Source organism: Pseudoduganella sp. RAF19 (assembly GCF_052114165.1).
Lineage (GTDB): Bacteria > Pseudomonadota > Gammaproteobacteria > Burkholderiales > Burkholderiaceae_D > Rugamonas.
This window is the reverse complement of record NZ_JBFREF010000001.1, coordinates 391,966-447,902: the sequence shown is the minus strand read 5'-3', so window position 1 is coordinate 447,902 and position 55,937 is coordinate 391,966. Positions and strand designations below refer to the sequence as shown.

At 60.4% G+C, this 55,937-nt stretch carries 53 protein-coding genes and 2 pseudogenes (2 of these 55 only partly in view); 22 read left to right on the top strand and 33 right to left on the bottom strand.

Going from position 1 to position 55,937, the window contains the following annotated elements; translation table 11 throughout:
- On the top strand, positions 1-853 hold the 3' portion of the coding sequence (locus AB4Z19_RS02230; protein ID WP_442028147.1) for an MFS transporter. Its footprint begins 452 nt before the window's first position; 853 of the gene's 1,305 nt are visible here — the last part of the coding sequence; its start codon lies beyond the left edge, outside the window; the stop codon is at positions 851-853.
- A 31-nt stretch (positions 854-884) separates the two neighbouring features.
- On the top strand, positions 885-1,604 hold the full coding sequence (locus AB4Z19_RS02225; protein WP_442028148.1) for a FadR/GntR family transcriptional regulator: 720 nt from the start codon (positions 885-887) through the stop codon (positions 1,602-1,604).
- A gap of 7 nt (positions 1,605-1,611) precedes the next feature.
- Here AB4Z19_RS02225 and AB4Z19_RS02220 read toward each other — a convergent pair whose 3' ends face one another.
- A complete protein-coding gene (locus AB4Z19_RS02220) occupies positions 1,612-2,388 on the bottom strand; it encodes a hypothetical protein (protein WP_442034097.1) in 777 nt (258 codons plus the stop codon).
- A 346-nt stretch (positions 2,389-2,734) separates the two neighbouring features.
- On the opposite strand from AB4Z19_RS02220, the pseudogene AB4Z19_RS02215 reads away from it, so the two are divergent.
- The 3 genes and pseudogenes from AB4Z19_RS02215 to AB4Z19_RS02205 all read left to right on the top strand — a co-directional run bounded on the left by AB4Z19_RS02215 (position 2,735) and on the right by AB4Z19_RS02205 (position 8,271).
- Positions 2,735-4,276 (top strand): annotated as a pseudogene (locus tag AB4Z19_RS02215) (DUF1800 domain-containing protein).
- A gap of 9 nt (positions 4,277-4,285) precedes the next feature.
- A complete protein-coding gene (locus AB4Z19_RS02210; RefSeq protein ID WP_442024250.1) occupies positions 4,286-5,680 on the top strand; it encodes a DUF1501 domain-containing protein in 1,395 nt (464 codons plus the stop codon).
- Positions 5,681-6,039: 359 nt separating this feature from the next.
- A complete protein-coding gene (locus tag AB4Z19_RS02205; protein WP_442034095.1) occupies positions 6,040-8,271 on the top strand; it encodes an NADP-dependent isocitrate dehydrogenase in 2,232 nt (743 codons plus the stop codon).
- Between the two features lie 74 nt (positions 8,272-8,345).
- On the opposite strand, the gene AB4Z19_RS02200 is transcribed toward AB4Z19_RS02205, so the two are convergent.
- The 3 genes from AB4Z19_RS02200 to AB4Z19_RS02190 form a co-directional block, all read right to left on the bottom strand.
- Positions 8,346-9,296 carry an alpha/beta fold hydrolase gene (locus AB4Z19_RS02200; protein WP_442024254.1) on the bottom strand — a complete coding sequence of 317 codons (951 nt, stop codon included), beginning with the start codon at positions 9,294-9,296 and terminating at the stop codon, positions 8,346-8,348.
- Between the two features lie 22 nt (positions 9,297-9,318).
- The gene (locus AB4Z19_RS02195) at positions 9,319-9,690 is read right to left on the bottom strand and encodes a DsrE family protein (RefSeq protein WP_442024256.1); all 372 of its coding nucleotides are present in this window, start codon (positions 9,688-9,690) and stop codon (positions 9,319-9,321) included.
- Positions 9,691-9,833: 143 nt separating this feature from the next.
- Positions 9,834-10,733, bottom strand: coding sequence for a LysR family transcriptional regulator (locus AB4Z19_RS02190; RefSeq protein WP_442024258.1), 900 nt, complete (start codon positions 10,731-10,733; stop codon positions 9,834-9,836).
- Positions 10,734-10,836: 103 nt separating this feature from the next.
- On the opposite strand from AB4Z19_RS02190, the gene AB4Z19_RS02185 reads away from it, so the two are divergent.
- Together AB4Z19_RS02185 and AB4Z19_RS02180 are read left to right on the top strand one after the other, a co-directional pair.
- Positions 10,837-11,766 carry a pyridoxamine 5'-phosphate oxidase family protein gene (locus AB4Z19_RS02185; protein WP_442024260.1) on the top strand — a complete coding sequence of 310 codons (930 nt, stop codon included), beginning with the start codon at positions 10,837-10,839 and terminating at the stop codon, positions 11,764-11,766.
- A gap of 2 nt (positions 11,767-11,768) precedes the next feature.
- Positions 11,769-12,710 (top strand): PDR/VanB family oxidoreductase, encoded by a 942-nt coding sequence (locus AB4Z19_RS02180; RefSeq protein ID WP_442024262.1) that lies wholly within the window; start codon positions 11,769-11,771, stop codon positions 12,708-12,710.
- A 4-nt stretch (positions 12,711-12,714) separates the two neighbouring features.
- Here the strand turns inward: AB4Z19_RS02180 and AB4Z19_RS02175 are convergent, their stop codons facing one another.
- Genes AB4Z19_RS02175 through AB4Z19_RS02165 form a run of 3 tightly spaced genes read right to left on the bottom strand, consistent with a single transcriptional unit; the run spans position 12,715 to position 15,628 of the window.
- A complete protein-coding gene (locus tag AB4Z19_RS02175) occupies positions 12,715-14,007 on the bottom strand; it encodes an amidohydrolase family protein (protein WP_442024264.1) in 1,293 nt (430 codons plus the stop codon).
- Entirely contained in the window at positions 14,004-15,167 is a 1,164-nt protein-coding gene (locus tag AB4Z19_RS02170; RefSeq protein WP_442024266.1) for a dipeptidase, read from the bottom strand. The genes AB4Z19_RS02175 and AB4Z19_RS02170 overlap by 4 nt, the downstream gene beginning before the upstream one ends.
- Complete coding sequence (locus AB4Z19_RS02165; protein WP_442034093.1) at positions 15,164-15,628, bottom strand: RidA family protein; 465 nt, start codon at positions 15,626-15,628, stop codon at positions 15,164-15,166. The genes AB4Z19_RS02170 and AB4Z19_RS02165 overlap by 4 nt, the downstream gene beginning before the upstream one ends.
- A gap of 109 nt (positions 15,629-15,737) precedes the next feature.
- On the opposite strand from AB4Z19_RS02165, the gene AB4Z19_RS02160 reads away from it, so the two are divergent.
- Positions 15,738-16,433 carry a helix-turn-helix transcriptional regulator gene (locus tag AB4Z19_RS02160; protein ID WP_442028347.1) on the top strand — a complete coding sequence of 232 codons (696 nt, stop codon included), beginning with the start codon at positions 15,738-15,740 and terminating at the stop codon, positions 16,431-16,433.
- 7 nt (positions 16,434-16,440) lie between these two features.
- Here AB4Z19_RS02160 and AB4Z19_RS02155 read toward each other — a convergent pair whose 3' ends face one another.
- The 9 genes from AB4Z19_RS02155 to cyoA are packed head-to-tail and all read right to left on the bottom strand — an operon-like array spanning position 16,441 to position 26,694.
- Positions 16,441-19,791, bottom strand: coding sequence for an NACHT domain-containing protein (locus tag AB4Z19_RS02155; RefSeq protein WP_442034091.1), 3,351 nt, complete (start codon positions 19,789-19,791; stop codon positions 16,441-16,443).
- Positions 19,792-19,830: 39 nt separating this feature from the next.
- Complete coding sequence (locus tag AB4Z19_RS02150) at positions 19,831-20,019, bottom strand: DUF1653 domain-containing protein (protein ID WP_442029217.1); 189 nt, start codon at positions 20,017-20,019, stop codon at positions 19,831-19,833.
- Positions 20,020-20,030: 11 nt separating this feature from the next.
- Positions 20,031-20,567, bottom strand: coding sequence for a response regulator transcription factor (locus AB4Z19_RS02145; RefSeq protein WP_442029219.1), 537 nt, complete (start codon positions 20,565-20,567; stop codon positions 20,031-20,033).
- 2 nt (positions 20,568-20,569) lie between these two features.
- A complete protein-coding gene (locus AB4Z19_RS02140) occupies positions 20,570-21,868 on the bottom strand; it encodes an ATP-binding protein (RefSeq protein ID WP_442029216.1) in 1,299 nt (432 codons plus the stop codon).
- A 19-nt stretch (positions 21,869-21,887) separates the two neighbouring features.
- Positions 21,888-22,658 carry an SURF1 family protein gene (locus tag AB4Z19_RS02135; RefSeq protein ID WP_442034443.1) on the bottom strand — a complete coding sequence of 257 codons (771 nt, stop codon included), beginning with the start codon at positions 22,656-22,658 and terminating at the stop codon, positions 21,888-21,890.
- Between the two features lie 2 nt (positions 22,659-22,660).
- A complete protein-coding gene (cyoD, locus tag AB4Z19_RS02130) occupies positions 22,661-23,059 on the bottom strand; it encodes a cytochrome o ubiquinol oxidase subunit IV (protein ID WP_442030204.1) in 399 nt (132 codons plus the stop codon).
- Positions 23,056-23,670, bottom strand: a complete 615-nt coding sequence (gene cyoC / locus AB4Z19_RS02125) for a cytochrome o ubiquinol oxidase subunit III (RefSeq protein ID WP_442030206.1) — start codon at positions 23,668-23,670, stop codon at positions 23,056-23,058. Before cyoC ends, cyoD begins: the two co-directional genes overlap by 4 nt.
- 4 nt (positions 23,671-23,674) lie before the next feature.
- Positions 23,675-25,678 carry a cytochrome o ubiquinol oxidase subunit I gene (gene cyoB / locus AB4Z19_RS02120; protein ID WP_442034089.1) on the bottom strand — a complete coding sequence of 668 codons (2,004 nt, stop codon included), beginning with the start codon at positions 25,676-25,678 and terminating at the stop codon, positions 23,675-23,677.
- A gap of 2 nt (positions 25,679-25,680) precedes the next feature.
- Complete coding sequence (gene cyoA, locus AB4Z19_RS02115) at positions 25,681-26,694, bottom strand: ubiquinol oxidase subunit II (protein ID WP_442029747.1); 1,014 nt, start codon at positions 26,692-26,694, stop codon at positions 25,681-25,683.
- Positions 26,695-26,970: 276 nt separating this feature from the next.
- On the opposite strand from cyoA, the gene AB4Z19_RS02110 reads away from it, so the two are divergent.
- The 4 genes from AB4Z19_RS02110 (at position 26,971) to AB4Z19_RS02095 (ending at position 29,638) form a co-directional block, all read left to right on the top strand.
- Positions 26,971-28,323 carry an MFS transporter gene (locus AB4Z19_RS02110; RefSeq protein ID WP_442034087.1) on the top strand — a complete coding sequence of 451 codons (1,353 nt, stop codon included), beginning with the start codon at positions 26,971-26,973 and terminating at the stop codon, positions 28,321-28,323.
- Positions 28,324-28,490: 167 nt separating this feature from the next.
- On the top strand, positions 28,491-28,811 hold the full coding sequence (locus AB4Z19_RS02105; protein ID WP_442023259.1) for a DUF4148 domain-containing protein: 321 nt from the start codon (positions 28,491-28,493) through the stop codon (positions 28,809-28,811).
- A gap of 38 nt (positions 28,812-28,849) precedes the next feature.
- A complete protein-coding gene (locus AB4Z19_RS02100; RefSeq protein WP_442023258.1) occupies positions 28,850-29,383 on the top strand; it encodes a hypothetical protein in 534 nt (177 codons plus the stop codon).
- A gap of 39 nt (positions 29,384-29,422) precedes the next feature.
- Positions 29,423-29,638, top strand: coding sequence for a hypothetical protein (locus AB4Z19_RS02095; RefSeq protein WP_442023256.1), 216 nt, complete (start codon positions 29,423-29,425; stop codon positions 29,636-29,638).
- 3 nt (positions 29,639-29,641) lie between these two features.
- Here AB4Z19_RS02095 and AB4Z19_RS02090 read toward each other — a convergent pair whose 3' ends face one another.
- The 4 genes from AB4Z19_RS02090 to AB4Z19_RS02075 all read right to left on the bottom strand — a co-directional run bounded on the left by AB4Z19_RS02090 (position 29,642) and on the right by AB4Z19_RS02075 (position 32,981).
- Positions 29,642-31,021, bottom strand: coding sequence for a hybrid sensor histidine kinase/response regulator (locus tag AB4Z19_RS02090; RefSeq protein WP_442023254.1), 1,380 nt, complete (start codon positions 31,019-31,021; stop codon positions 29,642-29,644).
- Positions 31,008-31,175 (bottom strand): hypothetical protein, encoded by a 168-nt coding sequence (locus tag AB4Z19_RS02085; RefSeq protein ID WP_442023252.1) that lies wholly within the window; start codon positions 31,173-31,175, stop codon positions 31,008-31,010. Before AB4Z19_RS02085 ends, AB4Z19_RS02090 begins: the two co-directional genes overlap by 14 nt.
- On the bottom strand, positions 31,168-32,661 hold the full coding sequence (locus tag AB4Z19_RS02080; protein WP_442023250.1) for an ATPase domain-containing protein: 1,494 nt from the start codon (positions 32,659-32,661) through the stop codon (positions 31,168-31,170). The genes AB4Z19_RS02085 and AB4Z19_RS02080 overlap by 8 nt, the downstream gene beginning before the upstream one ends.
- Before the next feature lie 80 nt (positions 32,662-32,741).
- Complete coding sequence (locus tag AB4Z19_RS02075) at positions 32,742-32,981, bottom strand: hypothetical protein (protein ID WP_442034085.1); 240 nt, start codon at positions 32,979-32,981, stop codon at positions 32,742-32,744.
- A 307-nt stretch (positions 32,982-33,288) separates the two neighbouring features.
- On the opposite strand from AB4Z19_RS02075, the gene AB4Z19_RS02070 reads away from it, so the two are divergent.
- Positions 33,289-34,107, top strand: coding sequence for an alpha/beta fold hydrolase (locus AB4Z19_RS02070; protein WP_442023246.1), 819 nt, complete (start codon positions 33,289-33,291; stop codon positions 34,105-34,107).
- Positions 34,108-34,225: 118 nt separating this feature from the next.
- On the opposite strand, the gene AB4Z19_RS02065 is transcribed toward AB4Z19_RS02070, so the two are convergent.
- Together AB4Z19_RS02065 and AB4Z19_RS02060 are read right to left on the bottom strand one after the other, a co-directional pair.
- Positions 34,226-34,810: an AraC family transcriptional regulator gene (locus AB4Z19_RS02065; protein WP_442023244.1), complete on the bottom strand. Its 585-nt coding sequence runs from the start codon at positions 34,808-34,810 to the stop codon at positions 34,226-34,228.
- A 154-nt stretch (positions 34,811-34,964) separates the two neighbouring features.
- Entirely contained in the window at positions 34,965-35,627 is a 663-nt protein-coding gene (locus AB4Z19_RS02060) for a Type 1 glutamine amidotransferase-like domain-containing protein (protein WP_442034441.1), read from the bottom strand.
- A 427-nt stretch (positions 35,628-36,054) separates the two neighbouring features.
- Here AB4Z19_RS02060 and AB4Z19_RS02055 point away from each other — a divergent pair, with 427 nt between their 5' ends.
- Positions 36,055-37,755: a methyl-accepting chemotaxis protein gene (locus AB4Z19_RS02055; protein WP_442023240.1), complete on the top strand. Its 1,701-nt coding sequence runs from the start codon at positions 36,055-36,057 to the stop codon at positions 37,753-37,755.
- On the opposite strand, the gene AB4Z19_RS02050 is transcribed toward AB4Z19_RS02055, so the two are convergent.
- Both AB4Z19_RS02050 and AB4Z19_RS02045 read right to left on the bottom strand, forming a co-directional pair.
- The gene (locus AB4Z19_RS02050) at positions 37,742-38,056 is read right to left on the bottom strand and encodes a DUF4337 family protein (RefSeq protein ID WP_442023238.1); all 315 of its coding nucleotides are present in this window, start codon (positions 38,054-38,056) and stop codon (positions 37,742-37,744) included. The genes AB4Z19_RS02055 and AB4Z19_RS02050 overlap by 14 nt on opposite strands.
- The gene (locus AB4Z19_RS02045) at positions 38,029-38,331 is read right to left on the bottom strand and encodes a hypothetical protein (RefSeq protein ID WP_442023236.1); all 303 of its coding nucleotides are present in this window, start codon (positions 38,329-38,331) and stop codon (positions 38,029-38,031) included. The genes AB4Z19_RS02050 and AB4Z19_RS02045 overlap by 28 nt, the downstream gene beginning before the upstream one ends.
- 90 nt (positions 38,332-38,421) lie before the next feature.
- Here AB4Z19_RS02045 and AB4Z19_RS02040 point away from each other — a divergent pair, with 90 nt between their 5' ends.
- On the top strand, positions 38,422-40,149 hold the full coding sequence (locus AB4Z19_RS02040) for an ABC transporter permease (RefSeq protein WP_442034083.1): 1,728 nt from the start codon (positions 38,422-38,424) through the stop codon (positions 40,147-40,149).
- 33 nt (positions 40,150-40,182) lie between these two features.
- Positions 40,183-41,490 (top strand): ABC transporter ATP-binding protein, encoded by a 1,308-nt coding sequence (locus tag AB4Z19_RS02035; protein WP_442034082.1) that lies wholly within the window; start codon positions 40,183-40,185, stop codon positions 41,488-41,490.
- A 105-nt stretch (positions 41,491-41,595) separates the two neighbouring features.
- Here AB4Z19_RS02035 and AB4Z19_RS02030 read toward each other — a convergent pair whose 3' ends face one another.
- Positions 41,596-42,063: an Lrp/AsnC family transcriptional regulator gene (locus AB4Z19_RS02030; RefSeq protein WP_442023231.1), complete on the bottom strand. Its 468-nt coding sequence runs from the start codon at positions 42,061-42,063 to the stop codon at positions 41,596-41,598.
- A gap of 181 nt (positions 42,064-42,244) precedes the next feature.
- On the opposite strand from AB4Z19_RS02030, the gene AB4Z19_RS02025 reads away from it, so the two are divergent.
- The 3 genes from AB4Z19_RS02025 to AB4Z19_RS02015 are packed head-to-tail and all read left to right on the top strand — an operon-like array spanning position 42,245 to position 44,238.
- The gene (locus tag AB4Z19_RS02025) at positions 42,245-43,222 is read left to right on the top strand and encodes an aldo/keto reductase (RefSeq protein ID WP_442034080.1); all 978 of its coding nucleotides are present in this window, start codon (positions 42,245-42,247) and stop codon (positions 43,220-43,222) included.
- Positions 43,223-43,265: 43 nt separating this feature from the next.
- Positions 43,266-43,649 carry a hypothetical protein gene (locus AB4Z19_RS02020; RefSeq protein ID WP_442028967.1) on the top strand — a complete coding sequence of 128 codons (384 nt, stop codon included), beginning with the start codon at positions 43,266-43,268 and terminating at the stop codon, positions 43,647-43,649.
- Between the two features lie 13 nt (positions 43,650-43,662).
- Positions 43,663-44,238: an HD domain-containing protein gene (locus tag AB4Z19_RS02015; protein ID WP_442028966.1), complete on the top strand. Its 576-nt coding sequence runs from the start codon at positions 43,663-43,665 to the stop codon at positions 44,236-44,238.
- Between the two features lie 164 nt (positions 44,239-44,402).
- Here the strand turns inward: AB4Z19_RS02015 and AB4Z19_RS02010 are convergent, their stop codons facing one another.
- Together AB4Z19_RS02010 and AB4Z19_RS02005 are read right to left on the bottom strand one after the other, a co-directional pair.
- Entirely contained in the window at positions 44,403-45,698 is a 1,296-nt protein-coding gene (locus tag AB4Z19_RS02010; protein WP_442034078.1) for an epoxide hydrolase family protein, read from the bottom strand.
- Positions 45,699-46,557: 859 nt separating this feature from the next.
- Entirely contained in the window at positions 46,558-47,325 is a 768-nt protein-coding gene (locus AB4Z19_RS02005; protein ID WP_442034077.1) for an SDR family oxidoreductase, read from the bottom strand.
- A 393-nt stretch (positions 47,326-47,718) separates the two neighbouring features.
- Between AB4Z19_RS02005 and AB4Z19_RS02000 the strand changes: the two genes are divergently transcribed.
- Together AB4Z19_RS02000 and AB4Z19_RS01995 are read left to right on the top strand one after the other, a co-directional pair.
- Positions 47,719-47,934: a hypothetical protein gene (locus AB4Z19_RS02000; protein WP_442029549.1), complete on the top strand. Its 216-nt coding sequence runs from the start codon at positions 47,719-47,721 to the stop codon at positions 47,932-47,934.
- On the top strand, positions 47,931-48,653 hold the full coding sequence (locus AB4Z19_RS01995; RefSeq protein WP_442029553.1) for an alpha/beta hydrolase: 723 nt from the start codon (positions 47,931-47,933) through the stop codon (positions 48,651-48,653). Before AB4Z19_RS02000 ends, AB4Z19_RS01995 begins: the two co-directional genes overlap by 4 nt.
- Positions 48,654-48,659: 6 nt before the next feature.
- Here AB4Z19_RS01995 and AB4Z19_RS01990 read toward each other — a convergent pair.
- The 5 genes and pseudogenes from AB4Z19_RS01990 to AB4Z19_RS01970 all read right to left on the bottom strand — a co-directional run.
- A pseudogene (locus AB4Z19_RS01990) lies at positions 48,660-48,791 on the bottom strand (AraC family transcriptional regulator N-terminal domain-containing protein); the annotation flags it as partial.
- A gap of 377 nt (positions 48,792-49,168) precedes the next feature.
- Positions 49,169-50,257 carry an alpha/beta hydrolase gene (locus AB4Z19_RS01985; protein WP_442026197.1) on the bottom strand — a complete coding sequence of 363 codons (1,089 nt, stop codon included), beginning with the start codon at positions 50,255-50,257 and terminating at the stop codon, positions 49,169-49,171.
- 2 nt (positions 50,258-50,259) lie between these two features.
- Positions 50,260-51,444 (bottom strand): (R)-mandelonitrile lyase, encoded by a 1,185-nt coding sequence (locus AB4Z19_RS01980; protein ID WP_442026196.1) that lies wholly within the window; start codon positions 51,442-51,444, stop codon positions 50,260-50,262.
- A complete protein-coding gene (locus tag AB4Z19_RS01975; protein ID WP_442026195.1) occupies positions 51,441-52,871 on the bottom strand; it encodes an MFS transporter in 1,431 nt (476 codons plus the stop codon). The genes AB4Z19_RS01980 and AB4Z19_RS01975 overlap by 4 nt, the downstream gene beginning before the upstream one ends.
- 8 nt (positions 52,872-52,879) lie before the next feature.
- Entirely contained in the window at positions 52,880-53,731 is an 852-nt protein-coding gene (locus tag AB4Z19_RS01970; protein WP_442034075.1) for an aldo/keto reductase, read from the bottom strand.
- A 124-nt stretch (positions 53,732-53,855) separates the two neighbouring features.
- Between AB4Z19_RS01970 and AB4Z19_RS01965 the strand changes: the two genes are divergently transcribed.
- The gene (locus tag AB4Z19_RS01965; protein WP_442026193.1) at positions 53,856-54,800 is read left to right on the top strand and encodes a LysR family transcriptional regulator; all 945 of its coding nucleotides are present in this window, start codon (positions 53,856-53,858) and stop codon (positions 54,798-54,800) included.
- A gap of 352 nt (positions 54,801-55,152) precedes the next feature.
- On the opposite strand, the gene AB4Z19_RS01960 is transcribed toward AB4Z19_RS01965, so the two are convergent.
- Positions 55,153-55,937, bottom strand: the end of a protein-coding gene (locus AB4Z19_RS01960) for an alpha-L-rhamnosidase-related protein (protein WP_442034073.1). The gene runs 1,375 nt beyond the window's last position; the window shows 785 of its 2,160 coding nt (coding positions 1,376-2,160); its start codon lies beyond the right edge, outside the window; the stop codon is at positions 55,153-55,155.

The following is a 55,937-nucleotide window of genomic DNA, read 5'->3' as shown; positions in this document are numbered from 1 at the left end:
GCGAGGCCGCGCCTATGCCGCGCACTTCAGCGGCGTCTATCTCGGCATGCTGGGCGGGATGCTGGGCGGCGGACTGCTAGTGAATTCAGTCGGCTGGCGCATGGCCTTCGTGTGGCTTGGCATTGCCGGCATGGTGATGGCGCTGATCTTCCAGCTGACCGTGCGCGAGCCGCTGCGAGTGGACCAGCCGCCAGCCGGCACGCTGGGCAAAAACATCTGGTCCCAGCTGGGCGACCTGCAGTGCTTCTTCATGCTGGTGCTGGCCTTTGCCTTCGTTGGCGTGGCGGGTGCGGTCGGCGCATGGCTGCCAAGTTATTTTGAACGGTCCTTCGCCTTGTCGCCACCGGTGGTTGGATTGGGGCTGGGCTTGTGCATTGGCCTTGCGAGCGGCATTGGCGCGCTGGCGGGAGGACAGATCAGCGTGCGGCTGGCGAAGAAGTCCCGCGCGCATGGCGCCAACTATTCGGCCTGGGTCAGCTGGGGTGTGCTGGTGCCGCTGATCGCCAGCTTCCATGTGCCTGACCCATGGGTAGCAATGGCGCTGCTCTTCATCACCTTCCTGGTGGCGGGCACGCTGGCGGGACCGGTCTTCGGCACCGTGCAGGACCTGGTTGCGCCGCAAGCCCGCGCTACCGCAGTCGCCATCATCGGCGTGGCGGGCGTGATCATCGGACAAGGCATGGGGCCAATGCTGGTGGGCGCGCTGAGCGACCTACTGGGCACAGCGGACGGCGGTGTCGGCGGCTTGCGCACAGCCATGACCGCCATCGCGATGATTAATATGCTGACGGGTTTCTTCTTCTGGACACTGTCGCGCCGCATCAAGCGCGTCTATGGCAGCAAGCCTGTTTGACAGGTCTCAATCGAGCGGTTAGGCTTCAAGCATGGATACCACTGCCACCATCTCTCCGCTCGAACGCCCCACACTGTCGGCGCAGGTAGCGCGCCACCTGCTCGCGCTGGTGCAAAGCGAACATCTGCGTCCGGGCGACACGGTGCCCAGCGAAGTCAAGATCGGCCTGGATCTGAAGGTCAGCCGCGGCAGCGTACGCGAAGCCTATCGCAGCCTGGCGGCACTGGGCATCCTTGAAATTGAAGGCGGACGCCGTCCGCGTCTGCGCGCCATCGATCCTTTCGTGCTGGCGCAGGTGTTCGATTACGCGCTCAACACGGCGCAAGTCAGCATCGCCCACGTCATTGAAACGCGCCGCGCCATCGAGCTGCAAACTGCGCAACTGGCGGCGCGCTATGCGACGCCGGAACAGCGCCAGACCTTGCGCGAGCTGGTCGCGCAGATGCGCGCGGCCGGCTCCGACCACGCCCGCCGCGTGGCCTGCGACACCGCCATCCATAGCGTCATTGCAGAAGCCAGCGGCAACCCGCTGAACAGCATCCTGCTGGCGGCCTTGCGCACGCCAGTGGAAGCCTCTTCCCGCATCCACTTCGACGACCGCCGCAGCGAAGCCGATCTGACCCGCGTGATCGATGCCCACCAGGCCGTGGTGGATCGCATTTGCGAAGGGGATGCGATGGGCGCGGTCTCGGCGATGTCCTATCACTTCGACATCTCCATCGTCCACGTCCCCCGCCAGGATGCCGCCTGACCGGTCTTCAGCCGAATTTGTCCACGTAAAGGGCGAACAGCTCTTCCACCAGCGCTTCGTATTTCGCCAATTCCGCCGGGCCATCCGGTGTCTGCCAGTCGTTCATCCAGGTGACCGTTTCACCTTGCGGCAACTGCATCTCCGCCATCACGGTGTCGTGCGGTTCATAAGAACAAGCCAAGGCCCAATAAAAATCGCGCCGGAAGCCGCGCCGCACATTGCCCAGGCCGAAATCGATCAGCACGGAATCGTCAACTACGCAGACCGCATGGCCTTCGATCTGGCCCGGCGCCGCATAGCCCGGGCTGCCCAGATTGAAACTGTGCTCGCCACGGATTATCTCCACATGGCAGGATTCGATGCGCGCATTGAAACCGTAAGCCGTCGTCACGCGTTTCACCAGCGACGACATCAGGAAGCAGATCCCGCCAAAATTGTGCAGATACAGCCAGCCGATATCGTAGAAATGGTCGTACAAGGTTTCGACCAGGTGCTGCAGGCGCGCATCCGGCGCCATGGCCAACAGCTGTTGCGACCGCAGATCCTTGCGCAGGATGAAGTGGCTTTCGAATTTGGACTGGTACTGCTTCAGTAATTCGACAAAGCGCTGCGTGGGCATGAGCCGCACCGAGCCCCCGTCCGCGCCAGTCTGCGCAACCAGCAGGCCCGAATCCACCATCGCCGCAATATGCGAGCGCAGCTCCGCTTCCGAATGTGGCATTTCCTGGAACACCACCTCCAGTTCCAGTGGCTTGCCGGAAACAAAATCATTACCGATTTTCAAAAATAAATCATAACCAACCATCGACGACGACAGCGGGATGTGCTCTACAATCCAATTGCGGACATCAGCGACGCCCTGCAATAAGGACGGTACGCGCTGGATTTGCATCTCTACTCCTTCCCAATGTGAAACACGTAAGAGTTTCCCTCATTCAACAGGTAAAACTCAAGCGTGCGCGCCATTTCAATTGTTGGAAGATGCAACAAATTGTAACGCCGCAGACGTCCTTGTCCGCTCAGCAGCACTGCAGGAACGCAACAGAATTACAGTCTCTTACAAATCCCGCTGCTGAGCCCACACGGTTGGATTACTCTTTCCTAATAGCAAGGACAGACAGGACCCCGCCATGACTTCTTCTGCCGCGATTTCCGATAACGATGCCGCCCGCTTCCTTGCGCAGGCGTCGATGGGCGCCAGCCGGGCGCTGATTGCCGAGGTCAAGTCCCTCGGCTACGGCGGCTGGCTCGATGCCCAGTTCGCCATGCCGTCCAGCGGAACGCGCTGGGACTGGCTGGTGGCCAAAGGCTTCAATGCCCTCACCTACAAAAATTCCGAGCAAGGCTTCGACGCGGCCGTCTGGCGCAAGTTGATTGCCGCGCCGGATACCTTGCGCCAGCGCGTTACGCTGGCACTGTCGGAAATCCTGGTCGTGTCGATCGACAGCCTGACGGGCTCCGGCTGGAAAGCCTTCTCGGCGGCGGCCTATCTCGATCTGCTGGAAGCGAGCGCTTTCGGCAACTACCGCACTTTGCTGGGCCAGGTATCGACCAGCGTCGCCATGGGCCAGTACCTGACCTTCCGCGGCAACCAGAAAGCGAATGCCGTCACCGGCTCGCATCCCGACGAGAACTACGCCCGCGAACTGATGCAGCTCTTCACCATCGGCCTGGTGCAGCTCAATCAGGACGGCACGCCCAAGCTGGTCAACGGCAAGCAGGTCTACACCTATACGCAGGACGACGTCAGCGGTCTGGCGCGCGTGATGACAGGCTGGGACTTCGACCTCGCCGGCGGCGACAAGAACACACCGGACTTCGTGCGCCGGCCGATGACCCAATACCCATCCCGTCACGAAACGGGCACCGCATCCCTGCTTGGCCGTACCCTGTCCGCCGGCATGAGCGGCGCGGACTAACTCTCCGCAGCGCTGGACGTGATCTTCGCCCAGCCCAACGTCGCCCCCTTCATCAGCCGCCAGTTGATACAGCATCTGGTGACGAGCAATCCGAGCCCGGACTTCGTCTCGCGCATCGCCGCCGTGTTCAACAACGACGGCAACAACGTGAAAGGCAATCTGCGCGCCGTGATCCGCGCCCTGTTGCTGGACCCCGAAGCGCGCCAGTCCAGCGCTGCCTCCGCCAGTTTCGGCAAACTGCGCGAACCCATGCTGCGCTTCCTGGCTTGGGCGCGGGCTTACAACGCCACGTCGGCCTCCGATGCCTGGGCGATCGGCAATACCTCGGATCCCGCGACCAGGCTGGGACAAAGTCCGCTGCGTTCACCGTCCGTGTTCAACTTCTTCCGCCCCGGTTATGTGCCGCCCAACAGCGCGCTGGCCACGGCAGGATTAGTGGCGCCGGAATTCCAGCTGTCGAACGAATCCTCGACTGTCGGCTATGTGAACTATATGCAGCGCGCCGTCTACTCCGGCATCGGCGACGTGAAGGCCGATTACAGCACGCTGGCGCCGCTGGCCGACAATGGCGCCGCTCTGCTGGCCGAAATCAACACGGTGCTAGCCGCCGGCCAGCTGGACGCGGAAACGCAAGCCCTGGTCGCCGGCGCCCTGAACGCCATGCCCAAAGGGACGGACAACGCCCGCCGCAACCGCATCGCTGCCGCCCTGACCCTGGTCATGGCCGCACCGAACTTTGTCGTTCTCAAGTAAGGAGCCGCCATGAACCGCAGCATGAACGCATCACGCCGCGCCTTCCTGAAGCGCGCTTCTGCACTCTCCGTCGCCGGCGTGGCAACGCCGTGGGCGCTGAACCTGGCCGCCATGGCCGAAGCCTCGGCCGCAACGGCCACCGATTACAAGGCCATCGTCTGCGTCTTCCTTTACGGCGGCAACGACTACGCCAACACGCTGGTGCCCTACGACGCGGCCAACTACAACGCCTACTTCAATCTGCGTCCCAAGCTGGCGTATGGCCGCGACGCGCTGGCGCCCACCGCGCTGCTGCCCGTCACTGCGCCGGTGGACTCCAGCGGTATCGCCCGGCAATACGCGCTGGCGCCTGAACTGGCCCCTCTGCTGCCGCTCTTCAACGCGGGCAAGATGGGCGTGCTGCTGAATGTGGGTACGCTGATCCAGCCAACCACCAAACAGCAATATCTGAGCAACGCCGTGCCGCTGCCGCCCAAACTGTTCTCGCACAACGACCAGCAATCCGTATGGCAGTCCTCCGCACCGGAAGGCGCCACGTCCGGCTGGGGCGGACGCATGGGCGATTTGTTCGAGTCCGGCAATGGCAACGCCACCTTTACTTGCGTGAACGTGTCCGGCAATGCGGTGTATTTGTCGGGACGTTCGGCGGTGCAGTACCAGGTCACGCCCAACGGTTCGGTCGCCTTTGCGGGCTTGCAAAAGCCGCTGTTCGGATCGACCGCCGCCAGCGCCGCCTTGCAAGCCCTGGTCACCCAGCAGCGCACGCACTTGATGGAGCAGGAATACACGCGCGTCGCCAAGCGCGCCATCGACGCCAACACGGTGCTCAGCGGCGCTCTGGCCGGTGGTCCTGCGATCAACACGCCTTTCCCGGCTGGGAACAGCCTGGCGGACCAGCTGAAAATGGTGGCGCGCATGATCTCCGTCGGCAGTTCGCTGGGCGCCAGGCGGCAGGTCTTCTTCGTCTCGCTGGGCGGCTTCGACAACCACGATGGCCTGAGCACCGTGCATCCGGGCTTGCTGGCGACAGTGGCGAATGCCATGTCTTCGTTCTACGCGGCGACGCAGGAACTGGGCGTGGCGGACAAAGTCACAGCCTTCACTGCCTCCGACTTCGGCCGTACGCTGACCGTGAACACCGACGGCTCCGACCATGGCTGGGGCAGCATGCACTTCGTGCTGGGCGGCGCCGTCCAGGGCCAGCGCTTCTACGGCACGGCGCCCATTGTCGCCAACAACGGCCCCGACGACGTCGGCCAGGGCCGCCTGCTGCCGACGACATCGGTCGACCAATACGCCGCCACGCTCGGCCGCTGGCTCGGCATCAGCGACAGCAACCTGCTCACCCTGCTGCCTAACCTGGCCAACTACAACGCCTCCGCCCGCACCCTCGGCTTCCTTTAATTCGGGGGCGTAATTCGGGGCAGGTCTGTCATTCGGACGCCCAAGCAGATTCTTTGCACCCGATCAAGGCGCTTCGGCAAATACCGAAGCGCCTGCAATTTGCGGTACGTCCTGACAGGAATCAACGCGCCGAGCCAGCGCCGCGCAACCGAGTCTCCAAATGACGGATCCGACCCAGAATTGTGAAAATAATCACATTTTTGCGGCTTCCTCGCGGCTTTCAAGTCTATTGCATGACGCGGAAAAAGATTTCGTCATGCGAAAGATTCCAGATTGAGTAAAATATAGGCCTTGTACGAGGAAGGCGGCCCACGCCTCACTCGCGGAACTCACATCTGATCGCATACGAGGGAATCAACATGGCAGCAGAAAATCCAAAAATCATCTATACCCTGACTGACGAGGCGCCGCTGCTGGCAACCTATTCCCTGCTCCCCATCATCAAGAAGTTCACGGCGCCGGCTGGCGTTGATGTCGTTTCCAGCGATATCTCGGTCGCAGCGCGTGTTCTGGGCGAGTTCTCGGAATACCTGACCGACGAACAAAAAGTACCGAACAATCTGGCCGCACTGGGCGCTCTGACCCTGCGTCCGGAAGCCAACATCATCAAGCTGCCGAACATCAGCGCCTCCGTGGCCCAGCTGAAGGCGGCCGTGCTCGAACTGCAAGGCCGCGGCTACAAGCTGCCGGACTATCCTGAGAATCCGAAGACCGACGAAGAAAAGGCCCTGAAGGCACGCTACGGCAAGTGCATCGGCTCCGCCGTGAATCCGGTCCTGCGCGAAGGTAACTCCGACCGCCGCGCGCCAAAGGCGGTGAAGGAATACGCACGCAAGCACCCGCACTCGATGGGCGAATGGAGCCAGGCTTCGCGCACCCACGTTTCGCACATGCACCACGGCGACTTCTACCACGGCGAAAAGTCCATGACCCTGGACAAAGCCCGTGAAGTGAAGATGGAACTGCTGACCGCTTCCGGCAAGACCATCGTGCTGAAGCCGAAGGTCGCGCTGCAGGCCGGCGAAATCATCGACTCCATGTTCATGTCCAAGAAGGCCCTGCTGGAGTTCTACGAAAAGCAGATCGACGACGCCTACAAGACCGGCGTGATGTTCTCGCTGCACGTGAAGGCGACCATGATGAAGGTGTCGCACCCGATCGTGTTCGGCCACTGCGTGCGCATCTTCTACAAGGAGGCATTCGCCAAGCACGCCAAGACCTTCGAGGAACTGGGCGTGAACGTGAACAACGGTATGGTCAATCTGTACGAAAAGATCGAGACCCTGCCAGCGTCGCAGAAGGAAGAGATCCTGAAGGACCTGCACGCATGCCACGCCAACCGTCCGGAACTGGCCATGGTCGATTCGGCCAAAGGCATCACCAACTTCCATTCGCCTAACGACATCATCGTTGACGCTTCCATGCCTGCCATGATCCGTATCGGCGGCAAGATGTGGGGCGCCGATGGCCGTCCGAAGGATGTCAAGGCCGTCATGCCTGAATCGACCTTCGCCCGTATCTACCAGGAGATGATCAACTTCTGCAAATGGCACGGCAACTTCGACCCGACCACTATGGGCACCGTGCCTAACGTGGGCCTGATGGCGCAGCAAGCCGAGGAATACGGTTCGCACGACAAGACTTTCGAAGTACCGGAAGCCGGCGTTGCCAACATCACCGACCTGGCCACCGGCGAAGTGCTGCTGACCCAGAACGTGGAAGAAGGCGATATCTGGCGTATGTGCCAGGTCAAGGACGCGCCGATCCGTGACTGGGTGAAGCTGGCCGTGACCCGCGCCCGCAATTCCGGCATGCCTGCCGTGTTCTGGCTGGACCCATACCGTCCACACGAAAACGAAGTGATCAAGAAGGTGCAGGTGTACCTGAAGGATCACGACACCAGCGGCCTGGATATCCAGATCATGTCGCAGGTGCGTGCAATGCGCTACACCCTGGAGCGCGTATCGCGCGGCCTGGACACCATCTCGGTGACCGGCAACATCCTGCGCGACTACCTGACCGACCTGTTCCCGATTCTGGAACTGGGCACCTCGGCCAAGATGCTGTCCATCGTTCCACTGATGGCCGGCGGCGGCATGTACGAAACCGGCGCCGGCGGTTCGGCTCCTAAGCACGTAAAGCAGCTGGTCGAAGAAAACCACCTGCGCTGGGATTCGCTGGGCGAGTTCCTGGCGATGGCGGTGTCGCTGGAAGACCTGGGCCTGAAGTTCGGCAACGAGAAAGCCAAAGTGCTGGCCAAGACCCTGGACGAAGCGACCGGCAAGCTGCTGGACAATAACAAGTCCCCATCGACCCGCACCGGTGAACTGGATAACCGCGGTTCCCACTTCTACCTGGCGCTGTACTGGGCACAAGCCCTGGCAGCTCAGAACGAAGATGCTGAACTGAAGGCGAAGTTCACGCCACTGGCGAAGACGCTGTCCGAAAACGAGACCAAGATCGTCGACGAACTGAACTCGGTACAGGGCAAGGAAATGGACATCGGCGGTTACTACTACCCTGATCCAGCCAAGACCGAAGCCGTGATGCGTCCAAGCGCAACCCTGAACGCAGCGCTGAATTCGATCTAAATTCATTCGCTGAAACGGCGGTGCACAGCAAATGTGCACCGCCGTTTTCTTTTTTCAAATCAAAGGCTTGGATCTCAGTGGCCGGCCTTGTTAACAGACTTGTCCACAAAACCTGTTAACAATTGCTTGCGCAGAAATGCGCGCGTGATGCCGCTGGTCTCGTCCAGTTTCGTATCCATGACAAAGTGCCCGCCATCGAGTATGTGCACTTCCGCGTTCGGGTTATCGCGGCGGAAGGCGTGGGCACCGGGCTCGATGAACGCAGGATCGTACTTGCCCCACACCACCAGCGTCGGCAGCTGCCGCTGACGCAGCCAGGCTTGCCACTGCGGATACGCCGCCAGATTATGCTGGTAGTCGTAAATCAGGTCGGCCTGAATGCGCACCTGGCCGGGGCGATTCAGATACGCCCATTCGTCCATCCACAAATCGGGGTTGTAGGCTTCCACGTCGGGATCGGTGCCGATGTGGCGTCCGCGTGTGACGGCGACCGATTGGTGCGCAGCGATCACTTCCTTCTCATGGGCCGCGCGGTCCGCCCAGAACGGCTTGCGCTTGGCCCACATGGTACCGAGACCTTCTTCATAGACGTTCCCGTTCTGGAAAACCAGCGCCTGCACAGCGTCAGGGCGCGCCATCGCCATGCGCATGCCAACCGGTGCGCCGTAATCCTGCATGAGCAGCACATAGCGGCGCGCACCCACTGCGTCGGTGAATTTCTGCATGAGCTTTGCCAGGTTATCGAAGGTATAGGCGAAAGTGTCCGGGTCCGGCGCATCGCTGTTGCCGAAGCCGGGATAGTCGGGGGCGACGAGGTGGTACTCGTCGCCCAGCTTGCGCAACAGGCCCTCGTACATGCGTGAGGAACTTGGTACGCCGTGGAGCAGGAGAACCGTGGGCTTGCTGGCATCACCGGCTTCGCGGTAAGCGATGGTGACGTCGTCTACCTTGACCGTACGATAGGCTACGGGGGCTGCGTGCGCGGCGCCGGCCAGCGCGAGAGCTGCTGCTGCAAGGGCTTTCATCAGGTTCTCCTGGTCAGGGGTATCAGAACGAAAATACGGTGTAGCCGTCCGCCGAGATCTGCGCGATGCTTGGCAGGCCGGAGGTACCGGGTACGCTGTTGTCGGTGATCAGATCGAAGCCCGCCTGCTCCACTTCTTCACGGGCGCCAAACACGTCGGCGCAGCCGCAGGAAACGCCAACCACTTTGTCTTCGACGGCTTTGTAAAGCGCGTGGATTGGGTGGGCGGAATTGGCCAGCACACCTGGCCAGCGCGTGCCGGTGCCCTGGAAGTAGATACCGACTTCGGTGCCTTTCTGCTTGAAGTCATAGGCGGCTGCCAGGCCGTTGAACATACGGCCCAGTGCTTCTTCGCCGGCTTTGGGATCGGACAGGATGATGATGGCTGCTTTCATGGTTTTCTCCAATTGGTTGCTGGTCAGGGTTGGTCAGGTCTTTCACCGCAAGCTGCAGCGGATGGAAGCCATTCTATTTATTGACCAGCCGGAGAAAAACTATGCAAAACTCAATTCATTATTTCGCTCAGCGAAATCAGCGCCTAATTCAGATGGGCATGCGCGCGCAGGTCAGCCACCAGCCGGTCGATAAAATTGCGCACTTTCGACGAACCATATTTGCTTTCGCGATGCAAAACGTGGACGGGCCACACCGCCTCCTCGTAATCGGCCAGCACAATTTGAAGGCGCCCGGCGGCCACGTCATCCGCAATCTGGTAGGACAGCAATCGGCAGATACCCAGGCCAGCCAGTACCGCATCGATCGCCGCATCATTGCTGGTCACCGTCAGACGCGGCTTCATGCGCACCATGGTCGGATCGTCCACCGCGCCGAATTTCCATTCCACCCGCGGCGATATGCCACTGGCGGCGATGATGGTATGGCGCAGCAGATCCGCCGGATGCTGCGGTACGCCGTTCTTCGCCAGGTACTCGGGCGAAGCGCACAGCACGCGCCGCACCTGCCCTACTTTCAACGCCTTCAGACTGGAATCCGGCAGATGGCCAATGCGCACGGCAACATCGATTCCCTCATCGACCAGGTTCACAATTCGGTCGAGAAAGTAGGCCGATACTTCCACCTCAGGGTAGTCCTTCAGAAAACCCAGAATGCAAGGCATGATGAATGACTTCCCGAACAGCACTGAGGAAGTGACGGACAGATTGCCCTTGGGCGCCGAATTCACGCCCGCCGCCGCCTCATTCGCTTCCGCGATACTGGCCAGGATGTTGCGCGTGTCATCCAGGTAGCGGCGGCCTGCTTCGGTCAGCCGCACATTGCGCGTGGTCCGCAGTAGCAGCTTCACGCCCAGTTGTTCTTCCAGGCTCGAAATGGCGCGCGTGACAGCGGCAGGGGATAAATCCAGCCGGCGCGCGGCAGCCGCGAAGCTCTCCTCGTCGCCGACGGCGGCAAATACGTTCATCAGGTGGATCTGATCCATTTATTTCTCCGTGCGAAATGCTGATTTGCGTTGAGCGCGTATTCTTGTTCGCCGCATTATTTCGCAAAATGCAGACTACAGCAATCATCACCAGGAGAATGCAATGTCTGACAATAGCAATTTCCACGCGGGCGAACGTGCAGTGCAGGAAAGCGCGGGCGAAGCGGCGATCGCGGACCGTAACATCGCCGTGCTGACAAATACCGTGATCGCCGGAGCCCGGCCGTTTATCGCCAAGCAGTTCATGGCCGTTTTCAGTAGCGTCGACCCAGCCGGCGCCGTATGGGCGTCCCTGGTGTTTGGAAAGCCCGGCTTCCTGCATACCGATACCGGCAGCACCATCGCGATCGACGTGCCGGAAAGAGAGCGTGACCTCGCCGATCCGCTGTGGGACAACATCGCAAAGCACAGCGATGTAGGCATGCTGTTCATCGAACTCGGTTCACGCCGCCGCTACCGCGTCAACGGCCGCGTACAGCGGCTCGATGCGCACGGCGCGGAAGTCGTGATCGCGGAAGCCTATCCGAACTGCCCGAAATACATCCAGCGCCGCCAGCTGCGCCAAATGGGCGATCCTCGCTTGCCGGTGCCTTCGGCGCATGGCAATGTCCTGCGCGGCACTGTGGAAAGCATCATTCGCAATGCCGACACCATCTTTGTCGCCAGCCGGCACGCCGAAGCCGGGGCGGATGCATCGCATCGCGGTGGCGCACCGGGCTTCATCAGGCAATTGAACGAAACCACGCTGCGCATTCCCGATTACGCCGGCAACAGCCTTTTCAACACCTTCGGCAACTTCAAAATCGATCCGCGTGCGGGACTGTGCATTCCCGATTTCGAACACGGCCAGCTGCTGCAGCTTACCGGCACGGTTTCCGTGCAGTGGGATCAGAACGATCCGGCCAACGAAACCGGCGGCACGGGGCGGTTCTGGGAATTCAAGGTGGAGCAATGGATTCTTCGCGACACGCCGCAGCAGCTGGCGTGGGAGTACCTGGACGCGTCCCCTTTCAATCCACCCGTACAGGCCTGACCATGAAATATCTCGTCACCGATATCGTCCGCCACGGTGCGGCCATCAAGGAATTTCAGCTGCGCCGCGCTGATGGCGAAGCACTCCAGCACTGGGACGCCGGAGCGCACATTGTCCTGCAATTCTCCAGTGCCGACGGCAGCGCTTTCGAACGGCACTATTCATTGATTGGCCAGCCGGGCCAATCCGATGCCTATCGCATCGCTGTACAGCGCGAGGAAAACGGCAAGGGTGGCTCAGTTTATCTGCATGAAGAAATTGCTCAGGGCAGCGAAATGGAAGTAAGCGGACCTTTCAACAGCTTCCCATTAGCTGCGCCCCGCGGACGGGTCTTGCTGATTGCGGGCGGTATCGGCATTACGCCAATGATCTCCATGGCCCACGCGCTGAGCCAACTCGGGAAGCCGTTCGAGTTGCATTATCTGGCGAAGAGCGAGGAGCGGCTGGTGCTGCTGCATGAACTGCGCGCCATCCGGCACGCTACGGTCGTCCCTCACTTGTCCCGAACCTCAGGACGACTCGACCTGGCCCAACTGATTGGCGCCTACAACACTGGGGACAGCTTCTATGCTTGCGGCCCAGCGGCAGTGCTGCAAGGCTTGGGCGAAGCGGCTGAACGCCAGGGCTGGCCGGGCGATGCACGGCACTTCGAAAGCTTCGGCGCGCGCACCCAACCAGACGATGAACCACTGACGGTCGAACTATCCCTGTCACAGATGACGGTGCAAGTTGCGCCGGGAACTTCCATTCTCGATGCACTTATCGCGGCTGACGTCTTCGTTTCCTATGACTGCAAGCGCGGCGAATGCGGCAACTGCTACGCACAGGTGCAGGAAGGGCAACCTCTTCACCGCGATGTTTGCCTGACACCGCAGATGCGCACCACCGGCATGTGCACATGCGTTTCCTGGGCACAGCCGGGGCGCGTCGTGCTGGAGCTCTGACGCCCTACTCTTTCTGCGGCGGCAGCGGTGCGAATTGATAGTCTTCACGCGCGTAGGGCTTGCCGCGCTTGACGGTCAGCGCCACGCTGCGCACATTGGCGATGTTCTGCAGTGGGTCCTGCTTCAGGAACACCATGTTCGCCAACTTGCCCGCTTCCAGCGTGCCGAATTCGGCTTGCTTGCCTAGGGCTTGCGCCGCATTGGCGGTGGCCGCGATGATGGCTTCGTTCGGCGTCAGGCCGCCATACTGCACCAGTCTTTCCAGCTCGCGGTCGATCACCGGATAGGGATCGTCGCGCTCGCCGTCGGTGTCCGTTCCTGCAATGATTTTCACGCCAGCCCGATGCGCGGCGCGCGTGATGTCGCCCGCCAGTTCGATTTGACAGTGCGGCCCCTTGCGCGTGTAGACGCTGAGCGTCGCATCGAGCAGCGAGCCTGATTTTGCAAGCGCCGTGATGTATTTGCTGATGCCGGGATCGGCCGCAGTCAGGCCTTCGTAGGACGGCTCGCCATCGTGGCCGTATTGCGCCTTGTCCGACTGGCGCACATAACGCGCGATCATGCATACGTGGGACACCGCGGTCGCGCCCAGCGAATCGTATGGCGATGCGGGATAGACCTGCTGGTGCGTCCACACAGGGAAGTGCTGGCGTCTGGCTTCTGCGATCAGCTTCCTCACCAGTGGTCCCGGCAGATTGGCGTAGATTTTCAGGCCTGTAGCGCCGGTGCCGCGCGCTTGCGCCACCGCCAGCGGAATGTCGGTGTGCTCGTCCACCGAGTATAGCCAGGGCACCTGGCCCGGCACCATGCCACGTGCCGCAGCCACCGTACGCGGGTCCTTGAAGAAGCTGGGGCCTGCGACCAGCGAGGCGTAAAAGATGTCCGGCGATGAAATGTCGTTCAGCAGCGCGGCACGCGACAGCGACGCCAGCTCGCGCGCATCGCCCGCCATATCGCGTACGCCGGTCACGCCGCCATAGATATCGCGCTTCAGCTCCGCCTCGGCATACGGCCGGTCCGGATCGGTGGCGTAGTGCACATGCGAATCGATCAGGCCCGGCATGGCGTACATGCCCTGCATATCGTGGACTTGTGCATCGCCCGCTGGCTTGACTTCAGCCACAGGCATAATGGACTTGATGCGCTCCCCTTCAACCACGATCGCCATATTTGCGCGTGGCGCGGCGGTGGTACCGTCGATCAGCGTGACGCCGCGGTAAATCACTTGCTTGTCTGCCGCGTGCGCGGCCGTTGCGGCACACAGCATTGCTGCTGCCGCCCAAATTGTTCTTCTCATCCCCAGACCTCGTTGGCAACACGCAGGAAATTCAGACCCAGTATCTTGTCAATGCGGCTTGCGCTGTGACCGCGCTGCGCGAGCAGGTCGGCCAGCTTGTGGAATTTGTCCGGCCCTTGCAGATCCGGCAGGAAGGGCACGATATCACCTCGTTCGCCCGGTGCGGAAATCCCCGCGGCGCGGCGCTGCTGCACCTCCTGTTCCAGCGCCTGCATATAGGCCGGCATATCGTCGATCGCACACACGCTGCCGTCCGTGCCGATGCCGACATGGTCCTCGCCGCAGACTTTGATCGCATGCTCGATATGCGCCACCAGATCCGCAGCCATCGGCTGGCGGCCAATGGCCAGGAAAGGCATGAAGTAAATGCCGACAAAGCCGCCCTTCTCCGCCACCAGCCGCAGTTCGCGATCACTCTTATTGCGCGGCAGATCGGCCAGCGCGCGGCAGCCGGTATGCGTGATGGCGATCGGCTGGCTGGACGCAGCCGCCGCGTCGAGGCAGATGCGTTCACCGCTGTGGCTCAGATCCACCAGCACACGGTTACGGTTCAGCGCCTGCACGAGATCTCGTCCAAGCGGTGTCAGGCCGCGATTGTCCGGCACCATGGAGCCGTCACCGAATTGATTGGGGCCGTTGTAGGTCAGCTGGATCACGCGCACGCCCGATTTGGCGAACGTGTCCACGCGGCCCATATCGCTGCCCATCATGGCCGCATTCTGGAAGCCAAGGATTACGCCGGCGCGGCCTTGCTCGTGCGCCCGGCGGATGTCGGCCGCGCGCAGCACAGGCAGCAGCGCTTCCGCGTGCTGGTTCACAAAGGCGTTCCAGGCCGCGACTTCACGCACGCTTTGCGCGTACGGATCATCCTTACCGAACACGAAGCCAATGGTCATGTTGAAGGCGCTCAGCCCCGAAGCACGCGCATCAGCCAGCGAGCGCGCATCGATGCCGATCACGTTCGGGTCATCGCGCTCCGCCTGCGGACGGTTGGGATTCTCGATGCCGCCCAGCGCATCGATGATGAGCGGACGGCGTGCCCGTGAATCGCGTGCGTCCGCAGGCTGTGCCAGTGCAGGTGCGAGCCCGCCAAGCGTCGCGGCCGATGCACCGAGTCCCAGCATGCCCGCCTGCTGCAGGAATTGACGGCGGCTACTCAACGCTTGCCCTTCTCTGCTGCCGGTGCGTAAGCCAGGCATTCAATTTCCAGTTCACCGCCCAGGGCCAGCGCGTTCACGCCAAACGCGCTGCGCGCCGGCAGGCGTCCCGGCTTGAAGTAGCCCACATAGATCTTATTGAAATCGCCCCACTTGCTCATATCCGCCATCATGACCGTGCACTTGACGACATCGTCCATGGAGAGATTCATGCCCTTCAACACGGCGGCGATATTGTCCATCGCCTTGCGCGACTGGGCTTCGAAGCCGCCGGGCACAAGTCCCTTGTCGTCCGTGCCCATCTGGCCGGACAAATGGATGTAATCGCCGGCCCGCACCGCCAGCGTGAACGGGCGCGTTGGCGGATTGCCCTCGTTGTAATACTCCAGCGGCGCCGCGCCCGCGACGCCTGGCAGTGCGAGCGCCATGGCGCCGAGCATCTTCTTGTAGTGCCTGCGTTTCATATTGTCTCCTCCAGTCGCGGTCGATTATAGGCAAGCTTGCATCGAATGAGTAAACAATTTGTTGAAGCAAGCCTTCCTGTTAGAATTCTTAAACATTTTGTTGAATCCAATGAAAACAAAAATCCAGATCGAACGCGAAGCCGTCATTAGTGCCCTGCACCAGGTTGTGCCCATGCTGGCCGCGATGGCCGGGCCGCATCTTGAGGTGGTGCTGCATGACGTCAGCCGCCCTGCCAACTCGGTGATCGCCATCGCCAACGGCCACATCTCGGGCCGCGGAATCGGCAGCTCTGTGCTGGAAGGTCCGCGCGAAGACCGCGGCTTTGCAGCAGCCACGCGCGTGGTGTCGTCCGAGGGGGCGGTACACAGCATTGTGGACGACTACGAGACCGTGACGGCATCGGGGCGCAAACTGAAATCGGCTTCCGCGATCTTCCGCGACGCCGACGGCATGCCCTTCGCTACGTTATGCCTGAACGCGGACATGTCAGCGTTTCAGGCCACCCACGCCTGGCTGACACAAATGCTGGCGCCATTGCAGCAAGCCGTCGCGGTGCCCTCGGCACCAGCTACGCCGCCAGGCGCGCAGCAACTGGATACGCTGATGCATGAAATTATCGGCAACGCCGTGCCGCCGGGAGAAATGAAGCGCGAGCAGAAGATCCAGGCCGTGCGCGAAATGCAGCGGCGCGGCCTGTTCATCGTCAAAGGCGGCGTGCAGCGCGCAGCAGTTGCGCTTCAAGTTTCGCGCTTCACGATCTACAACTACATGGAAGAACTTCGCCAGCGCGAGGAACGGCGTTAACTGCCGTTCAGACGCGCACCCTCTCTCTGGCCTCAAGGACACTGCGGAACGCTTCGGTGCTCTTCAAGACATCTTCCGTCCCCAGCTCATAACGCATTCCGTATTGCCGTTCCAGCCTGGCCAGCTTCTCTTTTACCAGGCCTCGCACTTCGGCCGCCGAACGCACCGCACGATGGCGCGCTTCGAGTATCAACTCCAGACGCTGCTCGACACCCGCGCCGAGGATGAAGTAGCGCAACAGACCCTCGCCAAGCAGGCCTCTGAACTTTTCGCTTTTGGCCAAATCCCACAGCCGGTCCGCAACTTCCTTGTCGGCATTGGCGCCGTTCATGGCGGCCAACAGGGCCTCGCGGTGGGATGCATGCAGCGCCTCCCAAAGCCTGATGTCCGCGCGGCAAAGATACTGATGCGCTGTATCGCCAAGCGCCTGCACGGGACCTACGAAGCGCTCAAAGGTCAACAAGCTGGCGTGGTCGGCGACAAGCCAGTGCCTGAACCAGTCCGGAAAACGCTGTTCGACATCGAGCGCTTGAAGGATCTCGACGCCGAGGTTCTCGCGCAAACCCAGTGCAATCGAAACTGCCCGATACACAATCGCCCGGTCGTAAGCATCCAGCGCTGCCCTGCGGCTCTGTTTCATATCATCGGCAGCAGAGAGGACTTGTTCACTTAACTTCCGGTTACCGACATGCCCCCAGTAATGTGCGCAGCGCAGAATGAACATGCTTTCACTCGCCCATACCGGTTCTCGCACAGTGCCGTCCATGCCTGCGCCGGCTGCATAAATGCTGAGGCCTGACGTCAGGCGAAGCTGGTTTTCCTCTACCCATGCGACCAAGTCCTGCCGGTTCACCCGCAAAACGCGGTTCTCGATGTGATCGACGCAAAACAATTTATACCAATGACTGAGCGGGTCGCTGTCTTTACCAAGCCGTTCATACAATTCAATCAGGCAGTTAATGCCCAGTTCAAGATCATCGCGCGAGCCATAGTATTTGTGCGCTACCAGCTTGCTGACGCAACGATGCGCCCGTGCACTGTCACGCACAAGTAAATCGACAAGGCGCAGCTCGTCTAAACAGATATCGACATACCCTGCGTCGTAGAGATATTGCTGAATGCTGACGTCCCGATCTAGCAGCTCGAAGAAAGGCTTAAGGCTAGCCGGGCGGGAAATGAGACAGCCCAACAGCAGCTTGAATGCATCACGGCCGAAGCTGATCACCAATTCGCCGAGCCTTGCGCCAAACGGCGTCAGATCACACTGTGCCAGATAATGCGCAGCAAAGTATTCATGGAAGGTCGGATGCGCAAACTCGATTCCCTGCTCGGCATTCAGAGGATCAGTGCTCGCCCTCACGAAAGGGAGCTCTTTAAGCTGATCGACAAAGTTTTCCTCCTCCAGCAACTCCTGGTCGATGCGTCCAATCGTTTTTCCAGCGCGCGTCAGGCTCTCAAAGCACAGGCGCTCAAATCGTTCGCGCCATGCGAGATCCTGCAATACAGCGCTGCCACCATGATCATCGCCGAAGCGGCTGTCGTACTTTGCCTGCGCCACGTCCGAGATGAGCGCCTCGAACAAGTCTGCCCTGGTGCGAATGATGGGCGAGTAACCGGTGCGCTCATCCGACAGCCTGCGGATATAAATGGACAATGCCATCGCCAGCAGCAGCGGGTTGGATTGTATGGCTTCCACGCTGACGTCCTGCGAGGCACCCTGGCCGCCGGTCCTGTTCAACCAGTCGAAGAAACTGGACGCCTTCAACGCTTCCGAATCCTTGTACTTCTTCAGCTGCTTCAGTATGTCCAGCCAGCTCTGGCAATAATCCCGAACATCCTGCAGATCGGGTGGCGCAAGCGACAGGACGGACGCGGGATCGGGTACGCAGCCCCTTCCAAATGTCTCTTCCCAATCGAAGGCCATCAGTTCATTATGGCCCGGTCTCGACGACAGTAACAGGTAGGTGAATTCGCTACCCATCTTCTTCAGCCAGCGGCCCAGCAAAGTCAGGTTCACCGCCTCGGAAGGCGCCAGCTGATCGTATCCGTCGACGTACAGGGAAATGCGAAAACGCGTGAACAGCGCCGCCAAACGGGATGTAGATAAGGAGGGCTCGTTGGCGCCTGTGCCAATCAGTTCCTCAATCACAGCGATATAGGCGCCATCATGCTCATCGTCTATGCTATCGGGCAGCGTACGCAGCTTGGCCGCGTCGCGCTGGAGATCGATGAATACCGGGAACCCCAGCCGATGCCCGGCGCCGCCGGCGCGCCACAATTGCTCGACATGCGAGTTGTACAGATACTCAATCAGCGTCGATTTTCCTGCGCCTGCTGGGCCGCGCATGATCCTGATGGTCGGCAGCTGCTCGCCCTCGCCCGGCCTGGCCCATGGCACGACAATCGACAGCTCGCGTACCACTTGCACATTGCGATAGGTGCCGCAGCGTAGCGGAATTGGCGAGATCAGGCTCGCCATTTTGCTGTCGCTAGATGGCGTAAGCTGAAACACGCCACACTGCCGCCCTTTGGCATTGACCGCCTCTCGCAGCAAACTTACCCAGCGATTTTGCGAAACCGGCCGATCGCGCCGGACTGCCGCAACATACTCCTGCAACACATAAGACCAGGGGTCCAGCACGAAACCGGGCTCCCATAGCTCCGATACGGTCTGCGTGTGTTCGAGCGAGCGTTTCCCCAGATCAGGCAGGTGAAGGTGCTTCAGCAGGCGGGGCACCAAGCAAGACGAGGCCAGTCGTTGCAGGGCCAGTTCATTTGGCGGCGCTGCAAGTTCGTTGGGGGCGGCGATAGTCAGCAGAATCGCTGCGGCGACACCACACTCCTGTACTGCCGTCTTGCCATCAGTGCCGGCGATGACATTGACGATTGTCAGGTCGCCGTGAACGAGCGAGTGATATCGCATCACGGACGTCCCGCTTGTTAAAGGCTGATATGGCCACTCGCGTTGGTAGCCATACTCCGGCGCTGCCAGATATTCGGCGACGGCCTGCTCATCCAGCCTCGCCGATTTCGAACCGACGATGATGACCTTGTCCGGTGGATGCGCCGCGCCTTTCGTAATGTTATCGAGCGATTTGAATGCGAGGACAAATTTGTCGAACGGCGATGCGCTGGTCCATTTACATTCGGCGATGAGATGGGTTCTTGTGGAACGGGCTGTGAAGACGAAATCGGGCCGCTGTCTGTCAATCTGAACCTCGGACCGCAGCTCGCAGTCGCCATCCTTCAGCGGTGCGCCGTGGCTGCGCTCAAAGTGCGCGCGGTAACCAATACAGGCGACCAGCCCCAGCGCCCACTGTTGAAACGCCAACCCCATCGAAGCGTGTACCGATGCCATAACAGCTCCTCCAAAGAGTAAGCAACTGTCTGGTTTCCATTACTCGATCGGCGTGAAGCGCTGGACAATCACTCCGTCTACTTCAATCTTCTCGAAAAATACATCACGAGGGCGGCACCAGATCGAGCCGTTGGCCGCGCGGTACACGATCAGCGGCGTATGGTCGGCCTCCATCGTGGCCTCGCATACCAGTTCGTATATGCCGCCTTTGTAGTGTCGATATTTCATGGGTGCTTTCTCTATTTGATCCGCTGCTTTTCCAGCTTGCGCGCCAGCGTGCGGCGGTGCATGCCGAGGCGGCGGGCGGCTTCGGAGATGTTGAAGTCTGTCTCGGCCAGCACGGCATGGATGTGCTCCCACTCCAGCGTCTTGACGGACGTGGTGCGGTTGGTGACTTCGACGTCGGTGGCGCCGGCCACGTGGTTGAAGGCCGCTTCGATATCGTCGGTGTTGGACGGTTTGGCGAGGTACTGGCGGGCGCCCAGCTTGATCGCTTCCACCGCCGTGTTAATGCTGGCGAAGCCGGTTAGCACCACGATCTGCATCTCCGGATCGTGCGCGTGCAGCACCTGCACGCAAGCCAGGCCCGAAGAATTGCCCTTCAGTTTCAGGTCCACCACGGCATAGCCCGGATCGTGGTCGGCCAGCACGGCGCTCGCTTCGTCCACATTTTCAGCCAGCAGCACTTTGTAGCCGCGGCGCTCGAACGAACGGCCCAGCGTGCGGGCAAATGCCGCGTCGTCTTCCACAATCAGCAGGACGCGTTCTTCTTCCATCGTCATTCGTATTCCTCAGGTAAAGCAATGGCGGACATCGGCAGCGTCAGGCGCACACTCGCGCCGCCTTCGGCACGATTGCTGGCCGTGACCGCGCCACCCAGCATGCGCGCCACATTCACGACCAGGAACAGGCCCAGTCCCCTGCCCGGCTGTCCTTTGCTGGACTGGTAAGGCTTGCCGAACTGCGCCAGCATCTCGGACGAGAAACCGGGTCCGGCGTCCGTCACCAAAAGCTCCAGCATATCGCCATTAATGCCGGCTTGCATGCGCAGCCACTCCGGCGAGGCTTCCAGGGCGTTGTCGAGCACATTGCAGATCATCTGCTGCAAGGTCGAGTCGGACACCACACCCACGTCGCGCGAAATATGGTTCACGAATTCGAAGGACGCCACGGGCCGGCTGCCGCGCCACTCTTCCACCAGTTCGGACAGGAAAGTATTGATGGTGGTCGGTTCCGACGATTCGCCGCGCGCCTCGCCCGCCGACAGCAGAATGCCGCTGACAATGGATTTGCAGCGCTGGAGCTGGGTCTGCATTTCCGCGATTTCTTCCAGAAGTTCGGGATTGCCTTTGAATTCGGGCATGCGCCGCCAGTCGCCCAGAATCACGGCCAGCGTCGCCAGCGGCGTCCCCAGTTCGTGCGCTGCGCCGGACGCCAGCAGGCCCATACGGACAATGTGCTCTTCCTCAGCCGCGCGCTGGCGCAAGTCGGCCAGCTTGGCGGCGCCGGCGCGCGAGTTCTCCATGATGCGGCTGGTGAAGAACACCAGCAGCGCCGCGTCCAGCACGAAGCACAGCAGCATGCCCTGCACGTACAGGCTGAAAATGCCGCGTCCATGATCGAGCGGCAGCGCCAGAGGTTTGGAGAACACTGCCAGACCAGCCAGGCAGGCCGCAGTGACACCGACGACCAGCCAGGTCGATCCTTTATCCAGCAGCACAACACCCAGGATCACCTGCAGCAGATAAAGGAAAACAAAGGGATTGGTGGTGCCGCCGCTTTGATACAGCTGCAAGGTGAGACTGGCCACATCGACCAGCAGCGCCAGCAGCAACTCGCGGTTGGACACCGCCATCTGTTCCTGCCAGCGCAGGGTACTCGCGATATTGAAGGCGGCCAGGCAAACCAGCACGCTAAGCATGGCGGGCAGCGGCAGTTGGATGCCGAAGCCCAGGGTGGCGACGGCGATGGTGATCACCTGCCCGAAAACGGCGAGCCAGCGCAGCTGGATCAGCTGCTGCATATTCTTGTGGCCCGCCGCGTGCGTGACAGCCTGGCTGTCATTGGCACTTACCATGTGCACCTTTCAGTTTGTCTCAACGTTCTCGCCGAACGATCCAGTAACAAGCCCAGGCCACCATCAGCGCCAGGACATACCAGGTGAGAGCATAAACCAAATGGTTGTTGTGGAAGGAAACCACGGTCAAGCCACCGATTGGCGCGTCGGCCGCCGCACCCGGTGTGGCGTCGGCGTCGACAAAGTACGGCGCCACATTCGACAACTGGCGCGACGCCGCGATCGCCTTCACGTCGCGCGAATACCAGCGGTCGGCCGCCGGGTCGTTATCGCGCAGCACGCCGCCATTCGGTTCGCTGATGCGCAACAGGCCAGTCACGCTGGCCGCCGCGCCTTGCGCGCGGGCTTGCGCACAATCGGCGGGTGCAGCGTGCGCCGCGGCGCCCGGCGCACCGCCGGCCACGAAGCCACGGTTGACCAGCACCACGCTGCCATCTTCGCGGCACATCGGCGTCAGCAGCCAGAAGCCGCTGCCCAGTTCCGTCGATGCCTGCACACGGGCCGTCGCGTCCAGAGCATAAACGCCGCTGAGGCGCACGTGACGGTATTCGTCCCGCTCGGCGCTGACCTGCGGCCAGTCCGCCACGGCGGGCGCATCGACAGGTGCTGCATGCACGCGCTCATTCACGCGTTCGATAAGAGCCAATTTCCACTGCAGGCGCTGCACTTGCCACGTTCCTAAAGCGAAAAAGCCTGCAAAAAGCAGGCTTCCAATCACCAGGAGGACTAAGCGCAGGCCAGCAGAACGGCGCCTTGGCGCCGCCAGATCTGCTGAACCTTGCTGTCTCATCGTCATGGCATGTCGTGAGCCATACCGGACGTCATGCCCGGCATCATATTGTGGTTCATATGATACATGACCCAGATCGAGCCACTCAGCATGATCACCACGATCATGACCGTGAAGATCGTCGCCAGCATATTCCAGCCGCCTTCCGACTTGGTGTTCATGTGCAGGAAGTAAACCATATGCACCACGATCTGCACTGCGGCCAGACCGAGCAGCACGAAGCCGGTGGTGCTGGACTTGTCGAACACCTTGCCCATCACCAGCCAGAACGGAATGGCGGTCAGGATAACGGCCAGGATAAAGCCGGTGACATAGCTCTTGACGCTGCCGTGATCGTGATCATCGTGACCGTGATGGCCGTGGCCATGGTCGTCGTCGTGGTCGTGATTGTGGTCGCTCATGGCAGGACTCCCATCAGGTAGACAAAGGTGAAGACGCCGATCCAGACCACGTCCAGGAAGTGCCAGAACATCGACAGGCACATCAGGCGGCGGCCGTTTTCAGGGGTCAGGCCATGTTTCTTCAGCTGGAACAGCAGCGTGATCAGCCACACGATACCGAAGGTCACGTGCAGGCCGTGGGTGCCGACCAGGGCGAAGAACGAGGTCAGGAAGCCGCTGCGCTGCGGACCGTTGCCTTCGTGGATCAGGTGTACGAACTCATACAGCTCGAAGTAGATGAAGCCCGCGCCCAGCAGGCCGGTGATGGCCAGCCAGATCATGGTCGGCTTCAGCTTCTTCTTTTGCATCTCCAGCATGGCGAAGCCATAGGTGATGGACGACAGCAGCAGCAGCGAGGTGTTCACTGCCACCAGCGGCAGGTCGAACAGTTCCGCGCCGGACTCGCCGCCGGCGTAGTTGCGGCCCAGGACCGCGTAGGTCGCGAACAGGCAGGCGAAGATGAGGCAGTCGCTCATCAGGTAAATCCAGAAGCCCAGCAGGGTGCCGTTCTCCGGATGGTGCTCGTGCACGAAATAGCGCGAGCTGTCAGCAGTAGCGTTATGGTTACTCATGTCTTTACGCGTGGCTTTCCAACAGACGGGTGCGCGCATCTTCGGTACGAACAACTTCTTCCACCGGAATGTAGTAGTCGCGCTTGTAGTTAAAGGTGTGGGTGATGATCGCAGCCATCAGGACAACGAAGCCCACCACGGCCGGCAGCCACATTTGCCAGATCAGCGCGAAGCCGATCGCGAAGCTGATGGCCGAGATAATGAAGCCGGCGCCAGTATTCTTCGGCATGTGGATGGACACGAAGTCTTTCAGCGGACGCTCATAACCATTCTTCTTCATATCGGCCCAGGTGTCGTTGTCATGCACACGTGGAGTGAATGCGAAGTTGTAGTCCGGCGGTGGCGAGGAAGTCGACCACTCCAGGGTACGGCCGCCCCACGGGTCGCCGGTGACGTCGCGCAGCTTGTCGCGGCGCAGGAAGCTGACCACGAACTGCATGATCATCGCACCGATACCGATAGCGATCAGGCCGGCGCCGATAGCGGCGATAACGAACCAGATGCGCAGCGAAGGATCTTCGAAGTGGCTCATACGGCGGGTCACGCCCATCAGGCCCAGCACATACAGCGGCATGAAGGCTGCGTAGAAGCCGATCACCCAGCACCAGAAGGACACTTTGCCCCAGAACTCGTCCAGCTTGAAGCCGAAGGCTTTCGGGAACCAGTAATTGATGCCGGCGAACAGGCCGAACAGCACGCCACCGATGATCACGTTGTGGAAGTGCGCGATCAGGAACAGCGAGTTATGCAGCACGAAGTCCGCAGGAGGAACCGCCAGCAGCACGCCGGTCATACCGCCGATCACGAAGGTGATCATGAAGGCGATGGTCCACATCATTGGCAGCTCGAAGCGGATACGGCCGCGGTACATGGTGAACAGCCAGTTGAAGATCTTGGCGCCGGTCGGGATCGAGATGATCATCGTGGTGATGCCGAAGAACGAGTTCACGCTGGCGCCGGAGCCCATGGTGAAGAAGTGGTGCAGCCACACCAGGTAGGACAGCAGGGTGATCACGACGGTTGCATACACCATGGAGGTGTAGCCGAACAGGCGCTTGCCGCAGAACGTGGACACCACTTCCGAGAAAATACCGAAGGCCGGCAGTACCAGGATGTAGACCTCAGGGTGGCCCCAGATCCAGATCAGGTTCACGTACACCATGGCGTTGCCGCCCAGGTCATTGGTGAAGAAGTTGGTGCCGAACATGCGGTCCAGGGACAGCATGGCCAGCACGGCGGTCAGCACCGGGAAGGCAGCAACGATCAGCACGTTGGTGCACAGGGAAGTCCAGGTGAACACTGGCATCTTCATCATCGACATGCCAGGCGCACGCATCTTGACGATGGTCACCACAAGGTTAATACCGGATAGCAGTGTTCCCACGCCGGCAATCTGTAATGACCAGATATAGTAGTCGACACCCACATCCGGGCTGGCCAGGATGCCGGACAGCGGCGGATACGCCAGCCAGCCGGTACGGGCGAATTCACCCACGAACAGGGAAGCCATGGTCAGCATGCCGCCGAACACGGACATCCAGAACGAGAAGTTGTTCAGGAACGGGAATGCCACGTCGCGCGCGCCGATCTGCAGCGGCACCACGTAGTTCATCAGGCCCGTCACCAGCGGCATCGCGACGAAGAAGATCATGATCACGCCGTGGGCGGTGAAGATCTGGTCGTAGTGGTGCGGTGGCAGGAAGCCATGGGCGTCGCCGAAGGACAGCGCCTGCTGGGCGCGCATCATCACCGCGTCGGCAAAGCCGCGCAGCAGCATGATCAGGCCGAAGATCATGTACATGATGCCGATCTTCTTGTGGTCGATACTGGTGATCCAGTCGCGCCACAGGGTGCCCCACAGCTGATACTTGGTGATCAGGCCGAGGACGGCCGCGCCGCCCAGGGCAACGGCGATAAAGGTAACCAGGAGGATAGGTTCATGGAACGGAATCGCTTCCCAGCTCAGCCGTCCGAAGATCAGCTGTGAAAGAGTCATATGGTCTTGCATGATTAATTCTTCTTCGCTTCAGGGGTGATGCACACTTCGCCGTTCGAAGCCACGGTCATGCGCTTTTCGCTGCGTGCGGCGGCCAGTTCGGCGGTCGAGGCGCCGCGGGCGCGGGCTGCGTCTTCGGCCATCATGTCCTTGATGCAGGTGGCGTTGCGGTCCACGCATCGGTTGACGATGGCGTCGTACAGGTCCGCATCGACGGAGGCGTAGTGGCGTACCGGCTCTTTGATGCTTGGCTTTTCCAGCACGGTGTAGTTGGCACGGTCCAGCTTATCGCCGCTGGCCTTGTTGTCCTGCACCCACTTGTCAAAGTCCGCCTGGGTCATGCCGTGGAACTTGAAGCGCATGTCGGAGAAACCGGCGCCGCTGTAGTTCGACGAGAAGCCTTCGTATTCGCCCGGCTTGTTGATCACTGCGTTCAGCTGGGTTTCCATACCCGCCATGGCGTAGATCTGGCCAGCCAGTGCAGGAATATAGAAAGCGTTCATCACGGTGGACGAGGTGATCTTGAAGCGCACCGGCACGTCCACAGGTGCGGCCAGCTCGTTCACGGTCGCAATGCCCTGGTCCGGATAAATGAAGAGCCATTTCCAGTCCAGCGCCACCACTTGCACTTCCAGCGGCTTGACCGAAGTCGACACGGCGCGCTGCGCATCAATGCGCTGCAGAGGGCGGTATGGGTCCAGGGTGTGGGTGCTAATCCAGGTCAGCAGGCCCAGCACGATGATGATCAGCAGAGGCGCGCCCCAGATGATCAGTTCCAGACGGGTCGAGTGATCCCAATCCGGCTCATATTTGGCGGTTTTGTTACTCTGACGATAACGCCAGGCGAACAAAATGGTCAGGGCGATAACAGGAACGATGATCAGCAGCATCAGCAGCGTGGACACCGTAACCAGGTGACTTTGCTGCGCCGCGACATCTCCAGACGGGTTCATCACCACGGTATTGCAGCCCGCAAGCGCAATCAGTGGTGTAGCGAACAGTCCACGACGAACGAGTGAAGATAACATGCGATAAAGGCTATGTAGATTGAGAGAAACATCGCACTGTAACTCTCCCGCCTTCATTTGGACATTGGACACTTTGTCCTCCCTGTCGCGCTGCACCAATCATTCGTTGAGAAAAAAGTAAGGTTTACGCGCGATAAAGGACTGTACAGAGCGAGCAAAACCTGCCAATGTAGTTCCAACGTCTCGTTTTGGACATTGGACACTTTGTCCTACCCCGTGTCCAAGGCCAGGACTGGACGTGAAGACAAAGATATAACTAAGAAGTGAGACAAAGATATGGCCAGCATGCATACGACCCATGGCGGCGATGTGCCGCACGACTTCCCGCAACGCGACAGCGCAGACGATGCGCGCCGTCTCAATACAGATAACAACCCGATTTCCCCAGGAGACATAGCGGTAGGCGTTGTGATCGGACGCGCGTCCGAATATTTCGATTTCTTCGTGTATGCCATAGCCTCGGTACTGGTATTCCCTTCGCTATTCTTCCCGTTTGAAGGACGGCTTGAAGGAACCCTGTACTCCTTCATCATTTTCTCGTTTGCCTTTATTGCACGTCCGATCGGCACCGTGCTGTCGATGGCCATCCAGCGCCGCTTCGGGCGCGAAGTCAAACTGACCATTGCCCTCTTCCTGCTGGGATCGACCACCGCCGGTATTGCCTTCCTGCCGCCGTATTCCGATTGGGGCTTCAATGCCGTGATCATTCTGGCTCTGCTGCGTATTGGCCAGGGCCTGGCGCTGGGCGGCTCCTGGGACGGCCTGCCGTCGCTGCTGGCCCTGAACGCGCCGGAAAACAAGCGCGGATGGTACGCGATGCTGGGCCAATTGGGCGCACCGGTGGGCTTCGTGATTGCCGCCGGCGTGTTCTGGTATCTGATCTCCACGCTGGACAATCTGGACTTCATGGACTGGGGCTGGCGCTATCCCTTCTACGTGGCTTTCGCCATCAACGTGGTCGCGCTGTTTGCCCGCCTGCGCCTGATTTCCACCAATGAATATTCGCACCTGCTGGAAGAACGCGAACTGCAGCCGATCAGCGTCAGCGAAATGACCCACTCGCAAGGCCGCAACGTGGTGATCGGCGCACTGGCTGCGCTGGCCAGCTATGCACTGTTCCACCTGGTGACGGTGTTCCCACTGTCCTGGATTAACCTGTATTCGCCGCGCACGGTAACGGGCTTCCTGATGACCGAGATGGAAGGCGTTTGCCTGATGGCGATTGGCGTCGTGGCCTCCGGCTTCATCGCCGACCGTTTCGGCCGCCGCAATACCCTGGGCACGCTGGCTGGTCTGATCGCCATCTTCAGCTTCTTCCTGCCGGCGCTGTTCAATGGCGGTGAAGCAGGACAGGACGCCTTCATCCTGATCGGCTTCACCCTGCTGGGTCTGTCCTACGGCCAGGCCGCCGGTGCGGTGACGGCCAATTTCCCTGCCCGCTTCCGCTACACCGGCGCCGCGCTGACGTCGGATCTGGCCTGGCTGGTCGGCGCCGGTTTCGCGCCCCTGGTCGCGCTGGGCGTGTCGGCCAAGTTCGGTCTGGCTTATGTCGGTCTCTACCTGCTGTCCGGCGCAGTCTGCTCCATGGCGGCACTGAGCCTGAACCGGGCCCTGGACATCAAGAACTGATCGCCAACCCGCTCCACGCAAAAGCCCGCAATCGCGGGCTTTTTGCTTTATAGGCGCTGGCTATGATGGCCATTAAAAAGTTTTCCGTGCATAAATTATTCACCGGCCTATACTGAAGCCATCGAATCGCACGCTACTTAATAGCCAACTATCCAAAGGAAAAGATCATGAACCGCTCTTACATCGCCATCTCCGCCCTTCTTTTCGCAATCGCCGGTTCCGCTTCGGCCATGCCTGCAGTCAAAGTGACCGCGCCAGCGGCCGCCGTCAACAGCGGCGAAGGCTATCAGGGCAACACCAGCTTCGTCTCGACCAAAACCCGCGCCCAAGTGGTGCAGGAACTGCGCGAAGCGCAACAGCGCGGTGAAATCTATGCCGGCGAAGCCTATCCAGGTCCATTCCCGGCATCCGTGAAAGCGCGCAGCGCGGTAGTGGCTGAACTGGCAGGCGTCCGCATCGCTGCCGACGACGGCTCCTTCGTCCGCTAAATTTAATCGGCGTGCGTGCCCGGTCGCTGTTACCGGGCATGTTGCCGATCTCATCACACCGCCCTTCCGCCCCGCCTGCGCAAGCCGCGCCGGCACCAAAGGCCGTCGCTCCGCCGCAAGTCAATGCGGGCATCGACAAGCTGGCCGCTATCCGTGAACGCATCACCCAAATCAAGCAGCTGATCGAGCAGTTGCGCCAGATGCTAGCGTCGCTGGGTGGTTCCGCAGCCAAGTCCGTACTCCGGCAAATCGGGCAATTGGCGGCCGAGCTCGGGCAATTGGCTTCCGCGCTGAAAGCAGCAGGTGATAGCGGGAGCTCAGCCGCGCCTGCTGCGCCGTCCGCGCCCGCAAGCGCACCGCCCGCCGACGAAGGACGGGCCGCTTACGCCGAGCAGCAGCAAGCCGCCGAGACCGACACGCTTCCAGCCGAGTCCGGGGCATCCAGCACGCCGTCGAAGCAAAGCGTCCAGGACGATCTGGACGACATCGAAGAACTGCGCAAGGCGCTGCATTGGCTGAAAAAACAGGCCGAGCGCGTCCTGGAGCAGGAGAAGCGTGTGCACCCCGAATAGGTGCTATGCTGGATCTACACCCCGCCACACGGAGGTCTTATGTCCGCATCCCATGACACCTATACCCGGCAACAAGGTCAAAAAAAGACCTACGATGTCGAGTACACCGCACTGCGCTACAAAATCTCGCTCGATGGCAAAGTGCTGAAGAACATCGAACTGCCCATCAAAGTCGGCGCCATCCATGGTGCCGACGACGTATGGACGAATGCCGTACGCGATATCGAGTATTTGCGAGGAATGCCCGAGGCGTAGCCTTCAGACCGGCAACACCCGTCCGCGAATCCGGGACAGGTAGGTGCGGAGCACTTCAGGGTCAACCGGCTTGACCAGGTGGTGCTGCATGCCGGCGTCCGCAGCGCGCCGGCGCGCATCATCGTGGCCCCATCCTGTCATGGCGATGAACACGATCTCTTCATCGCCCATGCGCTCGCGGATGCGGCGCGTGACTTCGTAGCCTTCCATATCAGGCAAGCCGATATCCATCAAGATAGCGTGTGGATGCATGCGCTGCGCCAGTTCGATGGCGGCAGCGCCATCGTTTGCCATGTCGACCGCATAGCCATCCATTTCGAGCATCATCTGCAGCATGTCGGCGCCGTCTTTGTTGTCGTCCACGATCATGATGCGGACCTGGTCTTCCGCGCCATGCAGCGACGGCTTCTGCGCCAGCCGCTCCTGGCTGCCCCGCTCCACCACCACGATAGGCATGCGCATGATGAACTCGCAGCCCCTGCCCGCGCCATCGCTGGACGCATGCACCGTTCCGCCATGCATGCGGGTAAAGCGTTGCGCCAGACTGAGTCCGATACCCAACCCGCCGAGCGAATGCGAGCGTCCCGCTTCGCCCTGCACGAACAATTCAAAAATATGCGACAGCGCTTCCGGCTCAAGTCCCGCGCCATGGTCGCGTACAGCGAACACAATTTCGTTGCCCTCCACCCGCACGTGCAAATGGATGGTCGAACCCGGCGGCGAAAACTTGACCGCGTTACCCAGCACATTGGCCAGGCTCTGGACCAGCCGCGCACGATCGCCCACCAGCAGCACATTGCCTGCCGGCTGAAGCAAATCGAGCGTGTGCCTGCCCGCTTCAATCTGCTGGCGGCAGATTTCCACCGCGTGCTGGACTACGGTGGCAACGCTGACCCGCTCGCGCTGCAGCGTGACCTTGTCGTTGGTGATGCGCGCCACGTCGAGCAGATCGTCCACCAGCCGCGTCAGATGCTTGACCTGACGCTCTACAATCTGTGTGATGTTGCGGACCTTGGGGCCGCTGTCCGGCATGGCATTCAGCACATCCATGGCGGTGCGGATTGGCGCCAGCGGATTGCGCAGCTCATGGCCCAGAATCGCGAGGAATTCATCCTTGTGGCGGTCGACCTCACGCATCTCATACTGGCGCCGGCGCGCACGCCGCGCGGACAAGGCCGCGCTGACCAGCGTGGCGCTGCGCACCGGACGCTCAAGCAAGGTCACATTGCCCACTTGCTCAAAGATGCGGCGGATGCCGGGCGAATCCAGGCCCTGCTTGCTCAACACCACCACCGGCAAGTCCGACCAGGTTGGCTGGGCCGCGAGAAATTCCGTGAGCTCCTGCAGGAATTCAGCGTTGAACGCTTCTTCAATGACAAACAATGCCGCAGCGCCTGCGCGAAGCTCTTGCACGACATTTGCCCAGTTCAGCGCAGATATGGCAATTGAGGCGTACGTGTTCCAGCACCTGATTGATCAGGCGTCCATCCTTGCCCACCGGGGCAAAGATCACGATACGCTGTTCGATCTCAGTCATGCTTTCCTTCATCCTTGCCATCGCTGACACGGACAGGTACACCGGTCAGAATGCCACGGAAGTCCTTCAGCACCGCTCCTACCTTGATGCCTTGACTGGTGATGGCAAACGAGCGTAGCGTCGTCTCATGCTGGCTGCCGCGCTTCTTGAATACCGACAGCGCCTTATGCACCGCGCCACCGGCCTCGTAATAGCGCAGGACCAGCACGTTATCGGCGAGGTAGCTGACGTCCACGGTACTGCCCATCGGACCGATGATGCCTTGCTGCACGCCGATCAGGAAGGTCACTACGCCGCGCTGGCCCAGGTAGGTCAGCACCTCGCGCAAATGGGTGGTGAGGAAGCGCACTTCGGGCATCGCGTTCAGGTAGCCATTCAGACTGTCGATCACGATGACCTTGGCGCCGTCATCGGCTGCTTTACAGACGGCATGCGAAAACTGGCCGGGTGTCAGTTCGGCCGGATCGATCTGGTTCACGGTCAGCAGTCCGGAATCCAGCGGAGCGCGCAAGTTCACGCCAATGCCCTCGGCGCGGTTCAGCAGCGTGTTGAACGACTCTTCGAACACGAACATGGCCGCGCTTTGCTTGCGGTCCGTAACAGCCTTGACGAACTGCACCGCGAGACTGGATTTGCCGGTGCCGGGCGGACCTGAGATCAAAGTACTGGAGCCCTCTTCCAGTCCACCGCCGAGCAGTGCGTCGAGGGCCGGCAGACCGCTCGATACCTGCGGCCGGCGCACCAGTTCACGCGATTCGGCCGCCACAATGCGCGGATAGGCGACCATGCCTCCGGTGATGATGACGTAATCGTGCGGACCGCGCCGGTAGTCGATGCCCCGGTATTTCAGCACGCGCAAAACGCGCCGCTCGGCGCCATAGCCCGACTCAATCTGCTGCAACGAAATGACCGCGTGCGCAATGCTGCGCACCTGCTGGTCGCCGCCAACCGCGGTCTTGTCGTCCAACAGCAGCGCGGTACAGGCCCGCTTGGCAAAGTATTGTTTCAGCGCGAGCACGTGGCGCCGATAGCGCAAGGGGCTACCTGCCAGCAACTGAAGTTCAGACAAGGAATCCAGTACCACGCGCGACGGGCTGAGCCGCTCGATCTGCGAAAGGATGAGCCGGTTGGTTTCGCCCAGTTCCACTTCGGAGGGATGGAAGACCGTGTACTGCTCATCCGGATCGAGCACACTTTCGGCCGGGATTACCTCATGCACGGTAATGCCGTCCATCGAAAAGCCATGCGACTGCGCGACCGCATGCAGCTCGACGTCATTTTCAGCCAGGGTAATGTAAAGCACCTGCTCGCCGCGCCTGGCGCCTTCCACCAGGAACTGCAGGGCCATGGTGGTTTTGCCGGTGCCGGGATCGCCTTCCAGCAAATAGAGCCTGTCCTTGGTCAGACCTCCACCGAGGATGGAGTCCAGCCCGGGAACGCCGGTCGAAATGAACGCATCGGTCTGCTGATTCTGCGGCTGGAGCATAGTGACCCTGCACGAAGAAGTTGTCGACAAGTCACTATATCATTTGTTGCCGTTTGGCCTGTTTCGTTTGGCTGGCGACTCTACGACTCTCGCGGCTTCGGCTCCAGTGACGAATCGATGGTCGCATGGTGTCCATGCATGCGGCGAGCCCCGGCCTCCGCACTCAATACGCGCTCAATGACTTGAGCAGGCGTACCGGAGGCCACCAAATACCGCCGTGCGTGCGCCTTCCCCGCGATCAAAAGCAAGGCAATCCCCTGCTGAACTTTCTCAGCCATGGCGAAATCCTTGCGCCGGAAAGTGTCGATGGATGAGGTCATGATTCCCCCCGAGCCAATATCAGCTTCCAGTTTACACGCCATCCACCATTCGTCCATCCACACCATGGGGTCAGATCCGACATTCGTACACGAACTCATCCTATACGAGCTCAAATACCGCTGCACGGCTCCAAGAAGAAATGCAGCTCTGCTTACCTAGATTTAGGGATGTTGCAGCATCCGCCGCGGGTGTACCCTATGACCTCCATTCCGGGTGCTCAGTCTCATAGGCCGATTCCTGTACTCGATGCGTTCAAGCGCCAAGAGCACCAACACTTCAATCAATCTCTTATTGGAGGTACCAGCGATGCCTACGATCACCACTCCGGACGGCGTAAAGATCTTCTATAAGGACTGGGGGACCGGTCAGCCGATCATCTTCAGCCATGGCTGGCCCCTGTCGGCCGACGACTGGGACGCCCAGATGATGTTTTTCCTGCACCACGGCTACCGGGTGATCGCCCATGACCGGCGTGGGCACGGCCGGTCCGAGCAAGTCGGCACCGGTAACGACATGGACCACTGGGTCGCCGACCTCGCGGCACTGACCGAACAGCTCGGCATCCGCAATGCGGTCCACATCGGGCACTCCACCGGCGGCGGCGAGGTGGCCCGCTATGTCGCCCGCCACCAGGAGCGGGTCGCCAAGGCAGTGCTGGTGGCCTCGTTGACGCCGAACATGGTGAAAACCGACGCGAACCCTGCCGGCCAGCCGCAGGAATGGTTCGACGGAGTCAGGGCTGGCATGCTTGGCAACCGGTCGGAGTTTTACCGGGCAGTCCCGGAGGGGCCGTTCTACGGATTCAACCGTCCGGGCGCCAAGCCGTCTGAGCCGGTGATCGCGAACTGGTGGCGCCAGGGCATGGCTGGCAGCGCCCATGCCCATTACGAGACCGTCTCCTCCTGGCTGGAGGACTACACCGAAGATCTGAAGAAGATCACTGTGCCGGTCCTGGTGATGCATGGCGAAGACGACCAGATCGTCCCGTTCGCCAGTGCCGTGCCGCGCGCGGTTGACCTGCTCGCGAACGGCAAACTGAAGGCATACCCTGGCTTCCCCCATGGCATGCTGACCACCCACGCCGACGTCCTCAACCCCGACCTTCTCGCGTTTATCAAATCCTGACGGGACGCTGGCCCGAACCAGAACCAGGCAATTCGAGTGGCGCGCTCCATGGGGGCGCCACTCGCCCCACCTGTCCGCTTAGGGTTGCAGATTCAACGGGTCGACGACCCACTCGGCGTTAGCGCCGGCGCAATTCGCTCGGACTGAAACCGATAGTGCGCTTAAAGACTCGGCTAAACGCGCTTGGAGAGTCGTATCCCACCGCGAGTGCGGCTTGCTGCAAGGTGCGGCCTTCATGCTTGATGAGCTGGCGCGCCCGCTGCATACGCCAGCCGGTCAGGTAACTTAGTGGAGACTGTCCCACGACTTGCTTAAACCGCGCCGCAAAGGCAGAACGCGACATGGCGGCCTCTTTGGCGAGCGCCGAAAGTGCCCACGGATACTCGAGACGTCCGTGCATAGCACCGACCGCCCGGCTAAGCTGCGGATCAGCCATGGCGGCGAGCCAGCTTCCGTTCGGCAGGACACCGCTGTTGGCGTAGGCGCGAATCGCATACACGAAGATCAGCTCATAAAAGCGGACGATGGCTGATTCCGACGCCAAGCCGGGTTGCGTCAGCTCCAGCGAAAGCAACTCCAATACATTACTGATCGCCCTCCCCTGTACCTGCTTTGCCGTCAGATGCATGAAGCGCGGCAGCACGGACAGGATGGGTTCCGATTGCAGTTGGTCGACCTCCCTCTTCGCAGCAGCTCCGCGCATCCTGTTGCAGCAGGACAGAACTCGGACCCGGCATGCCAGGCAATTGCTTACGAATGCTTCCGATGGCGGCCGGCAAGCACGTTGCCCCAAGTAAGCGTAAGCCGGTCAATTGATGAAGACCCTGCGAGTGCGCATTCGACCGTCCATACACACGTTATGGAAAGTACCTCCAGCTGCCTTCCGACACTACCGCAACCTTGCCCTCGTCCACCGTGATGGCCGTCTGGTCGTCGATGGCATATGCCGGGCCGCCAATACCAGCCGCCCAGCGTTCGGCGTTTGCCAGCGAGTTCTCGGGCATGGACGCGTTGTCCAGGTGGGGATAGATTGAGAAGTCGACCAGGCCCAAGGTACGGTCCCCATTGGGCGAGCGCCAGTTCACGAAGTCCTCACCGATGCGCGGCGTCATGACCATACTGCCAGCGCTGACGCCAACCCAGACCAGCTTCGGCAGCGATGGAAGAAATGCCGCAAGCCCAGACTGCGTCATCCAGTGGGACAAGTAACAGGCATCACCACCATCCACCAGCAACACGTCAGCGTCGCTCACCCACGGCTGCCACCGCTCAGGTCCGATGCTGGGAAGCGCAGTGAGTTCCAGCAGGCCCACTGACTTCCAGCCCAAGTCGCTCATCGGCGATGGCGACTTCCCTGCCACAAAGCGCCAGGCCGACGCAGGGGTGCACATGGGGTGGCCGTATTCCGCAGTGGGTATGCAGAGGGCCTGGCACTCGCCAAGCGGTTTACCGAGGAGAGCGGCGAGTGCACTGCGGATGCTGGCATTCGTAACTCCACCGGAAGTAAGCAGCAGCTTCATATTCTTAAGGAAGTCTCGCGCGACGTGGATAGCATCGTGCGGCAGCGATGCGGCCATGATTCAAGCCATCGCCAAGGGCGCCTGGTCCTGTTATCGACCGATATCCATGTTTCAACGCGAAGGCGGCAGTAGGCCGAAGCATAGCATCTTGTGCCGGTGACATCGTCACAGCCATGCGATCTGGTCCGGCGTCTCACTGCAAGGCTTCACGCTTGCCAGCCCGAGGGACGCAGACGCTCAACGGACCGGCCACCATGCCTCACAGCGGCTTTTCCTAAAATTCTACGATGTCCACGTCAATCATTTTTTGTGCTGTTGTAGCGATGCTGAACGTGATTAATGGAGACAATCTGGCCGCGACCTACCTTCTAACATTCTATGTGCCAATACGCTCGCGCTAACGCGGCAACAGAACCAGGAGGCAAACATGGTATTGCGAACTGTGACCGTCGCCAAACGCCTTGGCATCGGTTTTAGTCTGGTCTCGCTCCTGCTGCTGGTGATCATCGCACTCGGGCTGCGCAGCATGCAGCAAATTCAAGCGCGCATGATCGAGATTACCAATGTCAACGATGTGCAAACCCGGCTGGCACAGACGATGGATCTCACGGTGACAGAGCGGGCCCTGGCGTTGCGCAACCTGATTCTGCTTAAGGAAGATCAGGAAATCCGAATCGAAATCAAGCGCATCGCCGATCAGGAAAGAAAATACGCGGATGCGCTGGACAAGTTAAGCAAGATGTTCTCGGACCTCAGCCTCACTACCCCGGAGGAAACCAAGCTGCTGGCGGACATACGCCAGCAAGGCGAACTGGCAGCGCCACTTTACAAGCAAGCGCAAGCACTCGCGCAACACCAGCAGCAGGACCAGGCCTACCAATTGCTGCGCTATCAATTCCGCCCCGTACAAAAGCAATGGTGGGACCTGCTGCGCCAGCTGATCACCCTGGAGGACAAACAGAACGCCGACGCGGTGGCTGTCGCCCAGGCGGCCTATGACAGCGCACGCCAGCAGATACTCGTGGTGGGCACGCTGGCCGTGCTGTCCAGCATCGCCGCCGCGTGGCTGATCACCCGCAGTCTGGTGCACGAGCTGGGCTGTGAGCCAACTGAAGCCGCGGCCATTGCCAATGAAATCGCGGCCGGCAACCTGACCGTACCGATTCATCCCCGCGACGGTGACAAGCACAGTCTGCTTTGGGCCATGCTCACCATGCGCGACGGCCTGACCCGCATCGTCGGCCAGGTCTACACCAGCAGTGACACGATCGCCAGCGCAGCAGGGCAAATTGCCAATGGCAACCTCGATCTGTCCTCTCGCACCGAACATCAGGCCAGTACGCTGGAGGAAACGGCGTCGTCGATGGAGGAGCTGACCAGCACGGTACGCTTGAACACCGACCGGGCCCGCCAGGCCAATGGCTTGGCCGCGAGCGCCTCCGATGTCGCAGCCAAAGGCGGGGCGATGGTGGCCCAGGTTGTCGATACCATGGCGGCAATCGACAGCTCCTCCCACAAAATTGTCGACATCATTGCCGTCATTGACAGCATCGCCTTCCAGACCAATATTCTGGCGCTGAATGCAGCCGTCGAAGCAGCGCGCGCGGGCGAACAGGGGCGCGGCTTTGCGGTCGTCGCCAGCGAAGTGCGCACGCTGGCGCAGCGCAGCGCCGCAGCCGCCCAGGAAATCAAGGAACTGATCGGCGATTCGGTCAACAAAGTACAGGCCGGGAATAGCCTGGTGTCGCGGGCCGGCGCGACGATGGATGAGGTGATCTCCAGCGTCAAACGGGTGACCGACATCATGTCCGAGATCATGGTGGCCAGCCAGGAACAGTCGGCGGGCATCGAGCAGATCAACACGGCGGTGACCCAGATGGACGACGTCACCCAGCAAAACGCCGCGCTGGTTGAAGAAGCAGCTGCGGCCGCGCAAGCCATGCAGGACCAGGTCAACAGCCTGAACCTGGTTGTCAGCACTTTCCGGCTGGCCGGCGCGCACCACGGCACCTCCTCAGCTGTGATCCCAGTGCCCCAGACCGCCAAGCCCTTGCGGCGGGTTGACCACGCCGCCGCTGCATCGGTCCACAGCATTGGCCAAACCACCACGCAACTTACTGGCGGCTAGCACGGAAGAACGACATCGCGCGCACCGGCAATTTACAGCGGCATCGCGCAGCGCCAAACGGGAACCATGCCGCCCTAGTCTGCCCCGCCGGCTTGCCGTGCTGTTTGGCCGCGTCGCGTTGCGATTCCGGTTGGAGCGCGCGCGTCTGGATCTCCTGCTTTTCGCCGGCGTAGCGGGCTAAGGCGGCACGGTAGTCCGCCCCCTTGCTGGCATACGCTGCCGGCGCGGGATTCTCCAAGGCCAGCGCCCGGGCCTCCAGAACGGGATGCGGACTTACCGTTCCCAGTGGCCGCGCGTCCATTCCCATTCATTGTGGCGCCAGGTCCAATGACCGGGGCCCCGGAAATGGCTCAGACTTGGTGCCACGGTAATCTGCTCCACGATGACCGGTGGCATCGGGCGCGCGCTGCCCTTGTGCCCGTGGCCAGGCTGCCACTGCCAGCCCTGGTCGCGCCAAGCCCAGTGGCCCTGAATCCAGGTGTATCCGGGCGCAAGCGGCTGTGGGACCGCTTCCGCGACCGGCGCCGGCATCGGGCGCACGGCCACTGGCGCCAGTTCTCCGCGCTGCACTGGCACGAAGCTGCTCCGTCCGCGTACAATCGCGAGCGCGGGCGTCCCCACGGGAACGGGACGTCCGCCTTCCGACCCATCTTGCCAAAGGACCGCATGAGCGAAAGAAAACAGTTTTTCCCGCGCCAGGTCGTGGACGCCGGCAACCGGTGGGATTGGGCTCTGCTGCCCATCGTGCTGGCGGTGCTAATCCTGCTGGCCTATGGCGGCGCGCAGATGGCGCACCCGTACAATCTGGGAGAGCCGCTGCCGCTGTCGCTGGCTCCCACGGCCTTGCCCTACTACCTGCTGCGCACTACCCTGCGGATGTTCATTGCGCTGGGCGCCTCGCTGATCTTCAGCTGCGTGTTCGCCGTCCTGGCCACCAAATACCGCGTCGCCGAAAAAGTGCTGGTGCCGCTGCTGGACATTCTGCAGTCGATTCCCATCCTCGGCTTCCTGTCGATCACGGTCACCGCCTTCATCGCCCTCTTCCCTGGCAATCTGCTGGGCGTGGAATGCGCCGCCATCTTCGCCATTTTTACCTCGCAGGCCTGGAACATGGCCTTCAGCGCGTATCAGGGATTCCGCATCGTTCCGGCCGAGCTGCTGGAAGCCGCGACCGTGTTCCAGCTGTCCGGATGGCAGCGCTTCTGGCGCCTGGAGCTGCCGTTTGCGGTACCGGGCCTGCTGTGGAATATGATGATGTCGATGTCCGGCGGCTGGTTCTTCGTGGTCGCCGCGGAGGCGATCTCGGTCTCGGGCCAGTCCATCAAGCTGCCCGGCGTCGGATCGTTCATCGCGCTGGCCATCGAACAGCGCGACCTGGCGGCGATCGGCTGGGCCATCGGCGCCATGCTGATCGGCGTGCTGCTGTACGACCAGTTGTTCTTCCGCCCCCTGCTGGCGTGGGCCGACAAGTTCCGTGTCGAAGAATCCGGCGGCGACACCGCCCAGCAGTCGTGGCTGCTGACCTGGCTGCGCCGCACGGAACGCATCCAGGGCTTCGCGCTGCGGCTGGTCGGTCTCCTGGAACGCTCGTTCTCCCTGTTCCGCCGGCACCACGACGGCACCTCGGTGCGCGCCCAGCCGCCGGCGAAATCAGCGGCGACAGAACGTATCTGGGACGCCATCATCGCGGCCCTGGTGCTGTACGCGGCCTGGACCCTGGTGCACTTCGTGCACACCGAGGTCGGCTGGTCCGAGGCGGGCCGTGTTTGCGTGCTCGGTTTGTACACCCTGTGCCGCGTCATGCTGCTCCTGGTTCTGGCGGCCCTGGTCTGGGTTCCGGTCGGCGTTGCGATCGGCTTGAATCCACGCCTGGCGCAGCGCGTGCAGGCCGTCGCGCAATTCCTGGCCGCCTTCCCGGCCAACCTGATGTTTCCCGTGGCTGTGGTGGGCATCGTGCATTTCAAACTGAACCCGGATATCTGGCTGTCGCCACTGATGATTCTCGGCACCCAGTGGTATCTGCTCTTCAACGTGATCGCCGGCGCTTCCACCATTCCGTCCGAACTGCGTTATGCGACCCAGAATTTCGGCCTGTCCGGCTGGCTCAAATGGCGGCGCTACCTGCTGCCGGCGATCTTCCCGAGCTTTGTCACGGGCGCCATCACCGCCACCGGCGGATCGTGGAATGCCAGCATCGTGGCCGAATACGTCACCTGGGGCAGCACCACCCTGCAGGCGCATGGCATCGGCAGCTATATCGCCGAGATGACGGCCAAGGGCGATTTTCCCCGCATCGCGCTGGGCATTGGCATCATGTGCATCCYGGTCATGGGCCTGAACCATTTCGTCTGGCGCCGGCTGTACCTCCTGGCCGAGAACCGGCTGCATTTCTAAGCGCATCGCACGCATCAATTCAAGGACCCGCCCATGCCAACGCCTATTCTCGAACTGTCCGGAGTCGGAAAATCCTTCCGCGCCGCGGATGGCTCCGCCCGTCCCGTGCTCGACAACGTGGACTTCACCCTGCACGAGGGGGAAATCGTGGCCCTGCTGGGGCAATCCGGTTCCGGCAAATCCACCATGCTGCGTATTCTGGCGGGACTGATCGGCGCCGACAGTGGCCAGGTCATGTACCACGGCATGCCCCTGCACGGTGCTGCCCGCGGCATCCGCATGGTGTTCCAGTCGTTCGCGCTGTTCCCCTGGCTGACCGTGCAGAAGAACGTCGAACTGGGACTGGAGGCGCAAGGCGTGGCCCAGGCCGAGCGCGCGCAGCGCGCCGAAAAAGTCATCGATCTGATCGGTCTGTCTGGCTTCGAAGGCGCGTTACCGCGCGAGCTGTCCGGCGGCATGCGCCAGCGCGTGGGCATCGCGCGCGCGCTGGTGATGGAGCCGGAAGTGCTGCTGATGGACGAAGCCTTCTCCGCCCTCGACGTGCTGACGGGCGAGCGCCTGCGCGAGGAAATCCTCGATCTGTGGGAGTCCGGCAAAATTCCCACCAAGGCTATTCTGGTGGTGTCGCATAACATCGAGGAAGCGGTCATGATGGCCGACCGGGTGCTGATCTTCGCCAGCAATCCTGGCCGCGTCCGCGCCGAACTGCCGATTGCCCTGCCGCGCCCGCGTACCGTCGACGCCAACGAAGTGCGCCAGCTGATCGACGAGGTTTACGGCCTGATGACCGCGGGCTCCGCGCGGGCCGGCCGCAGCACCAGCGATAAGGAGGCCAAGCTGCAACTGGGCGATCGGCTGCCGGAAGCCGACAGCGCACGCATCGAAGGCGTGCTGGAACTGCTGCAGGAGGAGCCCTTCCATGGCAGCGCCGACTTGCCGAAGCTGGCCGAGGAAACCGAACTGACCGACCGCGAACTGCTGGAGGTGTCGATCGCCCTGGCCCTGCTCGGTTTTGCCAGCCTGGCGCACGGCGACATTGCCATCACGCCGCTCGGGCAGCAGTTTGTCGCCGGCGACCATACCGAGCGCCAGACCATCTTTGCGGGCCAGCTGCTGGAGCACGTCCCCCTGGTGGCCTATATCTGCCACGGCCTGGAACAGGACCGGTCGGGTGATCTGCCCAAGGAACTGTTCCTGCGGCTGCTGCGCTTCACGCTCAACCCCGAGGAGGCGGAAAGCGCGCTGCGCGTCGCCATCGAATGGGGCCGCTATGCCAACCTGTTCGAGTACACCTTCCACACCGGAACGATTCAACTGCCCAGGGGCGAAGCCGACGAATAGCAGCAGTCTCACGTACTGACCATAAGAAACGCTCCATGCGGCCGTCTACCAAGTGGTTAAACACACTGATATCGGCCATGAAGCGCTTAGCTGAAATGACCATGGTCAGGCACTGGCCCCAGGCACGCGCTGTGCGATGGGCGTGGCGACAATCACGGAAGTATTGGTGGTCGCATATGGCAGCAGCTGGTCAATCAGGGCCTCCAGATGGGCGACAGAGGGAACCATCGCCTTCGCGATGAAGCAGTCCTCACCGGTCACCCGGTCGCACGAAACCACTTCGCCCATCGTCCTCAACAGCGCCGCCACTCGCTCCAGTTCGCCGGGCATCGGGCGGATGCGCAGGTACACCCCTATCGGCAAGCCAATTGCGGCCGGATTGATGCGCGCGGAATAGCCTTCGATCACCCCGGCTTCCTCGAGCCGGCGTACGCGTTCGGCCGTGCTAGGCGCCGATAATCCGATTTGCTGGGCCAGCTCGCGCATCGGCATGCGTGCATCCTGCGTCAGTCCTTGCAGGATGGCCGTATCGAAGGCATCCAGTTCTCCATTTGCATAGCGGAAACGTTTCATCGCAGTTCCATCACAGAAAGACCTGAAATAAGGCGAAATATCATATTTCCCTTGGAAGTATAGGGAATTGGTGAAATTCACGCTACATTACCCATGTACTCCTGCCTGTACGGTGTTCAGAATAGTCATCCATTCAACTGCAATCTTTCCTATTCTCTCCTTCTGAATAATCAGCAGATCTATGGACTATGTGAATCTCGGCCATTCCGGCCTTAAGGTATCTCCTATCGGCCTCGGCTGCATGAGCTACGGCGTGCAGGCACGCGAATGGCGCACTGACGAAGCCACGGGACGCGACTACATTCGCCAAGCCCTCGAGTCAGGCATCAACCTGTTCGACACCGCCGACATGTACGGTGGCGGCGAGAGCGAAGAAGTTCTGGGGCGCGCACTGCGCGATTTCGCCGTGCGCGACGATGTCGTCATCGCGACCAAGGTGTATTATCCGATGCGGCCTGGTCCAAACGGACGCGGCCTGTCGCGCAAGGCAATCTGCGCCGGCGTTGATGCCAGTCTGCGCAGGCTGGGCACCGACTACATCGACCTCTACCAGATTCACCGCTGGGACCCGTGCACGCCGATCGAGGAGACGCTGGAAGCGCTGCACGATCTGGTCAAGGCCGGCAAGGTACGCTATCTGGGCGCGTCGTCAATGTACGCCTGGCAGTTCTGCAAGGCGCTATACCTGGCTCAGCAACATGGCTGGACCCGCTTCGTGTCGATGCAGCCTCACTACAACTTGCTCAACCGCGAGGAAGAGCGCGAGATGCTGCCATTGTGCCGAGCCGAGGGCATCGGCGTATTGCCATGGTCGCCGCTGGCGCGCGGGCGCCTGGCGCGGCCCTGGCAGGAGGCATCGAGCAGCGACCGGGTGCGATTCGACCAGACGGCGGCACGCCTCTATAACGCCACGGAAGCTGCCGACAAGATGGTGGTCGATGCCGTAGGCGCAGTGGCCAGCCGGCGCGAAGTGCCGCGCGCGCAAATCGCGCTCGCCTGGCTGCTGCAACAGGAGTGTGTGGCCGCACCCATCGTCGGCGCTACTAAAGCGCACCACTTGGCGGACGCGGTCGCTGCACTGTCGTTGCAACTCGATCGTCATGAACTGGACATGCTTGAGCAGCACTACGTGCCGCATGCGGTCAGCTTTTTCGAATAGCCGGCCGTCCCGCATTATCTATACGCCGAACGTGGAGCCCTATATGCCGACCAAACCAGCGGTGATCGCGATTGGAATCGACCCGAAATACGCAGACTTCAGTGCCTTTCCGCACCTCACAGTAGAGCTCGTGCGTCAGTATATCGATGCTCAGATCGATGGTCTGCGCGCCATGGGGTTCGACGCCGATAGCTGCTGGATCGACCGCGGGGCGACCGCCGAAGCAGCTGTCGCGGCAGCATTGGAAGCCAAACAGTACGACTGCATTGTGATCGGCGCCGGCTTGCGCGAACCGCCGGAGCTACTCTTGCTGTTCGAGAAGGTACTGAATCTGGTCCATGCCCACGCACCGAAAGCAAAGATCGCTTTCAACAGTAATCCTGCCGATACCGCGGATGCGGTGCTACGGTGGCTTTCGCAACCTTGAAAAAATACAGACGATGGACACAAATGATTTGTCTCGCCGAATCGATTTTTTACGCGAAATCGACCAGCTAAAATCGGTAATTCGGCAATCACCGCTGCTTGACCAGAGCAGGAACGAAAATTCTGCCGAGCACTCGTGGCATCTCGCTATGTATGCGCTGATACTGGCGGACTATGCGTCAGGTTCCATAGACATTACTCGCGTCCTGACGATGCTGCTGATTCACGACATCGTTGAAGTCGATGCGGGCGATACGCCAATTCACGGTGCATCGAACGGCAATCAATCGGCATTGGAGCAAGAAGCGGCGGAGCGCATTTTCGGCCTCCTTCCAGAAAACCAGAATAGCGCATTGAGCGGAATGTGGCGGGAATTTGAGGAGGGAAAGTCCGCAGACGCGCAGTTTGCAAAAGCGTTGGACCGCTTCCAGCCGTTGTTGGTGAATATCTTTACGCACGGCGGAACGTGGTCACAAAACCGTGTGGAGTACGAGCAGGTACTCGACAAATACGGACCGATCATTCAGCGCGGCGCGCCGGAGCTGTGGAATCTGGCTCGCGACTGGGTAAGGTCTCACTTCGAGAAATAACCTGCCCCCTATGCCAGCAGCCGGGAGTCCCGGCTGTCCCCGGCAGATTCGCAGTGCGGCACGCAGCCCTGGGACGGCATTCACCTCCCCAACTCGGACCTTTGTTCAGCTTTTCGAAAAGCCTAGGAGCGGTCGATATCTGGCAGCCAATCTGCGGCGGTTGCTTAGCGCAGCGGCCGGAACGCTGCCCGCATCTCTTCCGCGAACAACACCGGCTGTTCCCATGCAGCGAAGTGGCCGCCACGGTCGACCTCATGGTAGTAGCTCAGATTGCGATAAGCACGGCGTGCCCAACTTTCCGGCGGACGGTACACGTCATCCGGGAATACCGAGATGGCCACGGGTAAGGCTAATTCCTGCGTCTTCTGCGGAGCGGAACCGATCACGCTGCCGCGGGCGCCGTTTTCCCAATACAGGCGGCCGGCCGATGTCGCCGTGTCGGTCAGCCAGTACAGGCTCAGGTCATCCAGCACTTCGTCGAGGCTGGGCGATTGCGTGGCATCGGCACCGAACTTCCAGTTAGCAAAGCCCGGATGGACCAGCATCAGCGCCGCCAGGAAGGCCGGCGAATCCGTCATGCCGTAGCCTATGGTTTGGGGCCGCGCGGTCAGCATCGTGAAGTAGGCCGAGTTGCCCTTCTTACCATAGGCAAGCAGCGCATCGAACACCGCGCGTTCCTGCTCGGACATGCCGGCCGGCGCCATGCCAGTGGCCAGTGCGGCCGACACTTCGGGCGGCACGGCGGCCGGCAGGTTCAGATGGATACCCAGCAGCCCCGGCGCCCCCTGGCGCGCCATCGCGCTGGTGATCGGTGCGCCCCAATCGCCGCCTTGCGCGACATAACGGCTGTAGTTCAGCCGCTGCATCAGCTCGGCCCATGCGCGCGCAATACGATCCGGGTCCCAGCCCGTCACAGTCGGCTTGCCGGAGAAACCGTAGCCGGGAATCGAGGGAATCACCAGGTCGAACGCGTCCTCCACACGGCCGCCAAAGGCTGTCGGATCAGACAGCGGGCCGATTAGCTTAAGGAATTCGAAGATGGAGCCGGGCCAGCCGTGCGTCATCAGCAGCGGCATCGCGTTTGGATGGCGCGAGCGCACGTGGATGAAGTAGATATCGACGCCATCGATATTGGTCAGGTACTGAGGCAGCGCATTCAGTTTGGCCTCCGCCTTGCGCCAGTCGTAGCGCTTTTCCCAATAGCGCACCAGTGGCTGCAGCTTGGCCAGAGGCACGCCCTGCGAGGCGTCGTCGACGGTTTCCTTTGCTGGCCAGCGGGTCGCCGCCAAACGGCGGCGCAGATCGACCAAGGCCGCATCGGCGATATGCACGCGGAACGGACGGATAGCGTTGTCTGCGCTGGCGGCAAACAGCGTAAGCGGCAGCAATTCCATGGCGCCGGCAGCAGCCAGCGTGGCGAGAAAACTGCGGCGGGCAAATAATGGATATTTTTTAGACATAGCGACCTCGTGTTGAATGAACCAAGAGGGCCGGTGATGAGCGCGGCACAGTCAGCATGGATGGATCACTTCCAAATCTGATTATTTGAAACCGGATACGCGACGCTGTGAATTCGATCCAGGCGCTTATCCTAATAATAGGACGATTTCCAGGCGCTGCAGTAAGGGGTGCGCTGTGCCTTTGCTGTTCAATGGCGAGCAATATCGCTTCTTACAGCAGTGGGAATCCGACGGTGGGGTTCATATTGAGGCGACGCACCGACGGAAACCACATGATCGGCGACGCAAGTAAAGCCCCTCCCCCGAAAAAGGCACCAAAAAATTCGCACTGCGCCATGCCGGGCGGTTCATGTAGCGCTCCTGCGCCGAGTTTGGCAGCAAGGTCCAGTGACGGCAGCGCGTCACGGAGCGCGTATGCGAGCCGTTTGCTACTCGTTTGATCATGATTTGATGAAGCGGCAGCTCCGCTGCTTGTGGCGGAACGTTCGAGCAGGCTGATTCAGTGGATCAGTGCGTCAAGTGGAAATCGAATGCACCTGTTTGCGTTACGAAGAACAGGCATTCAGTGGCGGAGATGCAAGTAACGTAATAATCTGGGTAACTCGAGAAGACAACTTATTCATAATTTCCTCAGTAAGATGGGCTGATGAGAAAATTCTAGGCAGGCGACTATTGAAACAGTAGCGCTTCGCAGCGCAATTTACTATTTCACTTTGCGAAGGAATAGGCCCAGTCTGGAGCCGCCTGCTCGCCCCGCGACCCAGCCCCGTTGACTTCTTTTCCCCAATTCCATCGCCGACCCTCGGCACATTTCGACCATGCACTATGCGCCTAGCCGACGCCCCCACTCAGGCACCAATCAGACTGACTTGACTTCCCCACCGTCGAAACGCACAACAGACCCTGTCATCCACCTTGCCTTCTGAGAAACCATGAACGCCATCAGTTCAGCAATTTCCTCGGGCTCGCCGAAGCGCCCGATACCGGCCTGAGCCAGGAAAATCTGTTTAGCTTGGTCGAGTGTTACTCCCTTCGAAGCAGCCACTTTCTCCAACATCCCCAGCCGCCGGTTCGTCATGACGGCGCCGGGCGACACGCTATTCACCTGTACACCGTCTTCTATTCCGCGTTCTGCAAACGCCTTCGCTAACGCCTCAATCGCCGCGTTAATCGCGCCAACAGCGGCCGCGCCCGGTTTTGGGTTAATCGCAGCTGTTCCAGAAACAAACACCACCGCGCCTTTTGATGCCTTCAGCGCTTCCCATGCGCGGATCGTCAAGCGCCGTGCACCGTGAAATTTGAGTTCCATCCCCGTGTTCCATTGCTCATCCGTCATTTGAAACACATCAATTCCTGGCACAGCACCCGCAACATTAACCAAAGCGTCGACTCGACCAAACCGCGCCATGGTTTCGCCGACAATTCTTTCTGCCGCCGTTATCGCTGACAAATCCTGCTCAATCATCAGTGACTCAGCCCCCATCGCCCTGACCTCTTCTGTAACTTCCGAGAGGTGCTCGCCTCCTCGTGCAACGAGCACCACGGCCCCAAAGTCAAGCGCCAAGCGCAACGCCGTTGATCTTCCAATTCCCGAGCTAGCGCCGGTGACAATCGCCACAGATTTCATGTTCTTTCCTAATTGTTAGTTGGCCGACACAACCGCCGAATTTACGTATCCACATGACACGCATTGGCCCACTCTACGCCCACCCCAATAACCCGTCAAACATAATTTAACAGGTTACTTTAGTTTGCCACGTCACCGCTACTGAGACGTAGGTCAGGTACGTACCGCGGCATCGTCAAAGAACGACGCACGGTCGACGTGTCAAAAAGCATGAGCGCGGCCTGCATCGCGGGCCATGTCCACATCCGGGCACTGCGCCAGACGGCATCAACGCATACTATTTTCAATATCAAAACACACAAAGAAGTTATGGGTTCAATGCCAACTTCCGCTTTACATTTGCATCCAATGTTAACGCAACCATTTCGACACCCCCGCTAACATGGAGCGTATATGCGGAAGAAAAAAAGCGACCAGACAGGCCGCAAAGGAGACAAGAAAAACGAACTGGCGCGTGCAGCGCTGTACGCCGCATTGAGCTGCGCGGCGGCTGGCCCTGGCGCTGCAATCGGCGCCGAAATCCGGGCCGACGCGGAAGCAAGGCAGGGGAATCCTGGCACCGCCAATATGGCAGTGACTTCGCACGCAACGTCACGGTCGCCACGCTGACGCCGTTCCTGCCGGACCCGGCAAAAGCCAGTGGCGCCGCAGTTGTTGTGGCGCCCGGCGGCGGCTTCCGCACGCTGTCGATGAGTAATGAGGGCTGGGAGGTCGCGCAGGCGCTGGCCAGGGAAGGCATCGCCGCCTTTGTGCTGAAGTATCGCCTGATTCAAACGCCAGAAGATATGGACGCGTTTGAGCAAGCCATGGCGAAGCTGTTTTCCGAGGACGCGCGAACGGCCGGCGCATCGGCCCAGCAAAGTCCTGCGCAAACTTATGCCGTCCAGATTGCAGATGCCTGCGCCGCCTTTGCGCTACTGCGTTCGCGCGCCGACGAATGGAAGATAGACCCCGACCGTATCGGCATGCTCGGTTTTTCGGCCGGCGCCATGCTGACAATGTCCACGGCGCTGCACGCACAGGACGTCAGCCCTGCCTTCATCGCCAATATCTACGGGCCGCTGGCGCCGGTGACGGTGCCTGCCAATGCGCCGCCCTTGTTCGTGGCCCTTGCTGCGGATGACCCGCTGTTTGGTCATGGCGGCTATGGTCTGATCGACAGCTGGCGGACGGCAAAGCGTCCGGTGGAATTCCATTTCTACGAACAAGGCGGCCACGGTTTCGGCATGTATCCCAAGACCACGACCAGTACCGGATGGTTCGACAGCTTTAAACGCTGGCTGGCGATGCACGGCTGCCACTTGCGAGGCGACCGGCACTTCAATTGAATAGACCAACATCGCGGCGTTGTCATATCGAAACACATCGCTACCGAGCATCGCAATCTTGGCTCCTTGAGCAACAAGACAAAGACAAGGTCTTGCGATGTCGTGTGCCAGCTCCTTGTTAGCGCGAGATGCACGCATTACGTGGGCGCCAGGAATTGGAAGGTCGAAATTTCCGTCATGCGGAGTATGCGCGAAGAGCAATTGAGCTAGTTCACGATATTTCTCAGAAACTAAAGTATGCAAGGGCTTCATCTGGTCGAGCTGCAGTGGAGGCGTTACTTACTAACAAAAGAGAGTAACAGAGCAGCCGATTCTAGGTGGTGATTGCCCACCCAGATTGCCCAAAACTCGCGAAATGATTGCCCATTTTACCGGCGAACTCCAAAGGTAATTGCGGAAATGGCGAGTGCGGAGGCCCCGAGGAAATCGCGGCGCCTGGCGTCGAAGGCGTTATGGGTCATATGGATGTCGGTCTGATGAGACTTGGATGCGGGAACGCGACCAAGCATAAAGGCTCAATCGAGCTTCTTTTGATTGAGGAAAGTGGACACCAGGCCGGCGATCTGCACGTTGTTCAGGTCGGACATGATGAAGTGCGTGTTTCCGCGGATGCCCACCTCAGGTAGGTGCACCAGCCTGGCATCGCCCCCGTGTTTATTGAGTGCGTCGACCCACATTCGCGCCATCGCAAGCCGCACGCGCCAGTTGTCCTGGCCTCGTTCGGTGGTCGGCTCCGATGGGAAATTGTCGCCGTAGTAGATGACGATAGGGATTCTCGTCAGCTTATCGAAGTCTTCGGCCGAAACAACTTCAGGCGCGAGCGTCCCTGCCGCACTGGGCATCGCAGGGGGAAGCTCTCCCTGCGGGAAGATGAATCCGCTACCAGGCTCAAATGCAACGATAGCTTTAACGTTCTGCGTCTTGACGGCCGTCAGCCAGCCAGGGCCTCCGCCCTGCGAGTGTGTAAAGAGAATTGCGGGGCCGGTTTTCTTCAGCAAAGCTGCCATCGCGTCTGAAATCACACCAGCGTCGTAGGGGCCGGTACTGGGCGTGACGGAGCGGAAGAATTGGTTGAGAGTCTCCGGCGTGTGGTCGAACTGCACGTTCTCGAAGTATGTCGGCCATTTACCAATTCGGAACTGGTCAAAGAAAAGCTGATCGTTCGGCGTAGGAGCGACAGATGCTGCAACCGTGCTATTCCCCGCGCGCCCTCGGCGCGGCTGGTCGACTAAATAGACCGGGAAGCCGCGACGTAAGAACAAGGTCTGGAAGCCCTCACGGCCATCCGACGTTGTTTCCCAGCTGCGCGCTGACTGAAATGCCCCGTGCAGCATGACGATGGGCAAAGGCCGCGGATTCAAAGGCACTTGGTAGAAGGCGTAAAGGTGGTCGCCATGGAAGCTCTGTCCCGCAGACGTCGGATTATTGTTATCGAAGCTACCCGGTGTCTTTAATACCGTGCCACCGATTGCAAAGCTCCCTTGGGATTGAATCGTTATAGCACCAATGGCGACGTTACCGGCACCATTTGACTTGGTCGCGCACCCAGCGACAAGAGTTGTCATGGCGGCGGCAGCCGCCATCAGGATTCGATTGATGTTCATGTTTATCCTTTCGATGCAGCGGCCAGGGCCTCGGTGAGTGCTTCGTGCGCACGGGCCCCAACCTCAGGGCTGACTTCGTCGGCCAGAGCCCGCGAAAGCTGACGCAATTGAGCGGCGGTCAACCCCACGCGCAGGCTTGCTCTCATGTGGGACCGCAACTGCGCCTCGGCGCCTGGTGTTGCTGCCAGTGCACCGACGGTCGCCAGCTCCCGGCTCTGCCAGTCGAGGTTGTCGCGCTCGAAGATATCGCCGAACAGGTGAGCCTGCAGGAACTGGTTGATAGCGGGTGCGAAGTCGAACACAGCGCCTTTTACAGGCCCGCCGGAAATCTCCGTCTGGTTCGCCTTACCGACCGCTATCAGATCGGCGCCTGTGGCAACCGGCCGGCCAGGCTCACGGCCCTGTGTGTCCGCGACATCGCGCTGCTTACGCAACTCCACCACCTTCAACAGTTCGCCAAGTGCGTTGAGACTTCTTGGAAAACCTGTGTAGGCATATAACTGAACCAGGATTTCCTTGGCTTCGTTGATGCTCAATCCTGCATCAAGGCCTTGATTCAGGACGGCGTTGAGTTTGGGCATATTGCTGCTCGCCTCGAACGCAGCGATTATCGGAATAGTGCGCTGTCGCGCCGACAGCGTGTCGGACGCAGGGAGCGTTCGAGGCTGGACTGCTATCGCCGGCGTCAGATCGGTACTGCGCACGGCTGAAAGGTATTCTTCATCGGTCACTTTGTTCTGCCAAGTGACCGCGACGCCGCCCTCCTTCTCCGCGATAGCTATGTGAGTCATCAGCCCATTGGGGCCCGCGCCATGCCAGTGAAATACATTCGCGGGAATGCTCACGACATCACCGGTTCGGATAATCCTGGCTGCCTGTCCCTTTTGCTGGACTAAGCCCTCGCCTGCTGTGACGATCAGTGTTTGCCCCAGTGGATGACTGTGCCAGGCAGTCCTGGCGCTTGGCTCGAAGCTTACTGTGGCGCCGCCGGCCTTGCCCGGTGGGGCTGCCTGGAACGGTGAGCTGATACGAGCGATACCCGTAAAGTTGTTCGGGCCTCCTGTGGCGACGGGTTGGGTTGATGTCGAACGTACTTCAATCACCGGCGCAGCCGCGGAAGCAATGGATTGTGCTTCAGCAGCCACCGCCACTCCGGACAGCGCGATGCAAAGGGAAAGTGATTTCATGAGAGCGCCTTTTGCTGTTGTGCCTGCCGCTCTCGCTGCGGCACGACAATCAGGAACCAGGAAACGAGCAGCCCTAAGCCAAGGAGCAACGCGCCGACATCCATAACCGCTGAAATACGATGCGCGAGAGCGGGGGCATCCTGCGCTTGTGTGGGTGCTGCGTTTGCAAAGACAAACACAAGCAGCGCAAGCCCCAGTGCTCCGCCAAGCTGGTGCGCCACGTTCACCAATCCTGACGCTGCTCCGGCATCCTTTTGAGCGACACCAGACACGCCAGCAGCAGTCAGAGGAGCCAGCAAAAGACCTTGTCCGAGTCCAATCAATAACATGGGCAGTGCGACACTGGTCCAGTAGCTAGACTCGGCATCGGCCTGACCGAGCCACACGAATCCAAGCAAGCCAATAGTAAATCCTGCAACTAGCAGAACTTCATTGCCGTAACGGCGGGCCAGTTTCGGTATCGCCATCGCAGACGCAAAATTCGGGAGTGTGACAGGTAGAAACGCCAACCCGGCTTGAATCGGACGGAAGTGAAGCACTCCCTGTAGGAATTGAGTCGAGAAAAACCAGAATCCCACGGCGCCGCCAAGAAACAGCATGCGGGCGAGATATGCCCCTGTCCGCTCCCGGCTAGTCAACAGGCGCAGAGGCAGAATGGGCTGGCTGACGTTCCGTTCGATGAATACGAAGGCAACGATCATCAACACACCGACAGCCAACGCTACCCGCACGAGGTGGTCACCCCAGCCGGAATCCGCGGCCCGGACAAAGCTATAGACGAGTGCGGCCATGCCCAGGGTGGAGCTGATGGCGCCGCTCAGGTCGAACTTTCCTGCTTGCTTCTGTGTCTCGCTGATGTGGCGGCGTGCCGCAACGATGAGGCAGGCGCCGATGGGCAGATTGATGAAAAAGCCCGCACGCCAGGAGACGAGGTCAGCGAAAAATCCTCCCAGGACCAAGCCCAGAGTGGCACCTACGCCGGCAGCCGCAGCGTACAAAGACAGTGCACGGGTTCGTTGGGCGCCCTCGGGAAAATTGGTGGAAAGAAGAGCTAACGTCGATGGGGCCAGCACGGCCGCACCGGCTCCTTGAACGGCTCTGGAGGTTAGCAGCCAGGTCACGGAAGGAGCGATACCAATCGCTACCGAGGCCAGCGTGAAGAGTGACAGGCCCAGAATGAACATCCGCCTGCGACCCAGTATGTCGCCCGCTCGAGCGCCCAGCAACAGCAGGCCACCAAAGGTCAGGGTGTAGGCATTAGTTACCCAGGACAACTGGGCTGAGGTAAAACCCAGACTGTGCTGGATGCGAGGGAGGCCCGTGATGACGATAGAAATGTCCACCACGATCATGAGGTAGCTGACCACGATGATGGCCAGCACCGTACCCTGATGGCGGTCAGACGAGCGCAGCGAGGCGAGGGTCATGGTGCACCTCAGATATCGAGCTTGCGCTCGGACATCCATTTGACGATAGATGGATCGCGGTGTGAGAAGAAGCTGCTCGTGTTGGTGTCGAGTGCCGCGATACGTGCCATGTCAGTGTCATCGAGTTCGAAGTCGAAGATGGCGATGTTCTCCGCCATCCTTTCCTTGCGGACTGTTTTGGCAAGTGCGACGATGCGCCGTTGAACGAGCCACCGCAGGACTACCTGGCCAACGGACTTTCCGTACCGCGCTGCGATTTCCACCAAAACTTCGTTCTCGAAGAGACCATTGCGGCCTTCAGCGAAGGGCGCCCATGCTTCGGCCTGCACGCCGATTTCTGCCATGAACGGAACTGCTTCCAGCTGCTGCTGAAACGGATTGACCTCGACTTGATTGACCGCCGGCGCAATCTCGTTGAACACCTTGATGTCCATCAGGCGGTCCGGATGGAAATTACTGACGCCGATGGCACGCAATTTACCGGCACGATAGGCGTCCTCCATTGCGCGCCAGGAGCCATGCACGTCACCAAACGGCTGGTGAATCAGATAGAGGTCGAGGTAATCGAGTTGCAAGCGGCGCAGGGACTTCTCGATTGCTTGCTGGGTTCGCTCATAACCGGTTTCCTGGACCCATAGCTTGCTGGTGACAAACAGCTGTTCGCGAGCGATGCCACTGGATTTCAATCCCTGGCCAACCGCCTCCTCGTTCATGTACGAAGCCGCGGTGTCGATGAGTCGATACCCGGATTCGATAGCGTCGACAACGCTACGTTGGCACAAGTTTGCGTCGGCGATCTGAAAGACACCATAGCCAATGATCGGCATGTGCAGGCCATTATTAAGGACGACGTGTTGCATGTGGTTCTCCTCATAAGAAATCTGATGAAAAGAAGTGTAGGCCGCACTCTGACATCTGAATAGTGACAGGTAGGTTGATGAATTAGCATAAAATTGATGATAATGAGCACGCAGGGAGCCCAAAATGGCAATTAACGAACTCCGTTCCATCACAACTTTTATTAAGGCGGCAGAGTTGGGTAGCCTTCGCAAGGCGGCCTTGGCGCTGGGAATTAGTCCCCAAGCAGCAAGTAAGGCATTGGCCCAGTTGGAGGCGCATTTGGACGCCCGCCTCTTTCACCGTACCACGCGAGTAATGTCACTAACTGACGCGGGCCAGCGGCTGTTTGAGGACGTCCAACCATCGTTGTTAGGGATGCAACGGGCACTTCAAACGGCAAAGTCAGCCAAAGACGAATTTGCTGGCCCCCTTCGAATCACCGGTCCTCGAACGACGTTCCAACCCATTCTCTGGCGGCTGGTTGAAGAGTTTTGCGACACGTACCCGGGAATTCAGCCTGACGTACTCTTGGAAGACCGAATCGGGAACTGGGTGGAAGATCGGGTGGACGTAGGGTTCCGCCTGGGACCATCACCCCATGAAGGTGTCATCGCACGGCGTCTGTTCCCTGTGCAGATGCCCATCTGCGGCGCACCTTCATATTTCGAGAAACACGGTATTCCGGATTCTGTAACAGCCCTGGCCTCACATCGCTGCAGCGTGTACCGGCATCCGAGCACCGGAAAAGTGGTTCCTTGGCGGATAAGGCTGGGCGATCAGGTGGTCGACCAGCCAGTGGTCCCGGCGATTTACAGTAATGATGAGTTATTCGAATTACAAGCAGTTCTGGCTGGCAAAGTAATTGGTCAGCTTGCAGGCGTCACCGCTGCTCCGTTCATCCGTTCGGGCCAGCTGATTCCTATTCTTGCTGACCACATGCCAGATTACGCCAGCTACTTCGTCTATTTTGGAAGCCGATCATCGCAGCCAGCGAGGGCACGAGCGTTCATCGATCTTGCAGTTCGGCGGCTTGATGACAATTCTGAATACGTACTCAAGCACAAAGATTTGCAGCGCAACACATTATGATGGTGTGTTGCGTTGACAGATTGAATCCGCAGCTGTTCTCAGTCGACGGTGCGTTTGACTCATTTGACCGCCTCGCAGTAATCAGGTTGGAACGCGATACCAGATCGATCTACAGCAAACATCAAGTGCACCGGTTTGCGCATAACCGCCCCTATCACCTGAAGGAACTAGGTTACGCACACTGAGTGCCGCGGCTGTCGTGCAAGTCCACTCCAAACTTCTGAATAGCGAAGTCCAGGAAGCTGCGCAGCTTTGGCGTCATGCGCCGATCAGGGGTGCCTTCCACCGATTAACAGCAGTAGCCATATTCAATCGTCCGCGCCGCATACTGAGGATGCAATGCTGCCCGATATCAATCGCGCCCAAGCTGCGCGGATGGCTGGACGTAGCCCACCAGGTAGCTCTTGCCAGCCTCCAGCGACAATTCGTAGTGGCCGGGACTAATCTGTCGCGGCACGCCCATGCTGCTGTGTGGAGCCACCGCGCTAGTGAAGCGCAACACGCCTTGCCCGCCAGGCGCACTCACCTTGATCTCATTCACGCTCATCGAAACGGCGATATCGCCACGCGGCGTCGGCACTTTCCCTTCAATCCATTGAAGGCCGCCGAGATTCGGCTCGACCACATAGCTTGCATAACCGGGCTGCGTAGGCTGCACGCCCAGGTAGTATCGGCCCAACAGATACAGCGGGCTGGCACCCCAGGCATGACATAAACTCATGCCGAAGGCTTTGCCATACATGGCATACCGTTCCACTCCCTGCTGCTTGGGATCATACTGTTCCCAGAAGCAGGTGGCGCCCGCGCGCAGCATGCCGCCCCAGTAGTCCTTGATCTGGCCGGTAACGTAGGCCTGCTGTCCGCTTTCGGCCAGCGCCGCTAATTCATAAAACCGCATATACGGCGTGGTGATCTCGGGGATCTGGCCGTTCAGCAGCACGCTACGTTTGACCGCCTCCCGTTGCGCCGGATCGAGATAGCCGAACAGCAGCGCAAACATGTTCGGATGGCGGGTCACCAGCGTGTCCAGTTTGCCGTCTTTGCGGCGATGGATGAAGGCCTGGCGCTGCGGGTCCCAAAAGGTTTGCATGATCCTGGCCTTCAATTCCTGCGCCAATTGACGGTAACGCAGCGCGT

Bases quoted from the DNA above. Each gene is read 5' to 3' on its own strand.
- cyoC (WP_442030206.1), bottom strand. From the start codon at position 23,670: ATGAGTAACCATAACGCTACTGCTGACAGCTCGCGCTATTTCGTGCAC.
- AB4Z19_RS02160 (WP_442028347.1), top strand. From the start codon at position 15,738: ATGAAAACAAAAATCCAGATCGAACGCGAAGCCGTCATTAGTGCCCTG.
- AB4Z19_RS02105 (WP_442023259.1), top strand. From the start codon at position 28,491: ATGAACCGCTCTTACATCGCCATCTCCGCCCTTCTTTTCGCAATCGCC.
- AB4Z19_RS02145 (WP_442029219.1), bottom strand. From the start codon at position 20,567: ATGGAAGAAGAACGCGTCCTGCTGATTGTGGAAGACGACGCGGCATTT.
- AB4Z19_RS01965 (WP_442026193.1), top strand. From the start codon at position 53,856: ATGGCAATTAACGAACTCCGTTCCATCACAACTTTTATTAAGGCGGCA.
- AB4Z19_RS02020 (WP_442028967.1), top strand. From the start codon at position 43,266: ATGCCGACCAAACCAGCGGTGATCGCGATTGGAATCGACCCGAAATAC.
- cyoD (WP_442030204.1), bottom strand. From the start codon at position 23,059: ATGAGCGACCACAATCACGACCACGACGACGACCATGGCCACGGCCAT.
- AB4Z19_RS02190 (WP_442024258.1), bottom strand. From the start codon at position 10,733: ATGGATCAGATCCACCTGATGAACGTATTTGCCGCCGTCGGCGACGAG.
- AB4Z19_RS02205 (WP_442034095.1), top strand. From the start codon at position 6,040: ATGGCAGCAGAAAATCCAAAAATCATCTATACCCTGACTGACGAGGCG.
- AB4Z19_RS02000 (WP_442029549.1), top strand. From the start codon at position 47,719: ATGCGGAAGAAAAAAAGCGACCAGACAGGCCGCAAAGGAGACAAGAAA.
- AB4Z19_RS01985 (WP_442026197.1), bottom strand. From the start codon at position 50,257: ATGAACATCAATCGAATCCTGATGGCGGCTGCCGCCGCCATGACAACT.
- AB4Z19_RS02150 (WP_442029217.1), bottom strand. From the start codon at position 20,019: ATGAAATATCGACACTACAAAGGCGGCATATACGAACTGGTATGCGAG.
- AB4Z19_RS02225 (WP_442028148.1), top strand. From the start codon at position 885: ATGGATACCACTGCCACCATCTCTCCGCTCGAACGCCCCACACTGTCG.
- AB4Z19_RS02055 (WP_442023240.1), top strand. From the start codon at position 36,055: ATGGTATTGCGAACTGTGACCGTCGCCAAACGCCTTGGCATCGGTTTT.
- AB4Z19_RS01980 (WP_442026196.1), bottom strand. From the start codon at position 51,444: ATGAAATCACTTTCCCTTTGCATCGCGCTGTCCGGAGTGGCGGTGGCT.
- AB4Z19_RS02110 (WP_442034087.1), top strand. From the start codon at position 26,971: ATGGCCAGCATGCATACGACCCATGGCGGCGATGTGCCGCACGACTTC.
- AB4Z19_RS02195 (WP_442024256.1), bottom strand. From the start codon at position 9,690: ATGAAAGCAGCCATCATCATCCTGTCCGATCCCAAAGCCGGCGAAGAA.
- AB4Z19_RS02050 (WP_442023238.1), bottom strand. From the start codon at position 38,056: ATGGACGCGCGGCCACTGGGAACGGTAAGTCCGCATCCCGTTCTGGAG.
- cyoA (WP_442029747.1), bottom strand. From the start codon at position 26,694: ATGTTATCTTCACTCGTTCGTCGTGGACTGTTCGCTACACCACTGATT.
- AB4Z19_RS02180 (WP_442024262.1), top strand. From the start codon at position 11,769: ATGAAATATCTCGTCACCGATATCGTCCGCCACGGTGCGGCCATCAAG.
- AB4Z19_RS02015 (WP_442028966.1), top strand. From the start codon at position 43,663: ATGGACACAAATGATTTGTCTCGCCGAATCGATTTTTTACGCGAAATC.
- AB4Z19_RS02200 (WP_442024254.1), bottom strand. From the start codon at position 9,296: ATGAAAGCCCTTGCAGCAGCAGCTCTCGCGCTGGCCGGCGCCGCGCAC.
- AB4Z19_RS02085 (WP_442023252.1), bottom strand. From the start codon at position 31,175: ATGACTGAGATCGAACAGCGTATCGTGATCTTTGCCCCGGTGGGCAAG.
- AB4Z19_RS01975 (WP_442026195.1), bottom strand. From the start codon at position 52,871: ATGACCCTCGCCTCGCTGCGCTCGTCTGACCGCCATCAGGGTACGGTG.
- AB4Z19_RS02010 (WP_442034078.1), bottom strand. From the start codon at position 45,698: ATGTCTAAAAAATATCCATTATTTGCCCGCCGCAGTTTTCTCGCCACG.
- AB4Z19_RS02185 (WP_442024260.1), top strand. From the start codon at position 10,837: ATGTCTGACAATAGCAATTTCCACGCGGGCGAACGTGCAGTGCAGGAA.
- AB4Z19_RS02065 (WP_442023244.1), bottom strand. From the start codon at position 34,810: ATGCGCGGAGCTGCTGCGAAGAGGGAGGTCGACCAACTGCAATCGGAA.
- AB4Z19_RS02080 (WP_442023250.1), bottom strand. From the start codon at position 32,661: ATGCTCCAGCCGCAGAATCAGCAGACCGATGCGTTCATTTCGACCGGC.
- AB4Z19_RS02030 (WP_442023231.1), bottom strand. From the start codon at position 42,063: ATGAAACGTTTCCGCTATGCAAATGGAGAACTGGATGCCTTCGATACG.
- AB4Z19_RS02005 (WP_442034077.1), bottom strand. From the start codon at position 47,325: ATGAAATCTGTGGCGATTGTCACCGGCGCTAGCTCGGGAATTGGAAGA.
- AB4Z19_RS02075 (WP_442034085.1), bottom strand. From the start codon at position 32,981: ATGACCTCATCCATCGACACTTTCCGGCGCAAGGATTTCGCCATGGCT.
- AB4Z19_RS02210 (WP_442024250.1), top strand. From the start codon at position 4,286: ATGAACCGCAGCATGAACGCATCACGCCGCGCCTTCCTGAAGCGCGCT.
- AB4Z19_RS02140 (WP_442029216.1), bottom strand. From the start codon at position 21,868: ATGGTAAGTGCCAATGACAGCCAGGCTGTCACGCACGCGGCGGGCCAC.
- AB4Z19_RS02035 (WP_442034082.1), top strand. From the start codon at position 40,183: ATGCCAACGCCTATTCTCGAACTGTCCGGAGTCGGAAAATCCTTCCGC.
- AB4Z19_RS01970 (WP_442034075.1), bottom strand. From the start codon at position 53,731: ATGCAACACGTCGTCCTTAATAATGGCCTGCACATGCCGATCATTGGC.
- cyoB (WP_442034089.1), bottom strand. From the start codon at position 25,678: ATGCAAGACCATATGACTCTTTCACAGCTGATCTTCGGACGGCTGAGC.
- AB4Z19_RS02175 (WP_442024264.1), bottom strand. From the start codon at position 14,007: ATGAGAAGAACAATTTGGGCGGCAGCAGCAATGCTGTGTGCCGCAACG.
- AB4Z19_RS02135 (WP_442034443.1), bottom strand. From the start codon at position 22,658: ATGAGACAGCAAGGTTCAGCAGATCTGGCGGCGCCAAGGCGCCGTTCT.
- AB4Z19_RS02025 (WP_442034080.1), top strand. From the start codon at position 42,245: ATGGACTATGTGAATCTCGGCCATTCCGGCCTTAAGGTATCTCCTATC.
- AB4Z19_RS02155 (WP_442034091.1), bottom strand. From the start codon at position 19,791: ATGGCATCGGTACACGCTTCGATGGGGTTGGCGTTTCAACAGTGGGCG.
- AB4Z19_RS02100 (WP_442023258.1), top strand. From the start codon at position 28,850: ATGTTGCCGATCTCATCACACCGCCCTTCCGCCCCGCCTGCGCAAGCC.
- AB4Z19_RS02070 (WP_442023246.1), top strand. From the start codon at position 33,289: ATGCCTACGATCACCACTCCGGACGGCGTAAAGATCTTCTATAAGGAC.
- AB4Z19_RS02095 (WP_442023256.1), top strand. From the start codon at position 29,423: ATGTCCGCATCCCATGACACCTATACCCGGCAACAAGGTCAAAAAAAG.
- AB4Z19_RS02165 (WP_442034093.1), bottom strand. From the start codon at position 15,628: ATGAAACGCAGGCACTACAAGAAGATGCTCGGCGCCATGGCGCTCGCA.
- AB4Z19_RS02060 (WP_442034441.1), bottom strand. From the start codon at position 35,627: ATGAAGCTGCTGCTTACTTCCGGTGGAGTTACGAATGCCAGCATCCGC.